The 57671-nt window shown below is 36.5% G+C and carries 59 protein-coding genes, 1 pseudogene and 1 riboswitch (2 of these 61 only partly in view); of the genes and pseudogenes, 16 read left to right on the top strand and 44 right to left on the bottom strand.

The genetic code is table 11. The features are described from left to right. The 3 genes in view from ACK3CR_RS13965 to ACK3CR_RS13955 are tightly spaced (at most 21 nt apart) and all read left to right on the top strand, a layout consistent with a single transcriptional unit that may run on beyond the window. A protein-coding gene (locus ACK3CR_RS13965; RefSeq protein ID WP_488975584.1) for a spore germination protein crosses the window boundary here: on the top strand, positions 1-918 show its 3' portion. The gene continues 561 nt to the left of window position 1, outside the view; the window shows 918 of its 1479 coding nt (coding positions 562-1479); its start codon lies off the left edge, out of view; it ends in the stop codon at positions 916-918. A 2-nt stretch (positions 919-920) separates the two neighbouring features. Beyond that, positions 921-2090, top strand: a complete 1170-nt coding sequence (locus ACK3CR_RS13960) for a Ger(x)C family spore germination protein (RefSeq protein WP_488975583.1) — start codon at positions 921-923, stop codon at positions 2088-2090. A 21-nt stretch (positions 2091-2111) separates the two neighbouring features. After that, positions 2112-3233: a GerAB/ArcD/ProY family transporter gene (locus ACK3CR_RS13955; protein WP_488975582.1), complete on the top strand. Its 1122-nt coding sequence runs from the start codon at positions 2112-2114 to the stop codon at positions 3231-3233. 343 nt (positions 3234-3576) lie between these two features. Here ACK3CR_RS13955 and ACK3CR_RS13950 read toward each other — a convergent pair whose 3' ends face one another. Genes ACK3CR_RS13950 through ACK3CR_RS13935 form a run of 4 tightly spaced genes read right to left on the bottom strand, consistent with a single transcriptional unit; the run spans position 3577 to position 5345 of the window. After that, positions 3577-3825, bottom strand: a complete 249-nt coding sequence (locus tag ACK3CR_RS13950) for a YueH family protein (protein WP_243513044.1) — start codon at positions 3823-3825, stop codon at positions 3577-3579. 60 nt (positions 3826-3885) lie between these two features. Further along, positions 3886-4455, bottom strand: a complete 570-nt coding sequence (locus ACK3CR_RS13945; protein WP_243513046.1) for an SCO family protein — start codon at positions 4453-4455, stop codon at positions 3886-3888. Then, the gene (locus tag ACK3CR_RS13940) at positions 4456-4851 is read right to left on the bottom strand and encodes a FixH family protein (protein WP_243513049.1); all 396 of its coding nucleotides are present in this window, start codon (positions 4849-4851) and stop codon (positions 4456-4458) included. Positions 4852-4898: 47 nt separating this feature from the next. Then, positions 4899-5345 carry a GNAT family N-acetyltransferase gene (locus ACK3CR_RS13935; RefSeq protein ID WP_488975581.1) on the bottom strand — a complete coding sequence of 149 codons (447 nt, stop codon included), beginning with the start codon at positions 5343-5345 and terminating at the stop codon, positions 4899-4901. 155 nt (positions 5346-5500) lie between these two features. Between ACK3CR_RS13935 and ACK3CR_RS13930 the strand changes: the two genes are divergently transcribed. Continuing rightward, positions 5501-6064, top strand: coding sequence for a GNAT family N-acetyltransferase (locus tag ACK3CR_RS13930; RefSeq protein WP_243513060.1), 564 nt, complete (start codon positions 5501-5503; stop codon positions 6062-6064). Between the two features lie 14 nt (positions 6065-6078). Here the strand turns inward: ACK3CR_RS13930 and ACK3CR_RS13925 are convergent, their stop codons facing one another. Genes ACK3CR_RS13925 through ACK3CR_RS13915 form a run of 3 tightly spaced genes read right to left on the bottom strand, consistent with a single transcriptional unit; the run spans position 6079 to position 8313 of the window. Next, the gene (locus ACK3CR_RS13925) at positions 6079-6822 is read right to left on the bottom strand and encodes an amino acid ABC transporter ATP-binding protein (RefSeq protein WP_061805950.1); all 744 of its coding nucleotides are present in this window, start codon (positions 6820-6822) and stop codon (positions 6079-6081) included. 17 nt (positions 6823-6839) lie between these two features. After that, positions 6840-7502, bottom strand: a complete 663-nt coding sequence (locus ACK3CR_RS13920; protein WP_019393365.1) for an amino acid ABC transporter permease — start codon at positions 7500-7502, stop codon at positions 6840-6842. 34 nt (positions 7503-7536) lie between these two features. Further along, the gene (locus tag ACK3CR_RS13915; protein ID WP_019393364.1) at positions 7537-8313 is read right to left on the bottom strand and encodes a transporter substrate-binding domain-containing protein; all 777 of its coding nucleotides are present in this window, start codon (positions 8311-8313) and stop codon (positions 7537-7539) included. A 168-nt stretch (positions 8314-8481) separates the two neighbouring features. Between ACK3CR_RS13915 and ACK3CR_RS13910 the strand changes: the two genes are divergently transcribed. Continuing rightward, positions 8482-8976, top strand: coding sequence for a GNAT family N-acetyltransferase (locus ACK3CR_RS13910; RefSeq protein WP_243513069.1), 495 nt, complete (start codon positions 8482-8484; stop codon positions 8974-8976). A 10-nt stretch (positions 8977-8986) separates the two neighbouring features. On the opposite strand, the gene ACK3CR_RS13905 is transcribed toward ACK3CR_RS13910, so the two are convergent. The 13 genes and pseudogenes from ACK3CR_RS13905 to ACK3CR_RS13845 all read right to left on the bottom strand — a co-directional run bounded on the left by ACK3CR_RS13905 (position 8987) and on the right by ACK3CR_RS13845 (position 24226). Beyond that, entirely contained in the window at positions 8987-10381 is a 1395-nt protein-coding gene (locus tag ACK3CR_RS13905) for an alanine/glycine:cation symporter family protein (RefSeq protein ID WP_488975580.1), read from the bottom strand. A gap of 117 nt (positions 10382-10498) precedes the next feature. Then, positions 10499-12025 (bottom strand): glycine betaine uptake BCCT transporter, encoded by a 1527-nt coding sequence (locus ACK3CR_RS13900; protein WP_488975579.1) that lies wholly within the window; start codon positions 12023-12025, stop codon positions 10499-10501. Positions 12026-12261: 236 nt separating this feature from the next. Then, positions 12262-13119, bottom strand: a complete 858-nt coding sequence (locus ACK3CR_RS13895; RefSeq protein WP_243513075.1) for a class II fructose-bisphosphate aldolase — start codon at positions 13117-13119, stop codon at positions 12262-12264. A 90-nt stretch (positions 13120-13209) separates the two neighbouring features. Then, a pseudogene (gene pyk, locus ACK3CR_RS13890) lies at positions 13210-14622 on the bottom strand (pyruvate kinase); the annotation flags it as partial. Between the two features lie 63 nt (positions 14623-14685). Then, the gene (gene pfkA, locus ACK3CR_RS13885) at positions 14686-15645 is read right to left on the bottom strand and encodes a 6-phosphofructokinase (protein ID WP_061803906.1); all 960 of its coding nucleotides are present in this window, start codon (positions 15643-15645) and stop codon (positions 14686-14688) included. Between the two features lie 425 nt (positions 15646-16070). Continuing rightward, complete coding sequence (locus ACK3CR_RS13880; protein WP_243513077.1) at positions 16071-17111, bottom strand: ribonucleotide-diphosphate reductase subunit beta; 1041 nt, start codon at positions 17109-17111, stop codon at positions 16071-16073. 35 nt (positions 17112-17146) lie between these two features. After that, entirely contained in the window at positions 17147-19417 is a 2271-nt protein-coding gene (locus tag ACK3CR_RS13875; protein WP_243513080.1) for a ribonucleoside-diphosphate reductase subunit alpha, read from the bottom strand. A gap of 137 nt (positions 19418-19554) precedes the next feature. After that, a riboswitch (cobalamin riboswitch) is annotated at positions 19555-19759 on the bottom strand. A gap of 283 nt (positions 19760-20042) precedes the next feature. Next, positions 20043-20414 carry a hypothetical protein gene (locus ACK3CR_RS13870; protein ID WP_488975578.1) on the bottom strand — a complete coding sequence of 124 codons (372 nt, stop codon included), beginning with the start codon at positions 20412-20414 and terminating at the stop codon, positions 20043-20045. Between the two features lie 138 nt (positions 20415-20552). After that, a complete protein-coding gene (locus ACK3CR_RS13865; protein WP_243513084.1) occupies positions 20553-21869 on the bottom strand; it encodes a vWA domain-containing protein in 1317 nt (438 codons plus the stop codon). Positions 21870-22033: 164 nt separating this feature from the next. After that, positions 22034-23062, bottom strand: coding sequence for a spore photoproduct lyase (gene splB / locus ACK3CR_RS13860; RefSeq protein WP_488975577.1), 1029 nt, complete (start codon positions 23060-23062; stop codon positions 22034-22036). A gap of 73 nt (positions 23063-23135) precedes the next feature. Further along, on the bottom strand, positions 23136-23387 hold the full coding sequence (locus tag ACK3CR_RS13855) for a transcriptional regulator SplA domain-containing protein (RefSeq protein WP_019393351.1): 252 nt from the start codon (positions 23385-23387) through the stop codon (positions 23136-23138). A gap of 149 nt (positions 23388-23536) precedes the next feature. Next, positions 23537-23722 (bottom strand): hypothetical protein, encoded by a 186-nt coding sequence (locus tag ACK3CR_RS13850; protein ID WP_243513102.1) that lies wholly within the window; start codon positions 23720-23722, stop codon positions 23537-23539. 75 nt (positions 23723-23797) lie between these two features. Continuing rightward, positions 23798-24226, bottom strand: coding sequence for a hypothetical protein (locus tag ACK3CR_RS13845; protein ID WP_243513104.1), 429 nt, complete (start codon positions 24224-24226; stop codon positions 23798-23800). Between the two features lie 335 nt (positions 24227-24561). Between ACK3CR_RS13845 and ACK3CR_RS13840 the strand changes: the two genes are divergently transcribed. Next, positions 24562-25197: a GTP pyrophosphokinase gene (locus tag ACK3CR_RS13840; protein WP_019393348.1), complete on the top strand. Its 636-nt coding sequence runs from the start codon at positions 24562-24564 to the stop codon at positions 25195-25197. Positions 25198-25463: 266 nt separating this feature from the next. Here the strand turns inward: ACK3CR_RS13840 and ACK3CR_RS13835 are convergent, their stop codons facing one another. Continuing rightward, a complete protein-coding gene (locus ACK3CR_RS13835) occupies positions 25464-25859 on the bottom strand; it encodes a secondary thiamine-phosphate synthase enzyme YjbQ (RefSeq protein ID WP_328123580.1) in 396 nt (131 codons plus the stop codon). Positions 25860-26003: 144 nt separating this feature from the next. On the opposite strand from ACK3CR_RS13835, the gene ACK3CR_RS13830 reads away from it, so the two are divergent. Next, on the top strand, positions 26004-26684 hold the full coding sequence (locus tag ACK3CR_RS13830; RefSeq protein ID WP_328123579.1) for a VC0807 family protein: 681 nt from the start codon (positions 26004-26006) through the stop codon (positions 26682-26684). A 104-nt stretch (positions 26685-26788) separates the two neighbouring features. Next, positions 26789-27136 carry a hypothetical protein gene (locus tag ACK3CR_RS13825; RefSeq protein ID WP_243513111.1) on the top strand — a complete coding sequence of 116 codons (348 nt, stop codon included), beginning with the start codon at positions 26789-26791 and terminating at the stop codon, positions 27134-27136. Positions 27137-27183: 47 nt separating this feature from the next. Here ACK3CR_RS13825 and glnA read toward each other — a convergent pair whose 3' ends face one another. Next, on the bottom strand, positions 27184-28548 hold the full coding sequence (gene glnA / locus ACK3CR_RS13820) for a type I glutamate--ammonia ligase (protein ID WP_243513118.1): 1365 nt from the start codon (positions 28546-28548) through the stop codon (positions 27184-27186). 351 nt (positions 28549-28899) lie between these two features. Continuing rightward, positions 28900-30486, bottom strand: a complete 1587-nt coding sequence (locus ACK3CR_RS13815) for a peptide chain release factor 3 (RefSeq protein ID WP_243513120.1) — start codon at positions 30484-30486, stop codon at positions 28900-28902. 253 nt (positions 30487-30739) lie between these two features. Here ACK3CR_RS13815 and ACK3CR_RS13810 point away from each other — a divergent pair, with 253 nt between their 5' ends. From ACK3CR_RS13810 to ACK3CR_RS13800, 3 genes are all read left to right on the top strand, one after another. Continuing rightward, entirely contained in the window at positions 30740-32443 is a 1704-nt protein-coding gene (locus tag ACK3CR_RS13810; RefSeq protein ID WP_419182621.1) for a DUF6044 family protein, read from the top strand. Between the two features lie 19 nt (positions 32444-32462). Further along, positions 32463-33479 (top strand): glycosyltransferase family 2 protein, encoded by a 1017-nt coding sequence (locus tag ACK3CR_RS13805; RefSeq protein ID WP_243513125.1) that lies wholly within the window; start codon positions 32463-32465, stop codon positions 33477-33479. An 82-nt stretch (positions 33480-33561) separates the two neighbouring features. Next, a complete protein-coding gene (locus ACK3CR_RS13800) occupies positions 33562-34416 on the top strand; it encodes a CPBP family intramembrane glutamic endopeptidase (RefSeq protein ID WP_488975576.1) in 855 nt (284 codons plus the stop codon). A 16-nt stretch (positions 34417-34432) separates the two neighbouring features. Here the strand turns inward: ACK3CR_RS13800 and ACK3CR_RS13795 are convergent, their stop codons facing one another. The 3 genes from ACK3CR_RS13795 to ACK3CR_RS13785 form a co-directional block, all read right to left on the bottom strand. Beyond that, positions 34433-35611 (bottom strand): S1C family serine protease, encoded by a 1179-nt coding sequence (locus ACK3CR_RS13795; protein ID WP_328123575.1) that lies wholly within the window; start codon positions 35609-35611, stop codon positions 34433-34435. A 199-nt stretch (positions 35612-35810) separates the two neighbouring features. Then, positions 35811-37103 (bottom strand): NCS2 family permease, encoded by a 1293-nt coding sequence (locus ACK3CR_RS13790; RefSeq protein ID WP_243513132.1) that lies wholly within the window; start codon positions 37101-37103, stop codon positions 35811-35813. 692 nt (positions 37104-37795) lie between these two features. Beyond that, on the bottom strand, positions 37796-37999 hold the full coding sequence (locus ACK3CR_RS13785) for a hypothetical protein (RefSeq protein ID WP_019393334.1): 204 nt from the start codon (positions 37997-37999) through the stop codon (positions 37796-37798). A gap of 461 nt (positions 38000-38460) precedes the next feature. Between ACK3CR_RS13785 and ACK3CR_RS13780 the strand changes: the two genes are divergently transcribed. Together ACK3CR_RS13780 and ACK3CR_RS13775 are read left to right on the top strand one after the other, a co-directional pair. Beyond that, positions 38461-38844 carry a hypothetical protein gene (locus ACK3CR_RS13780; RefSeq protein ID WP_243513140.1) on the top strand — a complete coding sequence of 128 codons (384 nt, stop codon included), beginning with the start codon at positions 38461-38463 and terminating at the stop codon, positions 38842-38844. Between the two features lie 164 nt (positions 38845-39008). Then, positions 39009-39563: a DJ-1/PfpI family protein gene (locus ACK3CR_RS13775; RefSeq protein ID WP_243513149.1), complete on the top strand. Its 555-nt coding sequence runs from the start codon at positions 39009-39011 to the stop codon at positions 39561-39563. A 42-nt stretch (positions 39564-39605) separates the two neighbouring features. On the opposite strand, the gene ACK3CR_RS13770 is transcribed toward ACK3CR_RS13775, so the two are convergent. Together ACK3CR_RS13770 and ACK3CR_RS13765 are read right to left on the bottom strand one after the other, a co-directional pair. Then, positions 39606-40163 (bottom strand): class I SAM-dependent methyltransferase, encoded by a 558-nt coding sequence (locus tag ACK3CR_RS13770; RefSeq protein WP_243513152.1) that lies wholly within the window; start codon positions 40161-40163, stop codon positions 39606-39608. Between the two features lie 457 nt (positions 40164-40620). After that, on the bottom strand, positions 40621-42057 hold the full coding sequence (locus ACK3CR_RS13765; protein ID WP_276517190.1) for a potassium/proton antiporter: 1437 nt from the start codon (positions 42055-42057) through the stop codon (positions 40621-40623). 426 nt (positions 42058-42483) lie between these two features. On the opposite strand from ACK3CR_RS13765, the gene ACK3CR_RS13760 reads away from it, so the two are divergent. Then, positions 42484-43563 carry an ATP-binding protein gene (locus ACK3CR_RS13760; RefSeq protein WP_243513154.1) on the top strand — a complete coding sequence of 360 codons (1080 nt, stop codon included), beginning with the start codon at positions 42484-42486 and terminating at the stop codon, positions 43561-43563. A 26-nt stretch (positions 43564-43589) separates the two neighbouring features. Here ACK3CR_RS13760 and ACK3CR_RS13755 read toward each other — a convergent pair whose 3' ends face one another. From ACK3CR_RS13755 to gabT, 4 genes are all read right to left on the bottom strand, one after another. Next, positions 43590-44201: a DedA family protein gene (locus ACK3CR_RS13755; protein ID WP_328123571.1), complete on the bottom strand. Its 612-nt coding sequence runs from the start codon at positions 44199-44201 to the stop codon at positions 43590-43592. Between the two features lie 828 nt (positions 44202-45029). Continuing rightward, a complete protein-coding gene (locus ACK3CR_RS13750) occupies positions 45030-46454 on the bottom strand; it encodes an NAD-dependent succinate-semialdehyde dehydrogenase (protein WP_243513166.1) in 1425 nt (474 codons plus the stop codon). Positions 46455-46557: 103 nt separating this feature from the next. Next, on the bottom strand, positions 46558-47925 hold the full coding sequence (locus ACK3CR_RS13745; protein WP_488975575.1) for a sigma-54 interaction domain-containing protein: 1368 nt from the start codon (positions 47923-47925) through the stop codon (positions 46558-46560). Between the two features lie 72 nt (positions 47926-47997). Beyond that, complete coding sequence (gene gabT / locus ACK3CR_RS13740; protein WP_243513184.1) at positions 47998-49329, bottom strand: 4-aminobutyrate--2-oxoglutarate transaminase; 1332 nt, start codon at positions 49327-49329, stop codon at positions 47998-48000. A gap of 299 nt (positions 49330-49628) precedes the next feature. On the opposite strand from gabT, the gene ACK3CR_RS13735 reads away from it, so the two are divergent. Continuing rightward, positions 49629-50147 carry a GrpB family protein gene (locus ACK3CR_RS13735; RefSeq protein ID WP_243513186.1) on the top strand — a complete coding sequence of 173 codons (519 nt, stop codon included), beginning with the start codon at positions 49629-49631 and terminating at the stop codon, positions 50145-50147. A gap of 14 nt (positions 50148-50161) precedes the next feature. On the opposite strand, the gene ACK3CR_RS13730 is transcribed toward ACK3CR_RS13735, so the two are convergent. The 8 genes from ACK3CR_RS13730 to ACK3CR_RS13695 all read right to left on the bottom strand — a co-directional run bounded on the left by ACK3CR_RS13730 (position 50162) and on the right by ACK3CR_RS13695 (position 53972). Next, positions 50162-50452 carry a hypothetical protein gene (locus tag ACK3CR_RS13730; RefSeq protein WP_243513188.1) on the bottom strand — a complete coding sequence of 97 codons (291 nt, stop codon included), beginning with the start codon at positions 50450-50452 and terminating at the stop codon, positions 50162-50164. After that, complete coding sequence (locus ACK3CR_RS13725) at positions 50443-51525, bottom strand: anti-sigma factor (protein ID WP_243513190.1); 1083 nt, start codon at positions 51523-51525, stop codon at positions 50443-50445. The genes ACK3CR_RS13730 and ACK3CR_RS13725 overlap by 10 nt, the downstream gene beginning before the upstream one ends. After that, on the bottom strand, positions 51518-52021 hold the full coding sequence (locus ACK3CR_RS13720; RefSeq protein ID WP_019393303.1) for a sigma-70 family RNA polymerase sigma factor: 504 nt from the start codon (positions 52019-52021) through the stop codon (positions 51518-51520). The genes ACK3CR_RS13725 and ACK3CR_RS13720 overlap by 8 nt, the downstream gene beginning before the upstream one ends. A gap of 226 nt (positions 52022-52247) precedes the next feature. After that, entirely contained in the window at positions 52248-52382 is a 135-nt protein-coding gene (locus tag ACK3CR_RS13715; RefSeq protein ID WP_019393302.1) for a YvrJ family protein, read from the bottom strand. A gap of 102 nt (positions 52383-52484) precedes the next feature. Continuing rightward, entirely contained in the window at positions 52485-52700 is a 216-nt protein-coding gene (locus tag ACK3CR_RS13710) for a DUF2922 domain-containing protein (protein ID WP_243513192.1), read from the bottom strand. A gap of 15 nt (positions 52701-52715) precedes the next feature. Continuing rightward, positions 52716-52931 carry a DUF1659 domain-containing protein gene (locus ACK3CR_RS13705; protein WP_488975574.1) on the bottom strand — a complete coding sequence of 72 codons (216 nt, stop codon included), beginning with the start codon at positions 52929-52931 and terminating at the stop codon, positions 52716-52718. Positions 52932-53015: 84 nt separating this feature from the next. Then, on the bottom strand, positions 53016-53438 hold the full coding sequence (locus tag ACK3CR_RS13700) for a hypothetical protein (protein ID WP_488975573.1): 423 nt from the start codon (positions 53436-53438) through the stop codon (positions 53016-53018). Between the two features lie 84 nt (positions 53439-53522). Continuing rightward, entirely contained in the window at positions 53523-53972 is a 450-nt protein-coding gene (locus tag ACK3CR_RS13695; RefSeq protein ID WP_243513196.1) for a hypothetical protein, read from the bottom strand. 246 nt (positions 53973-54218) lie between these two features. On the opposite strand from ACK3CR_RS13695, the gene ACK3CR_RS13690 reads away from it, so the two are divergent. Further along, positions 54219-54635: a hypothetical protein gene (locus ACK3CR_RS13690; protein ID WP_243513198.1), complete on the top strand. Its 417-nt coding sequence runs from the start codon at positions 54219-54221 to the stop codon at positions 54633-54635. Between the two features lie 27 nt (positions 54636-54662). On the opposite strand, the gene ACK3CR_RS13685 is transcribed toward ACK3CR_RS13690, so the two are convergent. The 4 genes from ACK3CR_RS13685 to ACK3CR_RS13670 form a co-directional block, all read right to left on the bottom strand. Next, positions 54663-55817 carry an FAD-dependent oxidoreductase gene (locus tag ACK3CR_RS13685; protein ID WP_488975572.1) on the bottom strand — a complete coding sequence of 385 codons (1155 nt, stop codon included), beginning with the start codon at positions 55815-55817 and terminating at the stop codon, positions 54663-54665. A 70-nt stretch (positions 55818-55887) separates the two neighbouring features. Then, entirely contained in the window at positions 55888-57135 is a 1248-nt protein-coding gene (locus ACK3CR_RS13680; RefSeq protein WP_243513208.1) for an FtsW/RodA/SpoVE family cell cycle protein, read from the bottom strand. A gap of 3 nt (positions 57136-57138) precedes the next feature. Beyond that, entirely contained in the window at positions 57139-57546 is a 408-nt protein-coding gene (locus ACK3CR_RS13675; RefSeq protein ID WP_061803795.1) for a PadR family transcriptional regulator, read from the bottom strand. A gap of 2 nt (positions 57547-57548) precedes the next feature. After that, a protein-coding gene (locus tag ACK3CR_RS13670; RefSeq protein ID WP_243513212.1) for a sigma-70 family RNA polymerase sigma factor crosses the window boundary here: on the bottom strand, positions 57549-57671 show its end. It continues 417 nt past the right edge of the window; 123 of the gene's 540 nt are visible here — the last part of the coding sequence; its start codon lies off the right edge, out of view — the gene reads right to left on this strand; it ends in the stop codon at positions 57549-57551.

Here is a 57671-nt window from a genome sequence, read left to right as displayed (position 1 = left end):
GTTGATAAAAAAGTATTAAAAGAACTGAATAAAAGATTAAAGAAAATCGACTTACAAAAAGTGTTAGAGGCAAATTATATAGAGGAATTTATTAGTGATGATTTTTTTACTCCTTTTCCCCTTATCCTGTCGACCGATCGACCAGATGTAGCAACTGGGGCAATAACAGAAGGAAAAGTGACTATATTAGTTGAAGGATCGCCCTATTCGTTGATAGTACCTGCTGTATTCATTCAATTCTTAAACTCCCCTGAGGACTATTACTTTAAGAGTGGAGGGTTTCTGCGCCTATTTAGAGCTCTTACTTTAATTTTAGCGGTTTACCTTCCTGCCTTGTATATAGCTTTTGTTAATTTTCATCCAGGTCTGTTACCAGGTGATCTGTTGATAAGCCTAGTTTCTCAAAGGGAAGGAAAGCCATTGCCTTTAGTTATTGAATTATTAGTATTTATGTTTCTTTTTCAAATTATATTAGAAGGAGCTACACGTCTTCCAAAAGGATTAGTCTTTGTTATCTCAATTGTTGGAACTATTATCATCGGTCAATCAGCTGTGGAAGCTGGACTTGTCCAACCAGCTACTTTACTAGCGGTTAGTATCTCTTATATTTTTTCTTTCGTAAACCCTATTGTTACGTTAGCTCCTGCCATTCGAACAGTTCGATATGCATTTATTTTATGTGCTGCATCCTTAGGTCTTTATGGAGTAATTATGGGCACATTAACATTACTTTTTCATTTGAACCACCTTCGATCATTTGGAGTTCCCTATTTATCGCCTATCTCTCCATTTAATATTCATGATCAGAGAGATACGTTTTTTAGAGTTCTATTCCCAAAAGATACAAATTATTCTCATGATGCTCACCATGAAGAGATGCGTTCTAAAGACAATCATAAAAAAGGGAAAGGAAAATAAAAATGAAAAAGCTATGGATCACCTCCTTTATTTTCCTTATAATGACCTTTGCTCTTGGTAATGTTAGTAATAAAGAATTAAATGAAGTAGCTTTCGTATACGGACTTGGAATTGATAAAGCAAAAGATGGATATCGAGTTTCTATGCAGATCATTAACCCACACCCCTTAAACACTCCGACAGATAACCCTTCGGTCATTGTATATGAAGCTGAGTCAAAAAGCATAGGGAAAGCCATAGAATTATTATCAAAAAGGGCTCCCCGAGAGATTATCCTTTCACAAATTCAGGTTGTTCTAATTGATGAGCAGCTTGTAAAGGAACAAGGAATTAATGAGGTAGTAAACTATCTTTTACGCAAGCCTGGCATTAGCTCGATGGTGGACATTCTCGTTGTGAATCATATGAAGGCATATAATGCACTACGTGTTTTTTCTGCTCTTGAAGATATACCTACAAGCGAAATACTAAAGACTGTAATCAATACAGAAGAGAACTGGGGATCTCATCAAAGAGTTTTTCCAACACAGTTAAAAGCAGAAACCTTATCAACAGGCAAAGAAGCCGTTATCCCCACATTAGCTTTATCCGGTAAAATCAAAACGGCTGAAACAAAGAAAAATATTGAACAGTTAGCACCTAAATCATATTTGAAACTTTCCGGTCTAACGGTTTTAAGAGAAAATAAAAAAGTTGGATGGATTAACAATGAATTAGGTCGAGCTTATTATCTAATGAAAGGAAAGCTAAAAAGTAGTTATTTTGCTTCCCCTTGTTCAAAGAATGAAGAATTTGGATTAACGATTGTAAAAACGAAAACAGATATTAAAGGATCTGTTTTAGATGGAACACCTTCTTTTAATGTCCAAACCAAAATAATTGGAGATTTGAATGAGCTCAATTGTAATATGGATCTTTCTAATCCCTCAAATACAAAGAAGCTCGAGAAAAACATGGAAAAAGAAGTAAAAACAAAGATATTAGAATTAATTAAAAAGTCTCAGAAATTACAATCTGATTTTATTGGCTTTGGTGATGTACTGCGAATTAGCAATAAATCAGAGTGGAAGAGAATGGAGAAAAGATGGGAACAGGAGTATCTTGAATCAAAATTCGATATAAAAGTACGGGTCATTATCCGAAATTATGGAGATGTAAATTTAACTTCATAATCTATAAATGAGGATGAGAAAATGCAAATACAACGAATTGAAATGTTTCAACTATTTACAATGATTGTGCTTGCTCAATTAGGAAGTGCTATCGTTTTAGGGATTGGTTTAGACGCTAAAAAGGATGCGTGGATTGCTTTACTATTAGGAACAATTTGTGGAATAGTCCTCTTCTTTCTCTATACTTATTCCTATCAGCTAAGTGGAGAAGGAAGCAGCTTATTACATATGCTACAAAAAGCGTTTAATCGCCCTATCGGTCATATACTCGCTTTTCTTTACTATGTATATTTCCTCTATATTGCTGCACGTGTCACAGGTGACTTCTCTTTTTTTATTAATGAAGTATTGCTTATCAACGTAAACTTACATGCTTGGATGATTAAAGGCACCATTTTATTATTGGTAGCGTATATTTGTTATTTAGGAATTGAAACAGTAGGTCGTACTTCTGAAAATTTATTCTTTATCATGCTATCGTTTATCATTTTGATTATTATTCTTATGTTCTTTCAAGAACAGTTTGAATTTAGACGTCTAAGACCTATATTAGAGAATGGATGGATGCCTACCTTTCAAACTGTTTTTCCAACTATTATAACGTTTCCATTTGGAGAATTTGTTGTATTTTTATGCTTTTTTCAATTTCTAACCTCGTTTTCTGGATTCATAAAAAAAGGCTGGCTATCTATAGTAATATCAGGGATTATACTAATGTTTGCAGCCATTTTAAACGTAGGGGTATTAACGGCTGAATTAGCTAAAGCTTTTACTTTTCCCTTTATCAAAACGATTGAACATATTAATTTTTTAAATTTCATTCGTCATTTACAGTTATTAGCCGTTTTAGTTTTTATGATTGGCGGTTTAATAAAGGTTTTTCTCTTTTCATATGCAGGGATAAGAGGAATAGCAGAGTTATTCAAATTACATTCTTATAAAAAAATGATTATTCCATTGTTATTAATTGTCTATCTTATCTGCATATTCTTTATGAAAACTTACACCTTCCATATATATATTGGTTTAAAAATTGTACCGCCGTACGTACACTTTGTCTTCCAAATTTTTATACCCCTTTTATTTTTTATAGCTTTATTAATAAAGAAACGTATGAACAAGCCAAAAACTAAAAAAAATTAACTTGCTAATAATAATTATAGCACTAAGGGAACAGGGCTTTGGACAAAGCCTCCCTCCTTAAGAACCTCATTGAGACGTTAGTAATGAGATTTTTTACGCTTGTACTCCTCTATTTTTATCAACTAACTGTGGTAAATTTTTAAACTTGTACATTTTCATCTACCTTTAAAATTTTAATATAAAAAAAGCCGCTGCATAAACAGCGACTTACTTTATCTCTTTCTTTTTATCCAGTTTGACCTCTGTTGTAGCAATAGGTGAGTTTGGCATCAATAAGATTAAGGAATCTATTAAAAAAAGCCAACTTATATCATATAAGCCTACAACATGATTTACCCACCTGCTACATTTCACGAACCCAATAATTTATTTTAGCCGTCATTTCACGACCAACTTCTTCATTTGTGCGCTCTTTCAACGAGGTGAACACGCGCATTTTCATCTCTTCAATCTCTTCTTCATAGGAAACAACTGTTGACCATTCCAAATCAGGAATTGCAATAAGCGTTGTTTCTTCTTTTTTGTTTTCATGAAGGTACACTTGTCCAACTTTTCTTCCTTCATATTCAATGTTTGCCATTCTAATTTTCATGCTAATCCCTACTTTCTTTCACTTTCACCATACAACTATACCGTCAAAAAGGATGATTGACTAGTTCTTTTCCTCCGCTTTTGCCGCTTCTTTTAAAATATCATCATAGGGAGGGTTCTTCACTCCTTCAAACGTTTCTACTATTTTCCCATTTTTGTCTACAAGATAAAAAGAAGTAGAATGAAGAACTTGATCACTTTCTTCTGGTTTTTTAACAATAGCTGAAAATTTTTCTTTGGCAAATGTCTCAATTTCCTTTTGCTTATATCCTGTTAAGACGTTCCAGTTTGAGAAATCCCCCCCGTGATATGCAACATATTCTTTTAACTTTTCAGGTGTATCAACTTCTGGATCAACGCTAAAAGAAACAAATTGGACGTCGATTCCTTGTTTCGCAGCTCGCTCTTGGAGTTTTTTCATATTGGCCGTCATTGGAGAACAAACAGTGCGACAGTTTGTAAACATAAAGTCTCCAATCCACACTTTTCCTTCTAGCTCTTCAGATGAAAATGTTTGATTTTCCTGATTTTGAAATGAAAAAGAGATGCCTTCTTCCTTTGAACAACCGAAGAGGAAGAAAAGCATCAAAGCTGTTAAAGCTGTTTTACATAACACTTTCACATCTTTCACCTATTTCTCTCCTATGACTTTAACCTCTTTTTCAGGCATAACATGCTGAGAATGAGCAAGAACATGTACTTGCACAACATATGTCCCCTCTTTTTCAAAACGGTGCTTGATTGTATATACCCCGTTCTCCTCTTTCTCCGCCTTTATCATCTCTCCTTCTTTGTCACTGTTCACTTCCTTGAACTCGAAATCAACAGTATCTGCTTTTTTTACTTTTTCATCTCCATATGTAACAGTTGCTTCATACAACACATCTTCATTCTGTTGAACAGTTGACGGAACATCTAACTCTACTTTAAGTTCCTCTATCTCATCATTTGCTGTATTCTCCCCACTTGTTTCACTACTGCAACCAGCCATAAATGCGAGTGCTAAAACGAACAAAATCTTTTTCATCCTATCCCTCCTCATTTTATTAGTTCTGGTTTTTTTAAAAATCTCCTTTAAAAGTGTAAAAGGTGCTTTGTTAATGTGATTCTATCCTTTTTTACATCATACTCATGTTTCTCATAAAACTTCTGTGCCCTACCATTTATTGATGTGTGTAAATCAATTTTATTTCCTCCTTTCTTCACAACTTCCTCTTCTAACAACTGCAGCATAGTTGATCCATACCCTTTACCACTTTTCGCTACAGATACACAAAGCTCAGCTAAATAGAATGCTCTGCCTTCATATGTTCGCTTAAAGTTGCCTGCTGCTAGGCCAACAAGCTCTCCTTCTTCTTCAAATAAGAATCCTAACATTTTGGGAGTATGTAATAAATCAGTAAGCCTTTCCTTTGCCGCTTCATATGACCAATTCTTATTCCATGGAGGTTGTTTAAATACTTCTCTGTAAAGCGCAATACATTTTTCTAAATTACTAGTTGATATGTTTGTCTTCTTCATACGCTCGCTCCTCACTTCAATATATTGTAAAAATCCATTTTTATGAAATTACATTTCTTTTATTATAACGAAAAAAAGTTTCTCTTTCTTACTTCAAAAAAATGGTGTAAAATAATATTCATTTCAAGAAAATTCTAACAAAGAGAGATGAGAACATGTTTCCTTATAAGATTAATGATCATATTACGCTAAGACTTGTAACAGAAAAAGATGGTGAAGCTCTTTTTTCACTTGTAACAAAGGAACGGCAACATTTAAGAAAGTGGCTTCCATGGGTTGATTCTACAACTCTTAGTACATATAGTGAACTAATCCCAATATGGATCAAACAATATGAGGAAAAAGCAGGATTGCAAGCTGTTATTTTATATGACAACGTCATCATCGGCATGATTGGACTTCACTCCATTCAATGGCAAAACTCCCAAACAAGCATTGGGTACTGGCTTTCTGAGCATTATGAGGGAAAAGGTATTATGACAAAGTGTGTAGAAGCTCTTCTCCATTATACTTTTCACGAAAATGGGTTAGAAAGAGTAGAAATTCGCTGTGGTCAAGGTAATGTAAAAAGCAATCAAATTCCGATTAAGCTAGGCTTTACTCATGAAGGAACTGCTCGTCATGCTGAGTTTTTATATGATCATTATCATGATTTAGAAGTATATAGCTTATTGCATGAAGAATGGAAAAGCCTTCACAGAGAAAAAACGCCTCTTTAAAAAGAGGCGTTTTCTTATCTAAGCACTGTATTGAAAAATTCTTTTGTTCTTTCTTCTTTTGGTTCATGAAATATTTCATGTGGATGGCCAACTTCGACAATCTTTCCATCATGCATATATATAACCCAATCACAAACTTCACGTGCAAAGCCCATTTCATGCGTGACAACGACCATTGTCATTCCTTCTGCAGCTAGTTCTTTCATTGTTGCTAGAACCTCACCAACAAGCTCTGGATCAAGCGCTGAAGTAGGCTCATCAAACAGCATAATGTCAGGCTTCATGGCAAGTGCCCTTGCGATAGCAACCCGCTGTTTTTGCCCACCTGACAGTTTGTTTGGATACACATTTTCCTTATCAGCTAATCCCACTTTCTGTAAAAGCTCTCTTGCTTCTTGCACTGCCTGCACTTTATTTACCTTTCGAACGTGGATAGGCGCTTCTGTAATGTTTTGCAAAACGGTTTTGTGCGGAAACAGATTAAAATGCTGAAAAACCATCCCAACTCTCTGTCTAATTTCATTAATATTATGAGTTGAGCGTTCAATTTTTTCATCCTCAATCCAAATATGACCGCTATCTTTTTCTTCTAAAAAGTTTAAACAACGGAGCAGAGTACTTTTTCCAGAGCCACTTGCACCTATTAAACAAACGACGTCACTTTCTTTTACAACCATATTAATATCTTTTAATACGTGCAGATCTCCAAAAGACTTGTTCAAGTTTTCAAGCTTAATCATCGTGCGTTTCTCATCCATGTTACGCTCCCCTCCCTTTAATCACTTGTTCGTAGTTTTCTTTCAAGTAAGTTAACAGCAACAGTTAGAAGAAGAACAAGAATCAAGTAGTAAATTGCCACAATTAAAAGGTATGTCATTTCATCAAAATTGTTTGATCCATATGTTGTCGCAATATTAAAGAGCTCGTTCATTGAAATAAAAGCAGCTAGTGATGAATCTTTTAAACCGATAATAAATTGATTTCCAAGTGGCGGCAATGCTCGTCTAAATGCCTGAGGAAGGATAATACGCCTCATTGTAAGTCCTGCTGTCATGCCGAGAGAGCGCCCTGCTTCTGCCTGTCCTTTTTCAATAGACTGAATGGACCCACGAAAGATTTCTGCGATATAAGCCCCGTTGTGAACAGCAAGAGCGATAGAAGCAGCCCAAAAGTCTGGAATAAGAAAAATATTGCTCATCCCGAAATATAAAATAAAGATTTGGACGATAAGGGGAGTTCCACGAATTAAGTAAACATAAATATCAGAGAGCCATCCGAGCGGCTTAACACCTGAAATTTTCAAAAGAGCAAAGACGAGACCAATCACAACTCCAAGTAGAATTGAAACTACTGTTAGCTGTAGTGTTACAACCATAGCATCAAAAAAGATTGACCTTGTATCAATTAGCGTTGTCCAAAAATGCGAAAATGTTGGCACTCTCTTTCCTCCTCTTTATAGAATATTTAACGTTTTATTCTGGTTTTACCGTAATATCTTCCTTAAAATATTTCTCACTAATCTTTTTCAATGTTCCATCTTCACGCAGTTTTTCAAGCGCACCATTAATATCTTCTAAAAGCTGTTCATTTTCTTTCGAAACGGCAATAGCTTGCTCACTTCTTCCTAAAAGCTCTTTTGCTTGAATTTTAAATCCTTCTCCAATTGCTTCTTTTCCAGTTACAAAATCGGTAATCACAGCATCATGACGCCCTTCTGCAAGAGCTTTTAAAGCTGTAATGTCGCTATCATATGTTTTAACTTTATTTGTGTACTTTTTTGCTTCATCGGCATATGTAGAACCTTTTGAAACAGCAACTTCTTTATCTTTTAAATCTGCCGATGTCTCAATGTCACTATCAGCACGGGTGAAAATTTGTGGTCCTGAATAGTAATATGGAGTTGAAAATGCAACATGTTTGCTTCGTGCTTCGTTGACCGTATGACTTGCAACAGCTGCATCAAACCGACCTGTTTTCACGCCTTCAATAATACTTTTAAACTTCATCTTCTCTGGCTGAGCTTCAAGACCTAACTCTTTTGCAACAGCTTCTCCAACTTCAACATCAAACCCTGTTACTTCTCCGTCTTTCATATAGCTAAACGGTTTAAATTCCCCTGAAGCTACAAATGTGAAGGTCCCTTCTTTCACAAGTTTTGCTCCACTTTTGGTTTCAGTTTTACTCGCACCACAGGCAGCGAGGATGGTAATAGCAAGGATGGTAACAAATGATAATAAAAGCTTTTTCATTTTTATCTCTCCCTTACATTTTATAGAACTGCTCACAAAGAACAGTTACTTGTATAAGGATAACAAATAATTTGAAATTTTACAAAATTGAGAAAATAATACCACATATTCTCTTATATAAATCATGAATGATGTCTATTATGATAAAAAGAAAGGAGGATGAAATGAATGAAGCTACCTAAAGAAACAACACGCCTTTATTTTCAGCCCATTACAACAAAGCATAGATCCTTTTTAGAGGTTCTATTTAAAAGATCTATGCTGCCGTTTGTTAATCAAAATCACCCGATTGAACAATGTATGAACCATATTCGCAGTCAATATATAACGTTTAAAATCGGCCTTTGGGCTGTCCATCAAAAAACAGATCACAAAGCAGTTGGGGTAGCAGGACTTCTGTTAAATAAAATAAATCATAACACTGTAATTGAACTTGGTTATGCTATTCATCCGGACTATCAAGGAGAAGGGTATGCAACAGAAGCAGCAAGATCATGCTGTTTGTTCGGTTTTCATGTCCATCGCTTCCCAAAAATCTACGCTCGTACTCATCCTGACAATAAACGCTCTATCTCTGTTTTACAAAATCTAGACTTTAAGTGCAGACAAGAAATAAGAGGTGCTGAACCTTCTCTTCTTTTTGAAAGTACATCTATCATGTAGCAATCATATATCAAAGAGATGAGGTCACGTTTTTGTCTTTTTTAATATCAGATAAATAATATTGTTCACTTGTAAAAAATTCTTCTTTTAGCTCCTTCACTTTTTTACTTAGTAGTACAATAGCGAGTAAATTTGGCAACAAAATAGAGGCAAGCGCAATATCGAGAAAGCTCCATATTACTTTGGCTCCGCCAACAGAGCCGACAATAATAGCTCCTAAGTATACAACCTTCATCACATGGCCCATTTTCACGCCAAATAAAAATTCTGCTTGCTTTACACCATAAAACACTAAAACAAGTGCCGTTGATAGGACAAAGAAACAGAGAGAAATCGTGACAATGTAACTTCCGATTGTGCCAAATGTTTCAGTAAATGCAACTGTTGCTAAAGCATCCGTATCTTTGGAAGCGCCCATTTTTGTCCATACTCCTGTAGATAAAATGACAAATGCTGTAGCTGTGCAAACTACAATTGTATCAACAAAAATACCGACAATAGCCCAAAACCCTTGTCTTACCGGATGATCCGTTTTCGCAGCTGCATGTGCAATAGGAGCTGTTCCAAAGCCAGCTTCATTTGAATAGAGACCTCTAGCAAAGCCCCATCTAATGATGTCACTTAGGGCCGCTCCTGCAAATCCACCTACAGCTGCCACCGGTTGGAAAGCGGAAGAAAAAATAAGTGCCAATACATTTGGAAACTGTTCTATATGAATAATAACAACCAAAAGAGCAGCTCCAACATAAAGTAAGGCCATAAAAGGAACAAACAGCTCTGTTGTTTTTCCAACTCTCTTAATTCCTCCAATTACAATCACACCAATAAGTACACTTGTGATGATTCCTGTAATGAGTGGGAAGACGGAAAATGTTTGAGCAACAGATCCAGCTAGTGAATTCCCCTGTACCATTAGACTTGGAATAACTTCAATCATTAGAGCAAAAGCAAAAAAGATACCAAGCCATTTCATTTTTAGACCTTTTGTTATGTAATACATCGGGCCCCCTACATACTCACCTTCACTGTTCTTTTCTCGATAATGCACAGCAAGTACGCTCTCTGAAAACTTAAGTGCCATCCCAAAAATGGCAATCACCCACATCCAAAAAACAGCACCAGGTCCCCCAAACATAATAGCCGCTGGAACCCCAACAATATTAGCAGCTCCAATTGTTGAAGAGAGAGCAGACGTTAAAGCTTGTAAGGGCGTTACCGTCCCCTCTCCCTTTGGTTTTTTCAACACGCTCCCAAATGTCTGTTTCATAATGTAGAGAGGATATCTGAATTGAAAGAACTTCAAGATTACTGTCATATAAAGGCCGACAGCAGTTAATGTAATAATAAGAGGAAGCCCCCATATCCAATCAGATACTTTTTGAACGACGTTCAGAAATTCATCCATTTTTGTCCTCCTTTTCTCTTCATTCTCACAATGACTTTTCCCCTAGTTTTTTTTATTTAAACTACCTAAAAAAACCTCTTACAGAAGTAGACACTTCTGTAAGAGGTTTTCTTTGCGTTATGATACTTTCTTCGTTTTATTACCTTGTTTCACTTGCTTATAATCTTTACCTAATGCTTTGATAAGCGAAGCTGTCATTAAAATCATAATGATTGAGAATGGGAACGCAGCAAGAATCAGCATATTTTGTAAATTAGTTAATGCTGTTTCTCCTCCAGAGTAAAGAAGTACAAGCGCTACCGCTGCTTGTAAGAATCCCCATGTTAATTTTACATTACCACTTGGGTTTAATGAGCCATTTGTTGACTGCATACCTAGTACAAACGTTGCAGAATCCGCAGATGTAATAAAGAATGTTCCGATTAAGCATAGCCCAACGATAATTGCAATTGTTCCCAATGGGAATTGTTGTAGTGTTCCAAAAAGAACATTTTCAGTTGGAAGGTTTTGTAAAGCCGCTAACCCCTTTTGTTGCACATCAATCGCACTTGTACCAAACACAGCAAACCAAAGCATGCTGACAATAGCAGGTACAAATAGAACTCCAAATACAAATTCACGAATGGAACGACCTTTTGATACACGTGCGATAAATAATCCAACAAACGGACTCCATGCAATCCACCAAGCCCAGTAATAAATTGTCCATGAATCAATCCATCCGCGATTTTCTTCATTTAAAGGTGACAATCTAAAGCTCATACGTGGCAGATTCTGAATATAAGAACCTAATGTGTCTACAAACATGTTTAAAATGTAAACCGTTGGTCCTGCGAAAAGTACTACTAAAAGTAAAAGAGTAGCTAATCCTAAGTTAGCATTACTTAAAATCTTAATTCCTTTACTTAAACCACTCCATGCTGAAATCATAAATAAAATGGTAACAATTACAATAATAATAACTTGGGTTCCAAAGCTCTTAGAAATGCCTGTTAAGAACGATAACCCTCCATTAATTTGGATAGCACCTAACCCTAAAGTTGTGGCTACTCCTACCACTGTAGCAAAAATAGCAATAATATCAATGATTTTACCGATTGGTCCTTCTGCCTTTTTACCTAAAATCGGAGATAATGTGGCACTAATGAGGCCTGGTTTACCATGACGGAATTTGAAATAAGCAAGAGCTAGTGCTACAATACCATAAATCCCCCAAGCATGAAGGCCCCAGTGGAAAAATGTATAGCGTAATGCATCACGTGCTGCTTCATTTGTTCCTGTTTCTACTCCTTCTGGTGTGCTTGTCATAAAGTGACTAATGGGTTCTGCTGCCCCCCAGAAAACAAGTCCTGTTCCCATCCCAGCACTAAATAACATGGCGAACCATGTTGGAGTACTGTAATCTGGTTTACTATCTGGACTCCCTAATTTAATTCTACCGTATTTACTCAAACCTAATGCAATGCAAATAATTAAAAACAGGGATACAATCAACAGATAATACCATCCAAAATCAGAAGTAAGGAAAGAACGAACATTCCCTATAATGCTTCCAAAGTTATCAGGCGCTACTGCTCCCCATATCACTACAGCCAGTGTAACAAATACTGACCACCAAAAAACGCCAGTGACTTTATTATTCATATATTAATTCTACACCTTCCTATTTGATTTTCGCCTTTTCTTATTTTCCACCTTTCACTCTAATCTAAACCTTTTTTCCCACTGTATTTTCTCACCTCTCTAGTCAATATTGATCAAAAAATAAAAGAAGCATCTGACGGATCAAATGCTTCTTTGTTTTTCATTTTCAAGGCGATAAAATTACTGTTGTATTATATGCTAAAGCATCAGTTTTATAAACCTATATGCTCTTGAAATTACGCTTTGTTTGAAGAACCAAACTCACGCATTTTACCAATAACAGTCGTTTTAATTGCTTCACGAGCTGGTCCTAGGTATTTACGTGGATCATATACTTCAGCGTCTGCTGCTAATACTTCACGAACAGCTTTTGCAGAAGAAATTTGGTTTTCTGTGTTTACATTGATTTTAGCTGTACCGAAAGAAATCGCTTTTTGGATATCTTTTGTTGGAATCCCCGTACCACCGTGTAATACAAGCGGCATGTTTGTAAGACCACTGATTTCTTCCATTTCTTTGAACCCTAAGTTTGGTTCCCCTTTGTAAGGACCGTGAACAGAACCAAGTGCTGGAGCTAGGCAGTCGATACCTGTACGCTCTACAAGCTCTTTACATTCTTGTGCATCTGCGTAAATTACGCCTTCTGCAATCACGTCATCTTCTTGTCCACCAACAGTTCCAAGCTCAGCTTCAACAGATACACCGTGGAAATGAGCAAGCTCAACAACTTTAGATGTTACTGCAACGTTCTCTTCGAAAGGACCGTGAGAAGCGTCGATCATAACAGATGTGAAACCAGCATGAATAGCTTTTGCACAAGACTCAAAGCTTGAACCATGGTCAAGGTGAATCGCAACAGGTACTGTTACATTGTACTCTTCCATAAGTGCTTCCACAAGTTTCACGATTGTTTTGAATCCGCCCATGTAACGGCCTGCACCTTCAGAAACACCAAGGATAACTGGAGATTTTTCTTCTTGTGCTGCTTGTAAAATCGCTTGTGTGAACTCTAAGTTGTTCAAGTTGAATTGACCTACTGCATAACCGTTATCTTTAGCAGTATTTAGCATTTCTTTCATTGATACTAATGGCATGATAATTCCTCCAAATTAGAATATGTAATATAGAATCGCATAAAGAGCTCTCGCTCTTTACGCGGTATTCTGCCTAAATTAGTTAGCTACGTGAACTTTTAAAAGGTTTGTTGAACCAGACTTACCAAACGGCATTCCAGCTGCAAGAATAACAAGATCACCGTGCTCAATAATACCTTTATCAACAGCAAGGTTTGTTGCATCACTTGTAATATCATCAATTGTTTCAAACGTGTTGCCTTCGATTGGAACAACACCTGACATAAGCATTAGCTTACGAGAAGTTGATTGATTTTTTGTGATTGCTACAACTGTTGCTTTTGGACGGAAGCGAGAAATCATGCGTGCTGTATATCCGCTTTCCGTTGGAGCTAAGATTGCTTTTACATCAAGCGTCATTGCTGTATCTGCTACTGCTTGACCAATTGCATCTGTTACGCTTGAAACACCAACTGAATCAGCAAACAGTTTTTCTTTTGAATAATCAAGAGCAGATTCTGCACGAAGTGCGATGCTGTTCATTGTGCGAACAGCTTCAACTGGATAGTCCCCAGCAGCCGTCTCACCAGAAAGCATGATTGCATCTGTGCCATCAAAGATTGCGTTTGCTACGTCACTTGCTTCAGCACGAGTTGGACGTGGGTTACGTTGCATAGAATCTAACATTTGTGTTGCTGTAATAACAGGCATTCCTAAATGATTACATTTTTCGATAAGCTCTTTTTGTACAAGAGGTACTTCTTCAACAGGAATTTCAACACCCATGTCTCCACGAGCAACCATTAAACCATCAGAAACTTCTAGGATCTCATCAATGTTATTGATTCCTTCTTGGTTCTCAATTTTAGAGATGATTTTAATATCTGTTGCATTGTTGTCTTCTAGAAGCTTACGGATTTCAAGAACGTCTGCTGCTTTACGAACGAAAGAAGCAGCAATGAAATCTACGCCTTGCTCAACCCCGAATAAGATATCTGCACGGTCTTTTTCTGTAATACCAGGAAGGCTTACGCTTACGCCAGGAACGTTTACACCTTTTTTGTTTTTAAGAACGCCAGTGTTTTGGATTGTTGTATGAATTTCACCATTTGCAGCATCAACAGTATCTACTGTTAGACCGATTAAGCCATCGTCAAGTAAAATTGTATCCCCTTGTTTTACATCGTTCACAAGGTTTGAGTATGTAATAGAGAACTTTTCTTTCGTTCCTTTTACTTCTTTCATTGACACGATGATTTTTTCGCCTGCTACAAGCTCAAGTGCTCCGCCGTCCATTTCGTTTGTACGGATTTCAGGGCCTTTTGTATCAAGAAGAATAGCAACTGTTTTACCCGTTTCTTTTGACACTTCACGAATTGTTTTAATACGGCCACCGTGCTCTTCAAAGTCACCGTGTGAGAAATTTAAACGAGCTACGTTTAAGCCCTCTTCTACTAATTTCGTGAATGTTTCGCGATTTTCACTAGCTGGTCCAATAGTACATACAATTTTAGTTTTTCTCATTCTCTCTTCTCCTTACGTCTAAAGATTATGGAACAATTACAACTTACTACACGTTCTTTTTCTTTAGATTGATAATTCTTTAGATAGTTTATACATGTTCATGTCGATATGATGTTCTTTTCCTAACACTTCTAGAATATCGTAATCAACAAGCTCATTTTTTTGAATTCCAACAGCACGTCCGCCGCGTCCTTGCAATAATAAATCAACAGCATATCCACCAAAACGGCTTCCTAATACGCGGTCAAATGCAGATGGAGATCCTCCGCGTTGAATGTGGCCAAGAACTGTTACACGCGTTTCAACACCTGACTTTTCTTTTAACTTCTCAGCAAGTTCATTTCCACTCATAACACCCTCAGCAACAACGATAATGCTGTGTTTCTTACCACGCTCATTTCCTTGATGAAGACGAGCAATGATATCATCGAAAGATTCGTCTGCTTCCGGAATCAGAATTGTTTCTGCTCCACCAGCAAGACCTGACCAAAGTGCAATGTCTCCAGCATCTCGCCCCATTACTTCAACGATGAATGTGCGCTCATGCGAAGAAGCCGTATCGCGAATACGGTCAATTGCATCAATGACAGTATGTAAAGCTGTGTTAAATCCTAACGTATAGTCTGTTCCTGGAATATCATTATCGATAGTTCCTGGAATTCCAATACAAGGGAATCCTTTTTTTGTAAGCTTAATTGCGCCTTGGTAAGATCCATCTCCTCCAATAACAACTAATGCTTCAATACCATGTTTCTTCAGTTGTTCAATGCCCTTATCTTGTCCCTCTTCTGTTTTGAATTCTTCACAGCGAGCTGACTGAAGCATTGTTCCACCACGTTGAATAATATCTCCAACAGAACCAACTTCTAGCTTTTGAATGTTTCCTTCAATAAGCCCTTTATATCCTTGACTAATTCCATACACTTCAAGTCCTTCAAAGATTGCTTTGCGGACTACCGCACGAATTGCTGGATTCATACCTGGAGAATCGCCGCCACTCGTTAATACGCCGATTTTTTTCATTTTTCTCATCACCTCATACATCTATCATATTTCAAGATTGTCTTTTTTACAAACAATCTTACATAGGAAATGGGGAATCGTTTCTAAGCATTACATTATGAAAAATTTTACTCTTCTTTATGTATACCTTATAATGGAAAAGACTCCATTGTCGAAACTCATTGATTTACGCCTATTACCTTAACATACTTGTTATATTTGTGAAAATAGCATGAAAGCGATTATCATCTCTTTTTTTCACTTTTTTTCACTTTTTTTCTTCGTTTTTCGCCCTTCTTTGCGTTATTTCATATTTTTTCACCTTAACGCTGTTGCTCCTTAAAAAGTTTCCAACTCTATTTTTTAGTATAACCTATCCTTGTCAATCCATTACCTTTTTTAACAAAGAGAAAAAGCGCAGAAAAGATTCTGCGCTTTTTCGTTTTTTATAGTTCATCAAAACCATTTGCATCTGTTGTTTTAGCATATTGACGACTTTTTTGTTCGAAGAAGTCTGTTTTGCCAAGATCCACTGTTTCATATGCTTTAATCCAACGAAGAGGATTTTGTCGGTATCCTTCATAAGGACGCTCAGTACCAAGCTGATTTGCCCGAACGTTCGCATAAAACTTAATGTAATCTTCTACCTCTTGTAGAACAAGACCTTCAATTTCGTCTCCGATTACAGTCTTAGCCCAGCTTACTTCAAGCTCAACGGCGCGCTTAAGTGTTTCATTAATAAATTGGTGAAGTTCTTTCGTGTTGTATTCTGGATACTCCACTAAAATTTCTTTAAAAATCTTCACAAATAAATCTACGTGAATTTGCTCATCTCGGTTAATGTAATTAATCATAGTGCTTGTAGCTACCATTTTGCGGTTGCGAGCAAGATGATAGAAAAAGGCAAAACCAGAATAGAAGAACAAACCTTCTAAAATCACGTCGTACACAAGCGACTTTAAGAGCGTTTCGACGCTTGGGTTTTCAGCAAAATCTTTATAACCGTTCGTGACGAATTCATTGCGCTCTACAAGCGTTGGTTCTTCACGCCAGTAGTTGAAAACTTCGTCTTGTTTAGATTTGTTTACAATGCTTGAAAGTACATAGCTATAAGAGTGATTATGAATGACTTCCTGCTGTGCCAGCATAATCATAAGCGCATTTAAGCTTGAGTCTGTCAAATAGTCTGCTACTTTCCCGGCATAGTCTGTTTGAATGCTGTCTAAAAGAGCAAGAAGTCCAATAATTTTCAAGAAAGAATCTTGTTCTTTCTCTGTTAGCTGCGGAAACTGCTTAATATCATGTGACATATTAATCTCAAACGGTGTCCAAAAGTTCGCTAGCATTTTTTTATATTTAGGGTACGCCCAACTAAATCGAACGTCATCCCAGTTTAAAACATTAGAGCTTTCTCCGTTAATAATGCTTGTTGATCTGTTTGGTGCCTGACGATCCATAATGTCACGCTTTTTTAGTGTATATGACATCACAATTCACCTTTCTTCTATTATATATGTTACGCTTAGCTATGGCAGCTTTCACATTCGTCAATTGCATCTCCAGATGTTGAACGAACATAATATGTTGTTTTTAATCCTTCTGACCATGCATTAAGATGCAGATCTAAAAGGTCTTTTGCACGAATATCGTTTTGTACATAAAGATTAAAAGATACAGCTTGGTCAATGTGACGCTGACGTTTCGCGTTTTGTTTAATGCTCCAATTTTGATCAATGTGATATGCTGATTTATAATACCAGTTTGTTTGCGGCGTAAGATCTGGTGCCGTTACTGGAATTTTATAGTCCTTCTTCTCTTCCGAATATTCTTTACGGAAAATAGGATCGATACTTGCGCTAGAGCCCGCAATAATACTTGTTGAAGAATTCGGTGCAACAGCCATAACGTAGCCGTTTCGCATTCCGTGTTCTTGCACTTTAGCACGAAGTTCTTCCCAACGATCGCTCGTATACCCACGATCCTCAAAATAGCGACCATTCTCCCATTCTGAACCTTCAAATACAGGATATGAACCTTTTTCTTTTGCAAGCTCCATACTCGCTGAAATGGCATAATAGGCAATGTCTTCATATAAGCGATCATTGTACTCAACAGCATCGTCACTTTCCCAGCTAATTCCCTCAAGAGCTAGTAGGTGATGAAGTCCAAACGTTCCTAGTCCGACAGCACGATACTTTTCATTCGTATATTTAGCTTGTGGTACAGGAATTGTATTTAAGTCAATTACATTATCAAGCATGCGCATTTGAATTTTCACAAGACGAGGTATAACGTCTGCTTTTACAGCTGTTGCAAGTGAAACAGAAGACAAGTTACACACAACAAAATCGCCCATCTCTTTTCGAATTACAATTGTGCCTCCATCTGTTGTTTCTTCAACAAGCGTTGTTGCACTCATGTTTTGAGCAATCTCACTACAAAGGTTACTTCCGTAAATCATTCCCTTATGTTTGTTCGGGTTTGCTCGGTTTACTGTATCACGATAGAACATGTAAGGCGTCCCTGTTTCAAGCTGTGAAATCATAATTCGTTTCATAATTTCAATTGCCGGAATTGTTTCACGAGAAAGCTTCTCTTCTCTTACACACTCTTCATATTTTTCTCTAAATGAACCGCTGCCTTTTTCTTCATCATAAAAATCTTCAAGAGAATAGTTCATAACGCTTCGCACTTCATGTGGGTCAAATAAATGCCATTCTTCTCTGTTTTGCACTTTCTCCATAAATAAATCTGGTAAGCATACGCCTGTAAATAAGTCATGTGTACGAAGACGCTCATCTCCGTTATTCAACTTAGCATCAAGGAAACTGAAAATATCTTTGTGCCATACATCTAAGTAAACAGCAATTGCTCCTTTACGCTGTCCAAGCTGATCAACACTAACAGCTGTATTATTTAGCTGTTTCATCCATGGCATAACTCCTGAAGAAACGCCTTTAAATCCTTTAATATCGCTTCCTCTTGGACGCACTTTCCCTAGATATACACCAATACCTCCGCCGTGTTTTGACAGTGTAGCAACGTCTGTATTGCTGTCGTAGATGCTTCTTAAATCATCTTCAACTGTATCAATAAAGCAGCTTGATAGCTGGCCATATGTTTTACCTGCATTTGCAAGTGTTGGTGTAGCTACTGTCATATAAAGATTTGAAAGAGCCCAATATGCTTCTTCAATAAGAGCAAGACGTTTTTCTTTTGGCTCATTTTGCATAAGCGTCATTGCAATAATTAAGAAGCGCTCTTGCGGTAATTCCATTGTTTTGCGATCGTGTGTTTGAGCTAAGTAACGATCAGATAATGTCAGTAGCCCGATGTATGTAAAAAGTTCATCACGTTCTTGTGAAATAAAACTTTGAATCTTTTCGATCTCTTCTTTCGTGTAAGAAGATAAAAGAGCAGGGCTGAAAATTCCTGTGTTTGTTAACGTCTCAATTAAATGATAAAGAGAACCATATTTCTCATCTGCTTGATAGCCACGATTTTCTGCTGCATTTCCGTAAAGCTTGTCCAATAAAACGCTAGCTGCAACATATGTCCAATCAGGTTCAAGCGTGTTAATACGCTCAAGTGCACCTAAAATAAGCAAGTTTGAAAGACGATCTCTCGTGACTTCCTGTAATGTGAACACCCCTTGAACAATTTTCTGTTCATAATCGTCAAAATCTAGATGTGGATATTTTTCTTTTAGTTTTTCTAGATATCCAACTAACGCCTCTTCAGCTCCATCTTGTTCGACAACCGTTTCTAACGTGTTCGAATTTGTTTGTAACATAATATTTCCTCCAGTCTTTACCATTCACTCTACAAAAAAAGCTCATTGTCTCTTCGAGAGCAATGAGCATAAAGCGAAGGAACGTGCGCACAAAAAAGCACAACCCTCGCTTTATCCTCCTAACTCCCGAACAGAATAAAACGTCTCAATAAAAGGCAGGTCTCCTGACTTTTGCGTCTCTCTACTCTAAGCCCTTCCCGTATAATAAGCTTATGTAAGCCTTTTCGTTCATACAGTGGATGCGCTTATTTCATCAGCAATCACAGTTGCGGGTACAGTTTTGGTTTGATTACCAAATTCCCTTTTAAGTCAATACATGACACCTTTATTTTAGGTTTATACAAAATATAGTATTTTCATATTCATTTAAGCACTACATATTGTGTTTATTATTCTATCAGACTCTTTTAGATTTTACAACAGAAAAACTCTATGTTCGTTACAATACTTGATTATACACAGTTCTTGCCCGAAAGAAAGACCTTGACTTTTCCCGTATTTATTAAACTTCTTTTCTCTCAAGGTATTGTTCCTTATAAAAAAATCAATTTCACTTTTTTGCTATTAAAAAAACTAGTTCACAAAAAATATGAACTAGTTTTATAATACACATCTTTTGTTTTTCTTAAGCAGATTTTTGATGAAGCTTATGATACGTAATTCGGACAAGTTTGTCCATAGTAAAGACGATAAGGAGGCTTGATAGAAAAGCGGCTAGAAAGCGATGATCATTGTTTATACTTTGTATAAAATGAAAGACAAAACGGTGTAGCAAACAAAATATAATGGTTATAAAAAAAAGTTTTATTCCTAACAAAATCTCTTTTTGACGTTCTTTATTAATTCCTTTCCATACCCCACAGATGCCGACAAAACTTACAAGAATTGCACCAACCCCAAGCACATATTGACGCTCGTGCCATACTTGTACAAACCCTAAAAATAAAAGTCCTAAAAATACAAAGGAAAGCGCCGTATCTCTTTTGGTATTTTTCACTCTTCTTCTCCTTTCATATATACTAAACAATTATCCCAAGTTTATCATACATTTTCTCTTCTGTTCCCCCTTTTTTTACATTTTTCTGGATATTTTTTAGTATAAAAGAGAAGAGCACGCTCTTCTCTTTTATGAATGTCACTGCCACTTATCTTTCCACTCTTGAATCATTTTATTATTTTCTTTTATTTCCGCTTTCATAAGAGCTAGTTTTTGATCTCTAATCTCCCATACGGCTTCTTTACGGCTTTTATATTGATCTAAAATACGTTTTTCTAACCTTTTAATTTCCTCTGATGAGAGTAATTTTTGTTCCTCTATATATTTTACCCCTAAAAGAAGTCGATCACGCTCCCTGAGGCTTGCTTTATCATAAGATTCTTTAATAGAATCAAAACGTCTCTGCTCGCTAAGCTCTTCCTCATCTGAAATTGCCGCCTCTTGCACAAAAGTTTTTTCAGGCGTTTCTTGCTCCCACTCTTCCTTAATGTATGTTTGTAGTTCTTCCTCGGTTGCTACGGTCTTGTAGGTACCTTTTGCTGCGACTTGTTGAAGTGCCGCTTCCTCTTCTTGCTCTACATCAAGACCAATAATATGGATATCCTCCCTGCTATTAGAAAGAATACTTTTGCTTTCTTCTCCTTCGTTCTCACAAATATCTATTCCATCGCTAATAATATAAATAGAGTTTTCATATTGTTCATCACTGTAGGAAGAAAGAACTTCTTCTGCTTTTTGCAATCCTGCTGTAAATGAAGTGTCATCTCCTTCCCTATATTCTGCTAGAGAAGAAGCAAATTCACCTGCTTCATATGACTTATGATCATACGCTACTTGTATATTCCGGCATGCGGGGACTTTTTGTGTTTCCTCATCCTCTTCTATTGGGTTCTCATATGTTAAAAGTGTAAGAGATTCGTCGTTAGGAAGAGCTGCTGCAAAATCAATAATTGCCTTTTTCGCTAATGAAAGTTTTGTTTGATTTCCTAACGTTTCTTCCATACTTTTACTCCCATCTATCAAAAGCACGGCATTCTTCTTTTTCTTTTGATCAGCAGTTACCTCTGGAAATACAGGTTCAAATGTTTCAAGCTCTTTTTCTATTTCCCCGTACTCTCCACTTCCTAATAAGTAAACAAGATAGTTATAAAACGATTGCTCGCTACTTTTTTGCGACTGGGCGAATGAATCAATTTTCTTATGTAGAAAAGGTTCTAGATCACTTTCGATGATTTCGTCATATTTTAACGTTTGGGCAAGTTCTCTCCCCTTTAAATACTTTTTTACAAGAATTCCTTGCTTTTGATTGTTCATATCTTCTACCGTTTCTGCTGCTTGTGGTATGTTTTCTATATTAGCGCTTGAATAAGCATCAGTTTCTTCCTTTTTGCCACATGCAGTATGTATAAATAAAATGAAAATAAAAAAACTGATTAAGAGCGTTTTCCGCTTCATATTTATTATGCACCTTTCTTTCTAAAATGCTTTCTTCTATATCGGTTTTGCTTGTTTCACGCTTCATAACTTCCCGTATTTACCAGCCCCTATCTTCTTCATTATCTTAAAATTCCCCTAGCCAATCAATAAAAAAATAAAGCTAGAGATATTCTCTAGCTTTATTAGGTGAAGTATTCAATTTTGGCGTTCGGAAAGTATTTATCAATATAAGATTCCAAATGCTCACGAAGCTCATGTTCTTCATCCTTAGAATAAATATATTTTCCAATTCCATATCGTCCCCACTTATAGCGACGACTTTCTTCATCCATTTCAAGCTTTGATTTTGGATAGTTTTTTTGAATAACTCGCTTTGCTGGCTTTGTAAAGCGATGCTGAATCATTTCAAAAGTGATGTCTTGTCGGGCTCTTTCAGGCAACTGTGCATCAAGCTTTTCAAAAAGCGTCTTATACCCTTCCTCCCAGCCTTCATGAATATAAATAGGTGCAACAATAAATCCAAGCGGATATCCTGCTTCTGCAACTTTCCTCGCAGCCTCAATTCGATAATCAAGCGGTGATGTTCCAGGCTCGAAATTTTTAATAACATAATCAGCATTCACACTAAAACGAAATCTTGTACGCCCGTTATGCTCTGCATCTAAAAGATGGTCAACATGATGAAACTTTGTAACAAAACGCAGTCTTCCAAAATCCGTTTTCCCAAAATATTCAATAGCACGTTTAAGCGTATGTGTTAAGTGATCAATTCCAACAATATCAGAAGTACACGAAGCTTCAAAACGGGTCATTTCAGGTGCTCTTTCTTCTATATACTTTCTTGCTTGATCAAAAATTTCATCTATATTTACATATGTTCGAATGTATGGTTTGCTGCCCATTGTTGTTTGTAAATAACAATAGTGACAGTGTCCCATACATCCTGTTGCAAAAGGTATTGCATATTCTGCTGATGGCTTTGATGTATCAAACTTTAACGTTTTTCTTACGCCAACAACAAGCGTTGATTTAGCGTTACGGTATTGCTGTAGATGATTTTTCCCTGGAATGTTTCTTACTTGATTATGTGAAGTTGTTTCTCTTATTTCAAGGCCCATCTTTTCAAACTTTTCTTTCAATTCTACACCCAGAGGGTATTCAAGCGCTCTTGGTTCAATATATACAAGCTGTGGTACAAAAGGTTTTATCATCCCTGTAAATCCTTTCTCCGTTAGACACGGGCTTTAAAAGCGTTCCTTTATATAGTAGAGAATCATTTTTTCTTTAATCATACTGCTCATAATCAAAGATTTCGTTGTATGCCTGCTGTGCATCTTGTTCCGTAGGGAAAAGAGCATCATCTTCACCAATGAGGTGATATGATTCATGAATAAAAAGAGCAACGTCGTTTTTATTTTCAGGGTGTTGTACAATCTCTGCTTTTTGAATGTTTGCTACTGTCGCAGCATGCGGATTGCGATATATAACATACACGTCGTCTCCTTCGCGTATTTCTTTTGGATCAAGCGTATTCATTTTATCCCTTCTCTCGTTTAGATTTTAGGAACTATCCCATTTTTTTAGCGTCTCCACCATATATTGTTTTATGAACCGTCTAATGAATTAGCCAATGTTACCAAAAAAAAAACGCAGCATCTTCTAGATGCTGCGTTTGTTACTATATATTATACATTTTGGCTTGATTTTTGCGCGTTTTTCAACCGATTTGCAAAGACATCTTTTGCTTGAGTAGAGCGATTGTCTGCTTCTCTTTCTTCCCATAGAACTAAAAGGCGACGATAATAAACATACCCACCTAAACTAAGCAGAAACAACAAAATGGTTAAAACCATTACAAAATCAAAATCCACAATCGATCATTCTCCTTTTCACAGTGTCTTTACCACATTAACGAAAAAGGTAAGAGCAAAGTTTCATTTTTCACATTACAGTTGTTTAACAAACGTGTGACGACTTTCATCATAATTTAAAAGTGCACTCTCCTGATGTTGAAACCGCTCGTTTTCAACGTTCGTAGACACAATAATTTTCTTACAACCTTTTTGCTTTGCCCATGTTTGCAAATAAACAAACAAATCATCTATATATAAATCAATCTCCTCATTCCCATAAAGAAGCTCACTAATGTACAAATGTTTTCCGTCGCAAAAGTTGGTATGAATGCTTCCCCCAACAATAACCACTATCTTTTGCTTCACAGAAAGCGAAAAGAAATGATGACCTTCTGCATTCATAACCGTTGCTTGCTGAATAAATTGATCACGATCTAATTCCGCATCAAGACGTTTTAGAAAGTGAAAAACTTGAAACCATTCCTCCGTGCTGCTTAGTTGCTTAATTTCGTAATTGTCCATTGTTATACTCCCATCATCAGTAGAGCCGTCATGCTTGAAGTTGTTCGCATGATGTTTACACATAAGTTGCAAAACAGCTTTACTGACTATTTTCCATTTTTGACATTATTTTTATTTTTAAGACGTTAAAAAGTTTAAAAAATAACCCTACTATAATATTCAAGTTATACTCATCTTTTTTGGGGGTGATTCTACTTAAAAATAAATTTTTAGTGGAGACCTCTCCCTTGTTCCTTAAAAGTTGACGAATTTTTATAGCAGTGCTTTAATAATGATGAATCTACATTAAAAAAGTGAGTTACTGGAAATTTCCATATGACAAGGAGCTTTTAACAATGTTACCTAGTAAGGAAACGCTACAATTTTTAATGCCATATAAGTTTGCTGTTGATGAACTTAAAACTAAACTAAAAATCATCCAGCAGGAGGCTTATTTTTCACTTGAGCACAATCCAATTGAACATATGAAGTTTCGGGTTAAGAGCCCGGAAAGCATGACAAAAAAGTTAAAAAGAAAAGGTGCGGCTGCAACGTTAACAAGTGCAAAAAATGTTTTAAATGATATCGTTGGTGCACGCATTGTATGTTGTTTTGAAGAAGATATTTACTTTTTACGCGACTTATTTTATTCACGTCCTGATCTAACTGTAGTTGAAGAAAAAGACTATATTAAAGAACCAAAATCAAACGGCTATAGAAGTCTACACTTAATTGTCGAAGTACCTGTTGTAATGCATGAAAAAACAGAAATGGTTAGAGCAGAGATTCAAATTCGTACTATTGCAATGGATTTTTGGGCAAGTGTTGAACATAAAATTTTCTATAAATACGATCGGGAAATCCCTACTCATTTAAAAGAAGAATTATCAGAAGCTGCCTCTGCCGCTAACGAACTAGATTTGAAAATGGCTAAAGTTCGAAAAGAAATTCAAAATATCGAAAACGCGTATGATTCAATGATTATGCACTAGTTCATTCTTCTTTAAATATGACGATTCTTCAAAAAATAAGGACTATCAGTTGCTCTCTATCTCCTAATAAGCTACGATAAAAGAAAGAACGTATTTAACGAGGTGGACAAGGTGAATCTTAAAAAAATCGCGCAGTTTTTTTTAATCGCGATTGCAGCAACAGTTTTTGGCTCTTTCATTGTACTTATACTTGTACGAGCCCTTGTTGGTCTGTTTTAAAATATAATAAAAAAAGCTGACAACTGGATTGTCAGCTTTTTCTTCTTTTATAATACTTTCACATAAAATGTACGTGTTCTTGGACCATCGTATTCACAAAAATAAATGCCTTGCCAAATTCCAAGAAGAAGATCCCCTTCTGTAACGATAATGTGTTGCGAAGGACCAACTGTGCTTACTTTTAAATGAGCTGCTGTGTTACCTTCCATATGACGATCTTCCCTATGTTCCCAAGGATAAACTTCATCAAAACGCCGAATCATATCTTTTTTCACGTCTGGATCTGCGTTTTCATTAATTGTAATCCCTGCTGTTGTATGTGGAGAATACACAAGAACCGCTCCTTCTTTCACATTTGCCTCCTTTACAACAATACGTACTTTGTCTGTTACATCAATCATTTCATCTCTTTTTTTCGTTTCTACCGTAAACTTTTTCAACATGAAATAATTTCTCCTTTTTTCCTTTTATTTTCTACAATTTCTGCTACACTTTTTACTAGAACCGATTGTTCTTACAAGTACTATAACCGATTTTACAAACGAGAAACAGCTTGATTCTAATCGAATTTTAGGAGGCACATAGATTTGGGAAAAGCAAGTCGTACAATTATTTTTGATATTCTGTTTTACATTGCTGTTCCATGGCTAATTTGGAAATATGGCCGTGAGAGCCTTGGTGACTATTATGCAATGCTTCTATCAACAGGACCTGGTATCCTTTATACGCTTTATCGCTTCGGGCGAGACAAGCAGTTTAATGTAACAGGGCTGTTTATTTTAACAACGATGATTTTAAGCACTGCTGTTGATCTTTTATCAGGCTCTGCTGAAGCAATGCTCGTTAATAGCGTATATGTTTCTGCTGTTATTGGCGTCTTTTTCCTTGTGACAACATTTACAAAAAGACCATTCGCTATGTATTTTTTTGTTGATGGCTATCAGCTAATGGGCTATGATCGTCAACAAACACTCGCAGCTTGTCTGCACCCTTCTATCCTAAAAGGATTCCAAATTTGCACAGGAATCATGGCGCTTCGGCAGTTCGCTACAAGCGGTGTGAAGTGGTATTTAATCGGAAAATACGGTGTTGATGGATACGACAAAATGCTTGTTGTAATGCGTGTAACAGGTTGGATTTTTTCAGGAGTTGTAACGGTTGCTCTCATTATTGTTGCAAGCAAGCTTGGCAATATGCTTCCACATGAAGAAGATGAAAAGGATGAAGATCAAAACCCACCACCATCTCCTGACCATAAGCTAATCTAAAAAGCATCCTGCATAATGGCAGGATGCTTTTTTTCGGTTTTAAAAGGAAAATAGCTTATGGTATGGAATGACTTACAAGAGATAAAAAGATGAGGTGAGAAAGTATGAAAAAAGCATTTATTTTTATCATTCTTTTTCTATTGATTGGAATTGGATTTCTGTTTTCTGTACGAGAATCTGATGTTTTTGCCCAATTTCCTATTCCAAGAACAGCTGAAAAAGATGCGAAGATATCTCACGATTCCTCTGTTGAAAAGTATGCTAGATATAGCTGGCCGAAAATAAAGAAAGATGAACCAATTCCTTCCTCTTATAAAACGTTAATTACAATGTGGGGATGGAAAGAGAAAGCACAACAAGATCGCAAAGAAATGACGGTGTTTAAAAAGGATGAAAAAGAGATTCGCTTTTTTACACACGATGGCTTCTTTATCCTAGTCACAACAAAATAGAGCTTTTCATAAAAAAACAGGATGCGCTCGCACCCTGTTTTTTTGAATTAGAATTTTGCTTGATAGTTTTCAAGTTCCCAGCCGTGAACAGCTAAACGGTAGCTATCCCACTCGCCTTTTTTCAATGCAATATACTCTTCATATACGTGTGAACCTAACGTACGTTTTGCAAAGTCACTATTTTGAAGTGCTTCTACTGCTTCTTTTAAATCACCTGGTAAGCTATCAATTCCAAGCTCAGCACGGCGCTCTTCTGTCATATGGAAAATATCTTCATTGACAGAATCAACAGGTTTTAAGCTACGTTCAATTCCATCAAGACCTGCTGCAGCAACTGCTGCAAACGCTAAGTAAGGATTTGCGGATGGATCTGGACAGCGAAGCTCAACACGTGTACCCATGCCTCTTGTTGATGGAATACGCACAAGTGCAGAACGGTTTGAAGCACTCCAAGCGATATAGCAAGGTGCTTCATATCCTGGAACAAGACGCTTATAAGAGTTTACAAGCGGGTTTGTAAGAGCAACAAAGTTTTTAATGTTGTCCATAAGGCCTCCAATGAAGCTATAAGCTGTCTCAGAAAGAGCATCTTCTCCTTGTGGATCAAAGAACGCATTTTCACCATCTTTGAAGAATGACATATTTACGTGCATACCAGAACCATTAATACCTGCTACTGGTTTTGGCATAAATGTCGCATGTAAGCCAAATTTAGCAGCTACTGTTTTAACTACCCATTTATATGTTGTTGAACGGTCAGCTGCTGTTAGTGCATCTGCATATTTGAAGTTAATTTCATGCTGTCCTTCCGCTACTTCATGGTGTGATGCTTCAATTGTGAAGCCCATTGCTTTTAACGCACGGTAGATTTCTAAACGAACACGTTCCCCAATGTCTTTTGGAGATGGCTCAAAATAGCCACCATTGTCGTGAACCTGCACTGTTGGATTTCCTTCTTCGTCTGTTTTGAAAAGGAAGAATTCAAGCTCTGGACCTACTGAAATTGTATATCCATGATCAGCAGCTTTTGCAATCGTGTTTTTTAAAACATTGCGTGTATCTCCTTCAAAAAGAGTGCCGTCCGGGTTTGTTACACTACAAAGGAAACGAGCTTCCGAATATCCTTCTTCAACAGACCATGGTAAAACAGCGAACGTTTGTAAATCTGGTTGAAGATAAAGATCAGATTTATTGATTGGTGAAAAACCTACAACAGATGAACCATCAAACATGCTTTTACCTTCTACAACGTCGTCTAACTTTTCAACTGGAACTGTAACATGCTTTAAAGTTCCTTCAAGATCGATGAATTGAAGATGAAGAAGTTCAACGTGTTTTTGGGAGATGATGTCTTTGATTTGTGATAAAACGTCCGTTTGCGGAGTTGCTTCTGTAATTGCTAATTGACTCATGTTATATAACCTCTCAATTTAATGTTATTTTTTCTTACACCGTTTATATTTATATTATATTCTGACTTTTTTATTTTTTCAAGGCTTTTTTCACAAATTTCCGACCCTTTACCTCAAAACCCTTCTTCAATGTTAAGGATTCAACAACAAATCCTCACATTTCCACGCTAAACAATTACAAAAAAACACGTTTCAAGGCGAAACGTGTTTTTTAAAGCGCTATCATTAAGGTTTCTGTCTTCTGCATCTTGAAATTGATGATTTAAAAAAGCTGCAGACTTTTCCGTGATTGAAACCTTCTTTCATCATTTTTTTCTATTATATCATAAATTTGAAAAGAAAAAAGAGAGCTTATTCGCTCTCTTTTTTCTTTTCAAATGATGTTGTTAACGTAACGTCAGGATATTTATCTTGGAAAAGACGGAACACAAAGTCATTTTCAAAAAGTAAAACAGAATGGCCATCACGATCAAGAACATGAAGAACACGGGAATCAAGCATACGGTCTTGAATTTGCTCTTTTGGAATCCAGCGTGCAATATGATGATTCATATATTGGAATTCAAGATCTACCCCATATTCCCCTTTCATTCTATGTTCGAAAACCTGGAACTGGAGTTCTCCAACAGCTCCTAAAATATAGTCTTGGAAGAAAGGTGTTTTATAAAGCTGCACAGCTCCTTCTTGAACAAGCTGTGTTAAACCTTTTTCGAAATGTTTATGTTTCATCGCATTTTTTACCCGAACTTTGCGGAACATTTCAGGTGGGAATTTTGGAAGTTCATCAAATTCAAATGTTTCGTTTCCACCAATAATTGTATCTCCGATTTGATAGTTACCTGAATCGTAAATTCCAATAATGTCACCTGGAAAAGCTTTATCAACCGTTTCTCGACTTGATGCTAAAAATTGATGTGATTGAGCAAGCTTCATGCTACGCCCTGTTCTTGGGAGCGTTACTGTCATTCCACGCTCAAAAATCCCACTGCATACACGCACAAAGGCAATACGATCACGGTGTGCTGGATTCATATTTGCTTGAATCTTAAAAATAAACCCTGAAAAGCTGTCATCTAGCGGACTTACTTCGCCTTTTGAAGCATGACGAGGTTGTGGTGGTAGCGTTAGTGGTAAAAATGAATTAAAGAAAGATTGAACACCAAAATTAGCAATCGCACTACCGAAAAACACAGGTGTTAGCTCACCGCGTTTTACTTTTTCAAGATCAAATTCATTTCCAGCTTCTTCAAGTAAGCTAATCTCGTCAATAAGCCCTGGAAGATATTCGCTTCTTACATGTTCTTCTAACTCTTTTGTGACTGTTTTTCCATCAAAAGGAATGAACACAGATTCTTCGTTTCCACGATATACTTCAACCTGTTTTGTAAAACGATCATAAGTTCCTTGAAAAGCTTTCCCCATTCCAATTGGCCATGTTGCTGGATATGATTCAATTTCAAGTACTTCTTCGATTTCTTCTAACAGCTCAAGCGGATCTTTTCCTTCACGATCAAGCTTATTAATAAACGTTAGAATCGGGATTCCACGCATACGACATACTTTAAAAAGTTTGAGCGTTTGAGCTTCAATTCCTTTTGTACCGTCAATGACCATCACCGCACTATCTACGGCCGTTAATGTTCGATACGTATCTTCACTAAAGTCTTCATGTCCTGGAGTATCTAATATGTTAATAAAATGATCACGATATGAGAACTGCATAACGCTTGATGTTACCGAAATTCCACGCTGCTTCTCAATTTCCATCCAGTCGGACGTCGCAAATTTACCTGATTTTTTACCTTTTACTGTTCCTGCTGAGCGAATCATTCCTCCAAGCAAAAGCAGCTTCTCTGTGAGCGTTGTTTTCCCAGCATCAGGGTGAGAAATAATAGCAAACGTGCGGCGGGACTCCACTTGCTCCTGTTGTATTGACATCTTTACTAACCTCATTTCTATCTCAAAAAGTTCTCTTTTTATATCATCTTTGAAAAATAACTGCTTTATTATCTTAACACTTTGAACCGTAGTTTTCCTCTTTTTTTCTCAAAAAACCTCTTCTGTCAGTTTCAATTTTCCTAACTTCAGGCTTTGGAATATGTTGTAAAAGCATGTGATGGCGCATTGTTCGATTTAAGCTAGGAAATACTTTTACTACGCTCCTCTACACCTTAAAAGAGCAATACTGTTAATGGATGTGTTTTTTATGTTTTCATCTTCACATTACCAAAAAGAACGAGTCTACTTTTTTATTGGACTAGCCCTTCTTCTCCTATATGTTTCTCCACTCTATATATTAGGAGAAGATGCGCACATTCGCGTTCATGATAATTTAGATTCCAATATTGCGTGGTACAAAGTACTTGCTGAAAGCGGTCAGCTTAAAGGACCTCTTCATGCTGTTATTCCTCAAGTTATGAATGGAATTGATCGAGGTTCTTTCGGCACAGAATGGAGCTTGATTGTTTGGCTTCACTATCTTTTTCCCTCTATGACGGCATATGCACTGAGCCAAACCATTACAAGAGTGGTAGCCTTCATTGGAATGTATCTTTTATTAAGAAAGCATTTTATTACAGAGGAAAAAGCCTCCTTTATTACAATTGGGGTTTCATTAGCTTTTGCACTTACCCCTTTTTGGCCTTCTGGTATGTTAAGTACGCTTGGGCATCCACTTGCACTTTGGGCTTTTTTGAACATTCGAAACAGAGATTCGTCATGGAAAGAGTGGCTTACACTCGCTCTTATTCCTTTCTATTCAAGCATTGTACTTGGCTTTTTCTTTCTGCTTGTAGCTGTATCCCTCCTGTGGCTTTATGATGGAATTTTTAAAAAGCGATGGAATGTGATGTTTCTTTTAAGCATCGTCTTTATGACACTCATTTATTTACTTATTGAATATAGGCTTATCTATTCACTTCTTATTCCACATGAATTATCACACAGAAGTGAATTCATCTCTTCAAGACATGATTTCGCTCAATCATTTCGACTATCATTTAAAAATTTCATTTTCGGTCACACACATGTGCACACAATGCATACCGCTATTATATTGCCAATTTTGTTTCTTGCTTCGTTTCTTGCAATTGTCCGTAATAGGCTTAGACAGAACGCAACTTTTCTTTTTCTTTTCTTCTTAAGTTACGTTTTATCTCTTTGGTATGCGCTTTGGTTCAATAAAATGTGGATTCCATTAAAATTACACATTGACTTGCTTAATACATTTAATTTTGCACGTTTCCATTTTCTACGTCCTCTTGTGATTTACGTAAGTTTTGCTCTTGCTTGCTATATTTTGTATCGAATGAATTCATTTTTTAAAGCACTTTCATTGTTCGCGGTAGCAGCTCAAATTATCGTGCTTGCGCCTTTTAATGAAGAATTTTTGTACGGTACTTATTATCATCCTCCATCGTTCCGGGAGTTTTATGCCGAAAAGCAGTTTCAAGATATAAAGGAGCATATTAATTTACCTCAAAGCACTTACCGAGTCGCAAGCATTGGTATTCATCCAGCTATTGCACAATATAACGGTTTTTATACGATTGATTCATACAGCAATGTTTATCCACTTTCTTATAAGTATCAATTTCGCAAAATCATTGCTTCTGAGCTTGATAAGGATGACAAAATTAGAACGTATTTTGATGAATGGGGCAGCAGATGTTATATCTTTGTAGCTGAACTTGGGAAGAAGTATGAGTTTCGAAAAGATTCTAAAAAGAAAATTAAAAACTTAGAGCTTAATACAGGTGCCTTTAAAGAAATGGGAGGAAAATATTTATTCTCTGCTCTTCCTATCTTAAATGCAAGCGACAACAATCTTGAGCTTGTAAAAGTATTTGATCATAAAGAATCGGCTTGGAAAATTTATTTGTACGAAGCAAAATAATGAAGGAGGAGAAAAAGTAATGAGTGAAAACCCACTCTTAACTGTCGTTGTACCTTGTTACAATGAAGAAGAAGTACTAGAAGATACGATGAAAAAACTTCATAACTTATTAGAAGAGCTTGTTCATGAGAAACTCGTTCATCCAAAGAGTAACCTCCTCTTTGTTGATGACGGAAGCCGTGACAAAACGTGGAGCATAATTGCTAAAGAAAGCGTACATCATCCTTGGATAAAAGGATTGAAACTTGCTCGCAATGTCGGCCATCAGAAAGCACTTATAGCAGGATTAGAAAAAGCAGCCGAAGTAGCAGACTGCGCCATTTCTATTGATGCTGATCTTCAAGATGATATTAAAGCAATTAAAGAGTTTTTAGTAAAGTTTCACGAAGGCTATGATATTGTTTATGGAGTAAGAAGAAGACGAACAACAGATACATTTTTCAAACGATCCACAGCTCTCGGTTTTTATCGATGTATGAACAAACTCGGTATTGAACTTATTTATAATCATGCTGATTTTCGTCTTATGAGCAAAAGAGCGTTAGCAGAACTTCGTCGTTATAGAGAAAAAAATTTGTTTCTTCGTGGTATCATCCCTCTTATTGGTCTCAACACTGCTGAAGTTTTTTATGACCGAAAAGAAAGACTTGCAGGTGAAAGCAAATATCCTCTAAAAAAAATGCTTTCATTTGCCTTTGACGGGATCACATCATTTAGCGTAAAGCCTATTCGATTTATCACGTATATTGGATTCTTTTTGTTCCTTTTAAGCGGGTTTGCCTTTTTGTATGCTTTCGTCCAAAAGCTGCTTGGTTCTGCTGATTCTGGTTGGACGTCTATTATTGTCTCACTATGGTTTTTAGGAGGATTGAATTTAATTGGAATTGGAGTTGTGGGAGAATACATCGGGAAAATATTCACAGAAGTAAAAGCTAGACCTCATTACGGGGTGGATATTGATTTGTATACAAGTTCTCTAACGGGGGAAAAAAGTGAAGGAATAGAACCTACCGTCTTATTTAAAGAAGAAAAATAACTCTTATAACAAGGCAATAAGCATGTTTCTCTTTTAGAACCATAAGTATGGTATAAAGTCCGAATTGGAAGGAGAGAACGGTATGCTTTTGCCTTCTTTTATTTATAATGTGCAAGGAAAAAACGATCATAAACATTACGTTTACTCTTTTTTTATTATTCTTTTTTCATATGTTATAGCAGGTACATTTCTTTATACTGTTGTGACATCCTTCATCTTATCGCCTTCTTCAGCCGTATCGTTCGGGTTAAGTCACCTTTTTAATATCTGTTGGATTGCTGGACTATGGATTTCAGTAGCGAAAATTCATAAACGACCTTTCTTAACTCTTATAACAAATGAGCGTGCATTTTGTTGGCACTTTTTCTACAGAAGCTTTTTCGCTGTATTTTTTTTATTATTTTTATCACAGCTTATCAGCTTTTCTTTATTTCCTCATTTTTATATTTTACAGCACATAGAGTGGACAAGGTTTCTGTTCTTTGCTTTACTTTCTATTTCCCTCGTTCCCCTGCAAGTTTTATCAGAAGAGCTGTTTTTCAGAGGATTTCTTCTACAATGGTGGGGAAAAGTCTGTTTCTCTCCACTTTTGCTTGCAATATGTTCTGGGCTATTTTTTGGTTCTCTTCACTTTATGAATCCTGAAATGAACGTTTCTTTCTTCCTTGTTGGGTTTCAGTACGTTTTTATTGGCTTTATTCTAAGCTATATAACAGTAAAAGCTAACCGCTCTGAACTAGCTATAGGCGCTCATACTGCGAATAACCTTTTCATCGCTTTATTTCTTGGGGATGCTCATAGTGTGCACGGACTTCTTCCTTCGCTATTTATTGTAGAAGATGAAAATGCTTTTTGGTCTTTATGTTTAACAATGTTTGTTTTCTTATCTTTCTATCTCTTCTGCTCTCGCTACTTTAATAAAAAAAGAGCGGCATAAACGCCGCTCTTTTTTATTAAAATGATACTGTTGTTGTTTGCTCTTTTCCGTTACGATAGTACGTAATACTCATCTTCTTACCATTTGACTCGTAAATACTGCGTCGAAGTTCCGCATCGCTTGAAATTTTATCTCCATTTACTTTCGTAATTACATCGTACTGCTTCAATCCAGCTTTTTCAGCTAGAGATGAACCTTCTACCTCAATGATAACAACGCCTTCTTGAACACTATCCGGCAGTTTTAATGTTTCTGTTCTTCCAACAGGATTGACTTGAGAAAGATTAGCAATTCGCACACCTAATGTTGGGCGGTCCACTTTCCCATCCTGCTCTAAATCTTCAATAATTGGTTTTGCTACATTCATTGGAATAGCAAATCCAATTCCTTCTACTTCGTCTTGAGCAATTTTACTTGAGTTAATCCCAATCACTTGACCGTCGATATTTATAAGAGCTCCACCGCTGTTTCCTGGGTTGATCGATGCATCTGTTTGAATAACTTCAGATTGCCAATCTTCTTGACCATCTCCATTTGTATCAACTGGAATCGTACGGTTTGTACTACTAATAATTCCTTCTGTTACACTTCCTTCTAAGAAACCAAGCGGATTTCCGATTGCAATAGCTGGTTCTCCTAACGTTAGCTTACTTGAATCACCAAGCTCTGCTACAGAATTCACTTTGCTTCCATCAATACGAAGAACAGCTAAGTCTGTTAACTCATCAGAGCCAACCACTTTTGCTTGCAAGCGCGTTCCTTCCGAAACTTGCACTTCAACTTGAGAAGCCCCATCAACAACGTGATGATTTGTTACAATATAAGCATAATCACCGGACTTTTTATAAATAACGCCAGATCCTGCTCCTGTTTCTGTTGTACCTTCAAAAAGTTGATTTCCTTGGTATGTATAAATACCCACAACAGATTCCAATGCTTTATCAACCGCTTTTGTTGTATCACTTTTTACAGCAACGGCATTTTTAATAGGCAGCGAACTTGTTGTGGTTGTTTGCGAGGAAGCTGTGCTTGCTTTATCCTCAAGCAATCCAAATTCATCGCTTGTCATAAAAAATACAGTAGCTGCACTTGATACAACGGCCACAATGATCATAATTAGAAATGTAAAAACTGGATTACGTTTCTTTTGCGGACGATACTGTTCTTGTGACTCAGAATCATCGTAATATCCCATAACAACGTCTCCTTTCATGTCTACGACTCATTCATAGTTTTTTATTTTTGGGTGTATATGGTTATGATAGCTGTGAACTTATTGTAGCAAAGCTCTATTGCAAAATCACGGTTTATGGTGTTCTTCACATAAATTCACACAAAGTCCCACAATTAGTTGACATAACAAAATGGCACGAACTAGTGTCCGCACCATTTTTTTATATGCCGTGTAAAAAGAAATTCATGAGAAAAAGTCCTGCAATAATATATAGCGGAACAGACACTTCTTTGTAGCGGCCAAGAACAAGCTTCATAAACGGATAAGCAACAAAGCCAAATGCCATTCCATCTACAATGCTATACGTAAACGGAATAATCACAATCACTAAAAACGCAGGAAATGCTTCTGAGAAATCCTTAAAGTTAATTCCCTTTACATTCTCAAGCATAAGTCCACCAATAATAATTAAAATTGGTGCAATAGCAGTGTTCGGAATGAGCGAAATGACCGGTAGAAAAAATAGAGCTACTAAAAACAGCAGTCCACTAACTAAAGATGTTAAACCAGTTCGGCCTCCTGCTGTTATACCTGAAGCAGCTTCTACTGTTGACACCGTTGGACTTGTTCCAAAAAGCCCCGAAAGCATGGAAGAAATCGCTGTTGCTCGAATAGAACGCTTATACTTCTCAGGTTTTGCAATCATCTCTGTTTGACCATGAATAAGACCAATATTTTCAAAAACAAGAACCATTGCTAATGAAAAAACGGCAATCCAGAAGGCTACTGAAAAGATACCTTGAAATGAAAACTGAGCAAAAACGTCCAAATAGTTCGAAAGCGATACGTCCGCTTGTTTCGGAGCAGCATTTTCCACTCCAAAAAAGTGACCGATTAAAGAACCTGCAATAATCGTTAACAAAAAGTTAGCTGGAACATTTCGAATGAACAATACGAGCGCAATAAGAAGTGTTACAACAGTTGCTAAGACTTCTGGACTGTGAAAGTCCCCAAGCGCTAATATAGCATTATTGCCACCAACCACAATTCCACCTTTTTCTAATCCAATAAGAGTTAGAAAAAGCCCTATTCCAACTGTGATAGCTTCTTTCAAGCCTTTTGGAATAGATCGTGAAAGAGTATGAGAAAGAGGCGTGAACGCGACGATTGTAAACAAGATGCCAGCAACAAAAACAGCTCCTAGCGCTTCTTGCCACGGCAACCCCATTCCTTGAACAATAGTATAGGAAAACAAAGCATTTACACCCATACCAGGAACAATAAGCAAAGGAGCATTGCCTAAAAAAGCGACAAGAAGACATCCGACGAAACAAGTAACAACTGTCGCCACTATCCCTGCTTGAAGCGGAATCCCTGCTTCTGACAAAATTAAAGCGTTCACAGCAATAATATACACGATTGTAAAAAACGAAATCATGCCTGCTAATACTTCTGTTTTTACGGTTGTACCATGTTCTGCGAGATGAAAGCGTCTTTCAAAAAATGGATGCACTTTCTTCGCACCTTCTTTTCCTAAAAACCCTCGACCCTACCCGTTAACAGTTTTAAACTGCAACAGTTTACATTTTAGCAACTTTCCTGTGTAATGACAACTGTTTTTAAACACAGCTTGTAGCTGTCATATAGTCCATGTTAGAGAAATGAAAAAACAGGCGAATATTTCTACTAACTTCCCATGTTTCACACTAGTTCGTTGCCTCTTTTTCTTCAGGTTTTTTTTATTATAGATTTACCACTAGCCAAGAAAGCTATACAGCTCATAAAAATAATCGAAAGCATGATCAATTGAAATGAAAAAAGAACTTTGTACACGATACAAAGTAAAAAAGAAAGAAAAAGCCCAATTAGGAACGCCTGTTGTTTTCCTAATATAAGCAAGCAAATTTGTAGGAGGAGGCAGGTACTGAAAGAAAGAGGAATAGTCAAGAAGAAAGAGTGTTTCCACCATGAAAGAAGCGAATGCTTATCATGTAAATAAATACCGTAGTATAAAGATGCTAGCATATGAAAAGTAAGCCAAAACGCAGCTACCCTGGCTAAGAACCGCTGCACTCTTTCTCCCTCCTTCCTCCTATATTAGTAGCTAGTATATGTAGAAAAGGCTATTTTTCATTATGAAACAGTAAAAAAGCTGACGTAGACGTATAAACCTTTTATACTCCTACATCAGCTTTTTAAACGTTCTTAAAAGAAAATCGAAAATCCGATAAATAGCATGCCAACAATAAGACTTCCATAACTCAATTTTGTTCTAAATTTTTGATGCACTTCTTTTTCCGTAACAGAAGCTACATATTTTATAGAAGCTAGCGGGGCAAACCAAAGCAGTGATGAAACTAAAATAAAGAGAATCCCAATTATAAGGATCATCTCCTCAATAAACGGCATGTTTCGTCCCTCCTTGTTCAATAAGAAACTCTTCTGTACTTCTTTAGTATAACACGTCTCTACCTTATTTTTATGGTTCTTACCTTTTCCAAAAGTATTTAGGTATTTGTTTAGCTTTTTTTATAAAAACAGGCTTTTGATTTAGTATACTCGTCCATTCGTTTTGTTCTATTTCTCATATGATACTACTATACAAAGGAGGTGAAGACGCTTATGTTCGAACGAAACTGCAACAAGAAAGCTGAAAGGGATGAAGAAACAATGACCTTCTTTTTTTGTAGCAAAAGAAACAATCATCAAAATAACAGCTGTTGCAGGGAAGATCGAAATATGGATGAAAACAACAATCCACGTTTGAATCCACCTCTTATTTTCAAAAGTTACTCACCTTTTTGAGCAGGAAGAAAAAATTGCTTTTCAAACAAAATTTATTAATCAAATTATTAGGGAGCTGAATAGGCATGTACGAATTCGAATATGATTATGACAAGAAAAAAGATTGGAAAGATAACGATCACAAAAAAGACCGCAAAGATAATGACTTCAAAAAAGTAAAATGTTACTGTGAAGAAATCGAAGACCGTCACGACCATGATAAAGAGGATGACAAAGACGATTGCAAACGCCGTCGCAAGCATGATGACAAAGATGACTACAAATATGACTACAAACATGATGACAAAGACGACTACAAAAACCATCACAAACATGATGACTGTGATTGTAAAGATAAAGAGGATGACAAAAAAGACCGTCATCATTATTATGACCGCAAAAAAATCGTTCTTAAAGGATACATGCACTTTAAAGATGATGATTGTGGATGTAAAAGAAAACGCTACTAAAAGCAGCTTCTTTTTATACTAAGGTACACCCTCCCCTTTACCTTCTATAAAATTGTGCGGATATGAGAGGATAAGCAATTTGCTTATCCTCTTTCTGTGCAATTTTTATCCATTTCTGCTATTCTTAACTTGTACAGTATTATTTAAAAAGGAGAGGATTTGTAGTGTCTAAAAAAATCTTAATTTTAACAGGGGACGCCGTTGAGGCTCTAGAAGTTTTTTATCCGTACTACCGCTGTCTTGAAGAAGGATTTGACGCAACTATTGCGGCTCCAGCTGTAAAGAAAATCAATACTGTTGTACATGACTTTGAAGATTGGGATACATACACAGAGAAACAAGCCTATAAACTAGACTCCCATGCAGCTTTTTCAGATATCAAACCAGAAGAATACGATGGACTTATCATTCCAGGAGGACGTGCTCCTGAACATATTCGTATGAACGAATACGTTCCGTCAATCGTGGAACATTTTTTTCAAGAAGGAAAACCCATCGCAGCCATTTGTCATGCAAGTCTCATTTTTACAGTCATTAATCGCGAGCTCTTAAAAAATAGAGAAATGTCTGCTTACATTGCATGCAAACCTGAAGTTGAAAGTGTTGGTGCAACTTATATTAACAAACCTTTACACGTTGACAACAACCTTGTCTCAGGTCATGCATGGCCTGATCTTCCTGCCGTTATGAAAGAGTTTATCGGACAGCTTCATAAATAAAGGGAAAGGACCGAAATATATTTCGGTCCTCTTTCATTTACTTTATCTCTTTTTAGCTAATATAAACCATTTTTTCTTTCCACCAATAATATCTGTATACAAATCTGTATGAACTTCTGTAAAATGTGAAGAAAGAAACCCAGCAATATCCTGATCTGATAGAAGCGATGTCTCATCGTCTTCTTCTCCTAACTGCGCTAAGCACGCTAACGCAAGGTACCCTCCATCTCTCAGCATTGAGGCCATTTCTTCCACAAATTTTTTGTTCTCTGAAAATGTCGTAACATGAAAATCGTTAGCCACAAAAATACCTTGAAATACATGTTCCTTCTCCTTCAAAGTTGAAAGATACTGAAGGTTTTTCACATTTCTTATTTTTGCCTTTTTTGTAGCTTCTATTACATTCTGACTAGATTCATCATATCCTAAAACGCCTAGACCTTTTTCAGCAAAAAACAAGCTATTATGCCCAGCACCACAGTGATAAACAAGCAGATCCTTAACAGCTAAACGTCGGAAAAACCAATATGCTTTTACTGCGGACGGACAAGGCTGGTCTTTCCACAAATATTCTTCATTATTCTCCAACGGTACACTCATGTCAACGCTCCTTTATCTTCTTTATAATTATTGCTTTTCTTTTTCAATTCCCTCCACCAAGACTCTGTGAATTTTTGTACAAGCACAGCTACCCCTAAATTATTCTAAAATTGAGACCCGCTTCTCTTAGCTCCTCATTGTCATTCATCTCTATTTCCTTTGTACAAATAAAGAACCTTTGCTTTTTTAGATAGAGATAAATAGGTGATTCAACTTTCATATCCCCTAGTTTTAACAGTTCTGAGTGTCTGATCATTGCGCTTCAATTCGATTCTTCGCCACATTATGTTACATATCCTACTTAGTCTTTGTTATTTTCCCATACTAGCTTTTCTTTCGCGATAAAAGTGTGAGAAGTTATTACATTTTTATTCCTTCTCTTCCTATTTACGAATGAAACACTGTTAAAGTTTCAAAAAGAAAAAGAGCTTCAGTATACTGAAGCTCTTTTTCTTTCTTATTGAAACATTTTTTTAACTTCCTGCCGTTTTGCTTTTGGAATAAGCACATAAAGGGTGTCATGATTTTCAAGAATTGTTTCACCTCTTGGTGTCACAACTTGCTCTCCTCTTACAATAGCCGTAATCAATACTTCAGAAGGTAAGTAAATATCTTTTAGTTCCTTTCCTATCACTTTTGAACCTTCTTTTAATACAACTTCAATAATCTCTGAACTTGTTTTCCCCATTGATACAAGCTCTAAAATATGGGGAGATTGCTCTTGATCAGGACCAGCAAGATTCAGCTTGTTAGCAAGAGGTGAAAGGGTTGCTCCTTGAATAAGGGCAGAGGTGAAGACAACAAAAAAGACGGCATTAAATAAAAGCTCGCTTCCTTCTACTCCTGCAATTAATGGATATGTAGCTAAAACAATTGGAACTGCCCCTTTTAATCCTGCCCATGAGATAAATAGTTTTTCTTTGCCTGTATATTTCGTACCGATCATACTTAAAAACACACCGATTGGTCTGGCAATAATCATGAGAATAAAAGACAAAACAAGGCCTTGCCACGTAATAGCTAAGAGATGCTCAGGAAAAACAAGCAAACCAAGCAAAATAAACATTAAGATTTGCATCATCCAAGCAAAACCATCTGTAAAACGGACAATTGACAGACGGTATGTCAAATCATTATTTCCAACCGTAAGTGCCATAACATAAACAGCTAAAAACCCACTTCCGTGTAGAAGAGTTGTACCACTAAAAGTTACAATAGCCAAAGAAAGGGCAAGAACAGGATAGAGACCTGACGAATCAAGATTGATGTTATTAATAATTTTAATTGATAAAAAACCAAATAAAAGACCTAAAAGAAGCCCAAGTCCCATCTCAAGAACGAAATCTAATGGAAGAGACCATAATGATGTTGATGGTTCATTAATTAATTCAATTAAGGACACTGTTAGAAAAACGGCCATTGGGTCATTTGTTCCTGATTCTGCTTCAAGGGTTGAAGTAAGCTTAGTTTTAATATTTCTATTGCCAAGTGCTGCAAAAACGGCTGCTGCGTCTGTCGAACCAACAATGGCTCCAAAAAGCATTCCTTCTGCCCACGTTAAGTCTAAAATGTATTTTGCACATGACCCAACAAGAACCGCTGTAATTAAGACGCCAAATGTTGCAAGAGATGTAGACGGACCAAGAATAGGCTTAATATGTTTCCATTTCGCCTGAATTCCTCCTTTAAAGAGAATAATAATTAAGGCGAAGATACCAACAAGTTGGGTAATTGAAGCATTATCATAATAAATATAGCTCGTTAGCCCCATTCCTATTAAAATATATAAAACAAGCGAAGGAACTCCTAAGCGATTGGAGAATTTTGTTGTAATAACGCCAAGCATTAGTAAAGCTGCACACAGAAAAATAAAAATTGTAATATTTATATCCAAAAATGTCACTCCTAGTGTATTGTTTTTCTCTTCTTTCAAAAAGAGAAAGGAAGTTGCTCAATTATCTCGAATAATAAAGAATAAGGTAAAATAAAACATACTCGTTACTCTCAATCTTTTATGATATTATCCATCCGCTTACGTTGCTCCCTATAAAAACACATTTGCTATTTCCGTTTTTATGTAAAAAACATTTTATTTGTCTAATAAGGACACAGCCTTTATGTTTCCATTCTTTTGTTTTGTCCTTTTTAGCACATACGATGTTATAAATTGCTTTTTCCTGTCATATATTGAAAAAAGAGAAGAAGTTCTGTGTTTATAATCTGTCCATCTTTTCTTATTGTTTAGGCAGTAAAATCTTCTTGTCTGCTCACCGGGAAATTTACGAGGCGAATAGCTACATAAAGAAGAGGAGTGATTTATATGTCATTTACCACTGATGATCAAGAGCGTACAAAAGCCGAATCTGAAAATACCCCACATGATTTAGTATTAGACCAAAATATTGATGTAAAATGTCGTTTTTCCTTAGAAGGCACTTACTTACAAGTATCCCCCAATTGTGAATATTTACTAGGCTATACAGAACAAGAACTCCTTCACCAAAACTACCAAGACTTCATCCATCCAGTGGACCTAAAAAAGTTGCATATGCAGCTAGAAAAAATGAACGATTCAATCGAAACTTTTAGCTTTCGCATTCAGCATAAAGACGGACACTATATTTGGATGGAAACGACTGTTGCCTTCATCCCCCACCCAGAGACAAAACAGTATGTTGAAGCTGTTGCCGTTGCAAGAGATATCAGCCATCGAAAAAAAACAGAACAGCATATGATGGAATCAGAAAAGCTTTCTGTAACAGGTCAGCTTGCAGCAGGAATTGCCCACGAAATTCGAAACCCCCTTACTTCTCTAAAAGGTTTCTTACAACTATTAAAAATGGATAATGATCACCGCGATGACTTTTTTAAGATTATGGAATCAGAATTAACAAAAATCGAAACGATTTCAAATGAGCTTATGGTTTTAGCCAAACCGAAACAAACAGATTTTAAATTTCATCGCCTTCAGTCTTTACTAGAACACGTTATTATGCTGTTAGACAGCGAAGCTTTTCGTCATTCCATTCAAATTGAACAAGAATTAACAGAAGAAAGCTTATACGTATACTGCGATGATACAAAATGTAAACAAGTGTTTCTCAACATCTTAAAAAATGCTATCGAGGCCATCGAACAAGATGGGAAGATTAACGTTAAAGTATTTAAAGAAGACGCACATACAGCCGTAATTGAAGTAAGAGATAACGGCTGCGGTATTCCAAAGCACCTTCTCAAAAAACTTGGCTCCCCATTCTTTACAACAAAGAAGACGGGAAATGGACTTGGACTCATGGTTTGCTATAAGATTATTGAGCAACAGAACGGAAGTATCTCAATTGAAAGTGAACCAAATGAAGGCTCAACATTTACGATTCGCCTTCCCCTTTATATGGCTTAATACAAAAGCTAGAATGTGGATAATAATTATCCTTTCATTCTAGCTTTTTGTTTATTTCTGATTGTCCATTTTCGAATAACCATTAATAATACAAAAATCAGAATAAAACAAAGAAGACCATAACTTGTTACTGTTTTCTCCATAACTGAAATATACTTGTGAAAATAAGTTCCAGCTACGAAAAAAAGCGACGTCCACACAAGGTTTCCAAGAGTTGTAAGAAAAAAGAAAAGGAAAAAAGGACTTTTGCCCGTTCCTGCAACATACGGAATTAGATGCCTTATAAAAGGAATGAAAACACTTATAGGAAAAGCACTTTTTTTATAACGTTCAATGAAGCTTTGTCCTCGCTCTAGAGACAGTTTTTCACGCAATGTTTTCCATTTGAGCAAGTGAGGTGCACCAATCCATCGGCCAATACTATAATTTACAAGTGTTCCAATCGTCATCCCTACCCATGTTAAAAACCAGAGTAAGAGGTCATTTTGCGATAGAAAAGCTGCAAAATAGCCCGCCGTCATGACAATCAGTTCATTTGATATCGGGATAATCAATCCAATCATCCCAAGAGACAGGAGAAGAATAAAAACAATGACCCCATATTCTTTCATGAAAACTACAATATCGACAAACTCCATTAGGCCACCTGCTTTTCCAGAAAAATTATCAATTGTTTTTTGCCTTTTTATTTTATTATTTTCCCTTTCTATCTTTCTATCAAACCCCTTTTCAAAACAAGCTTTCTGCAAACATTTTCAGAAACTTGAACAAAATCAATTTTCATTAAAAATATGACGCATCTATCGATACATCTCACTATACAAAAAAGCATAGGTTTAGAACTTCTCCACCATTTCTAAATACTGTAGTCTAATACAAGCAACTAAATTCTAAATGACTAGTTTCACTCTACACTAAAAAACTTTTTTATAAGAACAATATTCAATAACCAAACAATCTTGATACCTATTTTCAAAAATTCAGTCGATAAAAAGTGCATTCTTCACTTCTTTATATTCTTTAAAAACAAAAAATACCCCTTTATATGGAGGGTAATTATATAGACAATACTGAAGAAGGAAAATAGAAGTATAAAAAATACAGATAAGTTAGATCAAAACTATGTTCCCTTCCTAGTAATCTAACAAAGTATGATTAATAAAAAACCCTTGAATTTCGTAGTGAAATCCAAGGGTTTTCAGATAAGTATTGGGCCATTTCCCTTCTGGATAAACCCATTACAAAAAATCAGGGAATTTTTGCACTCTATCTTTTCTAGCTTATTATGTTGAGCCATACATATGGTTAATACCAGTTCTTTACCTGATAGATAGAAACGATACCAACTTGGATATGGTGTTACTATTCAATAATTAAGTAATTTATAACTTATTGGGTTCGTTTAAACAAATATTTTAAGAATGACTTCTCCCTTATACCAATGCCACTTGAAGCTCTTTTTCACTTTATAGGCCAAGTGAAATATATTTAATTTCTAAAAATTCATCAAGTCCATGATGTCCACCTTCACGTCCTAAACCACTTTCTTTAAATCCACCGAACGGAGCTTGAGCTGTTGAAGGAAGGCCATCATTCAGCCCAACAATGCCGTATTCCAGATTTTCGGCAATTGATATTGCCTCTGAAATATGCTCAGAAAACACGTACGCAGCAAGCCCGTACGGAGAGTTGTTAGCGCGCTGTATGACCTCTTCATTTGTTTTAAACGTTGAAATAGGAGCAAGAGGTCCAAACGTTTCTTCTCTCATACAAAGCATACTATCATCAACATTACTAATGACGGTTGGTTGTATGAAGTTTTCTCCATGTTCAGCACTTTGATCTCCACCTAAAAGAAGGGCTGCACCTTTATCCTTTGCATCTTGAATTTGGTGAGCGACTTTTTTGACTGCTTTTTCATCAATTAATGGACCAATTTCTACTCCCTCTTCTAATCCATTTCCAACGCGCAGCTTTTCTACTCCTGCAACAAATGCCTCTGTAAACTCTTTTTCAACTGCTTCATGTACGTAAATGCGGTTTGTACATACGCATGTTTGACCTGCGTTACGAAATTTTGAAGTAATTGCTCCTTCAACAGCTTTTCCAATATTAGCATGCTCTGTCACAATAAAAGGTGCATGTCCACCAAGCTCAAGCGATACTTTTTTGACTGTATCTGCTGCGCCACGCATAAGCAGTTTGCCAACTTCTGTAGATCCTGTGAATGAAATTTTACGAACGCGGCTATCTTTCATCCACGTTTCTCCTATCTCAGCGGCATTTCCTGTTACAACATTAATAACTCCTTTTGGGATTCCTGCTTTTTCAGCAAGTTTCGCAAGCTTAAAAGCAGTTAAAGGTGTTTGTTCTGCTGGTTTGATTACAACTGTACACCCAGCAGCAAGCGCTGGCGCTACCTTACGAGTAATCATAGCCGCTGGAAAATTCCAAGGTGTAATCACCGCCACAACTCCAACAGGCTGTTTTTGCACAAAAAGACGCTTATTTGGTGCTGAAGCAGGGATTGTTTCCCCATAAATTCGTTTTCCTTCTTCTGCATACCATGCTAAAAAACTATTGGCATATTTCACTTCTCCGATTGCTTCATTAAGCGGTTTTCCTTGTTCAATCGTCATAAGTTTTCCTATTTCTTCTTCTTCAGCTGCGATCTCTTCATACCATTTCATTAAAAGTGACGAGCGTTCTGCAGCTGTTTTGTTCTTCCAAGCTGAAAATGCTTCATAAGCTCCAGCAACCGCTCTCTCTGCTTCTTTTTCCCCTCCATTTGGAACAGTCGCAATTACTTCATTTGTAGCTGGATTGTTTACCTCAATATTCTCTTGAAGTGTAATCCATTCTCCGTTAATATATAAGCGCTCTTGAGTCATTAATTTTTCCACACCCTTCTTTATTTTCTCATTCTATCTTTTACTCTAGCATATTTTCCTTTGTCCGACTTATTGCAATGCTCAGAATTTTTTCTATAGAAAACTACTCTTTCCCTCTTGTGTATTTCTGAATCTTTCTTATTGCTGAAGACTGGCTAATCCCAAGTTCTTCAGCTACTTTATAAGAGGAGCCAAATTCTTCGTATGCCTCTTGGATAAGACGGCATTCAAGCTCTTCTAATTTTTGGTGAAGAGATAAATGCATGGACGTATATGTTTCTTGTTGAAGAAATGGAACATCCTTTATGGTAACAATACGTTCACTTGTCACAACAAGCCGCTCAACCATATTTTCAATTTCTCTTATATTTCCCGGCCATTCTCCTTTTAAGAAAGCTTCAAAGACTTTCGGGGAAAATTCCACACTTCGATTATATCGCTCATTAAAAACGTTTAAAAAATGATGAACAAGTGGAATGATATCTTCTCTTCTCTCTCTCAAAGGCGGTATGTACAGTGGTATAACATTCAGCCGGTAATATAAGTCTCTTCTAAACGTACCCCTTTTTACCATTTCTTCTAAAGGCTGATTTGTTGCTGCAACAATTCTTATATCAAGCTTTATTTCTTTTGTTCCTCCAATTGGCCGCACTTTCTTTTCTTGTAATACGTGCAACAACTTGCTTTGTGCTGAAAGAGAAAGTTCTCCAACTTCATCAAGAAAAAGCGTGCCAAAGTTCGCTTTCTCAATCAATCCTTTCTTTCCTTGTTTAAGCCCCCCTGTAAAAGAACCGCCTTCATAGCCAAAAAGCTCTGCTTCAATAAGCGTCTCTGGCAACGCTGCACAATTCACTTCATAATAAGATTTTGTCTTACGAGAACTCCTATCATGCATAAGGCGAGCAATTCTGCTTTTTCCGACTCCTGTTTCACCAAGAATAAGGACTGTTGTATTAACTACTGATACTCGTTCTATAAACTGAAACACTTTTTTCATTTTATCGCTATGAACAATAATTCCTGTTATTTCGCTCTGCGTTTGAACAAGCTCACGCTTGTAAAATTCAATTTGCTGCTCCATTTTATCAACTTGATGAGAAAGCTCCATTAAATCTGTTAAGTCTCTTGAATAGCTAATGACGCTTTTAAGTTTTCCGTTTTTATAAAAAATAGGTCGTGCTCTTACATGAAGATAACGACTTTTATCTGTTTTTTGAACAATTTCTAAGGCCTGTTTACTTTCAATAACTTGAAGACTTGCTGAAGGATAAAAAATCCCCTGCTCTTCTAGTTCCCTTACATGCTTTCCAACAAAGTCTGATTTAGAGAGACCATAGTACTGTTCACAAGCTGAGTTCACCATAATGACCGTACCATTTGCATCCGTTACAAAAATTTCATCAAAAGATGATTCAAAAATATCGTAAAGCTCTTCTGCTACCTGTCCATGATGATGGGTATGAAATGTCATCTTTTTTCCCCTTTTGCTCAATTCTTTTATCTTCATCATAGCATAAAGGGAAAAAAAGATTATAGACTTGTTTTAATATGAGAGCTCTTTGCTAGATGTACATTCTTTCAATAGCTCTTCCATTAGATCTAACCCTTGTTCAAGCTGTTCATCTGTAATCACAAGCGGCATAAGAACACGCAATACATTCCCATATACTCCAGCACTCAAAAGAAGCAAACCTCTTTCATTCGCTTTTTGAGTAATTTCTTTAGCAAGAAGAGCGTCGGGCTCTTTTGTTTTTGGATCTTTTACAAGCTCCATTGCACACATAGCACCAAGAGAACGAACGTCTCCGATACATTCAAATGTTTCCTGCCATGTTTTAAAACGGTTTGTTACAGTTTCACCAAGCTTAACAGCTCTATCATTTAACTGTTCTTCTTCAATGATATCAAGAACAGCAAGAGCAGCTTTACAACCAAGCGGGCTTCCGCAATAGGTTCCTCCTAGTTCTCCAGGGGCAGCTGTATCCATTACTTCACTTCGTCCTATTACTCCGCTAAGCGGGACACCTGCTGCCAAAGATTTTGAAACTGTGATTAAGTCTGGCTCAACGTCAAAATGCTCAATGGCAAACATTTTTCCTGTGCGTGCAAACCCTGTTTGAATTTCATCTGCTACGAACAGTATTCCATGCTCCTTACAAAATTCAGCAATCTCTTTAACAAACTTTTTAGATGGGACAATAAAACCACCTTCTCCTTGAACAGGCTCCATTACAACTGCAGCTACTGTCTCTGGAGCTACTTCATACAGGACAAACTTTTTAAATTCATCAATAATAAAATCTGTATACGGCTCTTCTGTCATTCCTTCAGGACGACGATATTCATATGGATAAGGTGCTTTATACACTTCAGGTGCAAAAGGACCAAATCCGTATTTATAAGGCTTTACTTTCCCTGTCATCGTCATCGTCATCAACGTTCTGCCATGAAAGCCGCGTGTAAAGGAGATTACTCCTTGGCGCTTCGTATATTTACGAGCAATTTTCACTGCATTTTCCACAGCTTCTGCTCCACTATTTAAAAACATTACCTTTTTTTCAAAACTTCCTGGTGCAAGTCTTGCTAACTTTTCCGCTAATTCAATATATGACTCATACATCATCACATTAAATCCTGTATGAATAAAATCATCAATTTGTTTGTGCAAGGCTTCTGTCACTTTTGGATGACTATGGCCAACGTTAATTGTTCCAATCGCTCCTGCAAAATCAATAAATGTATTGCCATCTACGTCTGTAACAAGAGCTCCCTTTGCTTTTTGAGCAAATGCCTTATTTCCATAACTAACGCCTTTTGGGACAATAGCTTCTCTTCGTTTTAATAGCTGTTCTGATTTCTTATATTCTTTGCTCATTGCAATCTCTCCTCTAAATAAAGTCTTCCCTCTCTTATAATGCAAGTTTTGTGCCATCTTTTAAAAAGACGATAAGAAAAGACTTTTATCCTCTGCTCTGTGCATAGGTTAAGTCAAGAAAGACTCAATAAGTCTTTCTTGACTTAACTCCTATATATCGTTTAAGTTTGCATAGTATGATTGAAATTTACAAACCGATTACTTTTTCATTACCGTTTGCTTATAATCATCAAATTTGATAACAAACGAGTATTTTTTTTGTATACTTTTAATGAATGGTGATTTGGGAGGGATAAAGATTGAAAAAAGAAGAAACCATTTCACTTTCCACTTATGACCCAGCGTGGCCGAAGCTCTTCCATTATGAAAAACATCGAATCAAAAAAGCGTTCGGTATGGACTTATGTGATATAGAACATGTAGGAAGTACTGCTGTAGAAGGGATGATTGCAAGACCTGTCATCGATATTCAAGCAGGCATGTATTCTTTACGACTAACAGAGCCACTCTATCATAAATTAGAAAGTCTTGATTACACATTAGCTGAAGAAATAGAAAATGAAAGATTGCTTTTTACAAAACGAACAAACCTTTCGATTAACTTACATATTGTTCTTTATGATGGAGAGCGGTGGAGAAACGGACTACTTTGGCGCGACTACTTACGCAGCACACCTAAGATTGCCCAAAACTTCGGCAGCTTTAAACATGGCCTTGTAAGAAACGGGGTTCACGATCTTCAAGAATATATTAGTCAAAAACTTTCTTTTATTAACAACGTTATAAACTACTCAAACCAAAAAAAAGGCTGGGGATGAAGTTCCCGAGCCTTTTAAGGTAGATTGTGAATTACTCCTATATAATGTACAACAAGCGCAGATGAAATTAAAATAACCACGTTCAGTAAAAAACCTAAAAGTGACAGCGTGTTTTTTCGGCGCTTTAAAAATAAACTAATGAAACCAAGTCCTCCTCCAATAAATAAAAATGGAAGGAGAAGCTCTAAATACATCTTTTGCGTTAAAATGGTCACATTAGCTAAAATCAATCCTAAAAAACCGATTCCAAACGATATTAACCCAATAAGGGGTTCTTCATGATTTCGCTTTGTTCTTATTCCCATTGCCAAAGTTCCACCTCACCTAGTTCTAATCCTTTTACATGCTTATTATCCTTTAGCTTCAAAATTTCTTTTGTTGGGCCTGTCATAACAATACCATATGTTTTGATGCCGTTTTTATTGACATAAGCTAAGCGTTCTTTTAAATGCAAGTCCCGCGATTTTGCTATTTTTTCAGACCACTCTTCATTCTCAGTAAGCTCTTTTAAGATTTGATGAAATTCCTCTGTTGTCATTTTCTTCGGATTTTCAATTCCATTTTCTACAGGATAACCAATTGGTGTTACAACAACGCCATTTTTATCTTTTTGTTCTTTTTCATATCCTGTATCAATAGCATACCATAATGTTTTATGATCTATATTCCCTAGCAGACTTTCCACATCACTTGGATCATATAATTTGTCGAACGACACGTAGGCCTCTGCAACCGTTCCTTCTGGTAGCTGACTTAAACGCTGCCACTCCTTTTCAGATGAAGGAAACGGGCTCACGCTCGGATGATGAATTTTTAAGTCTTTCACTTTCTGAGAAGAAGAAAAAGAATCGCTTAAATAATTATGATCCACGTTTTCAAGGTTGCTAAACCATAAATTGAGTCCTTTGTCCCCAATCCGTGTCTGTTCTGTTCCAACTTGTTTCCACATATCCAGATTGGCACTTAATGTAAAAAGGCCAACTTGCTCATGAAACTTGTTGCGATCAACTTGTACGTTGGGCTCTGTGACCATTACCGTATCTGAGGCAACGTCCAAAAAGCGATTTGCCATATTTTGTTCTTCTCCGTATCCGTAAAAGATATACGTTAAAAGCGTCCCAGCAGGTAAGATAGAAAGAAGCAATACGCTTCCAAGCAAAGCGGCTTTAATCACAGCTTTTCTTCTTCCTAAGTTGATTAATTTCAACTTTTTCTCTTCCGATAATCCTTGCTCTTCCATATTCGGTTCAAATTCTTCATCAAGAAAATCTTGATAAACCTCAAACTTTTCTAAGTCTTGCTCGAGCTCCTCTTCCTCAGCCTGAGAAAGCTTTCCTTCTTTATAGAGCTCTAGCTTCTTGCGAAATTCATTATCCAATGTCATCATCCTTTTCCTTTAACTTGCGCAGTTTCCGTCGTGCTCGAAACAAAATACTTTTATAGTTCGCAAGCGATACACCCATCTCATCTGCCGCTTCCTGATATGTAAGTTCTCTTACATCCGATAGCAAGACAGCTTGTCTATATTTAGGAGATAGTTCGTCCATAGCGTTAAAAACATTTTGAACCGAATCTTTTGTAAGCACCTGTTTTTCCACTTGATCGTTCGATTGAACAGTCCGAAAAAATTCATCATCAACAACAGATACACGTTTATGTTTCCTTAAGAAATCAATCCACACGTTATGCGCAACTCTAAATAGCCAGGCTTTTATATTGGTTGTCTCATCTTTATCAACATGTAAGTAAGCACGATAAAATACTTCCTGCACTAAATCCTCACTTATATAATGGTCTTTACTTAACGAAAGGAGGTATCGATACACATCTGTTACATATTGCCTATATAAGTCTTCTAACGTTTGTTCATCCATTGTATTTTCCCTTTCTATAACCTCCACCCGTTTATTCCGTTTACAAAACGAATCGAGGCAGCAAAAAGTTGCACCTTAATTTCTGGTTTTACATTGTTTTATTAAAAAAGTCAAATTCTCTTTTCATACGTTTAATGGATGTAAAGGTTTCAAGAACGTCAAAAAATAGGTAAAACTCCCCCTTTGATGCGTCTTTTGGAGGGGTTTTACCTTTTCATTTTAAACTTTAAAAAAGGCGCTCTGGTAGCTTGTCAACAGATTCAATTAGCGCATTAAGTCTTCCTTCAATTCTATGAAGCAAATAGATGCTCACAGCAATTGGAAAGCCAACTTCTGAGGCAATTGAAATAAATTGGTCCATTTTATATCCCCCTATTCTAACGTAAATGTACTAGAATTTCACCTCTTTTATAAAAAAAGACCAAGCGTGCTAATATGTTTTTAGCAGCGCTTGGCGTTTTCTTTAAACGATAAGCTCTGTTACTTCTCGACTCACAATTTGAGCTCCTTTTACCTCTTTAAAATCTCCACCTTGTGAACTAAATATGTTCTGTAAAATAAGTTCCTCCATCACTGCTTTAATCTCGGCTTCTGTCACATTTTCTCTAGGATGCTGCAAAGAGATACTTACTGATTTTCCACTTTCATCTAAAAACTGCATACTTAGCGTTTTCTCCATTATTGTTCCCCCTTATTATTCAACAATAAAATGAACGTCATTTTGTTCTACTCTTTCAAGTGGAAGTGATTGTAAAGAAGCAAGAGCATTCGCTGCTTTGTACAACTGATCTTCGGTGCTGCTAGCTTTTGTGTTGTACGTTTTAAAAGCATAAACCGGATTTCCTTTCTCATTTGCCCCTTCCAAAAATACGAGTCGAAGCTTGCGTGTTTGTAAGATTGTATTTGCCATCTTTATCCCTCCTTTCACTCTTTTTATACAAAGTAACACCAAAAAAAGGGTAGTCATTTTTTCATGACTACCCTTTTTTATCGTTTATATGGCTTTTCTTCTTGTAAACCGTTCATACTCATAAAACAAGTGATGAAGAGGCTTGTCGTTTAAGTTTTCAAAACCAGCCGTAGCATAGATTGCATATGCATTATACTCAATCCCCATCACCTGTTCCCCTTGCAAAAGGGGATGCTCTGCTATCACCCATTCAGCACCAGTCAGAGATTCGATCACAACTTCACCAAAGTACACAAACATCATTTCCTCAAACTCTTCTTTTGACGTTTGAAAGATGGACCATTTTTCTGTTTTCTCTATCTCTCTATATAAAAGTTCGATATCAATCAAACTTTCTGCCGTATAATCTAGAGGAAAACCTTCAATACTATCGCAAATTGCCGTAAGTTTGGCAAGATGATCTTTACGCTTTTCATAAAAAAAGACGTTTGCTGCAAAGTTAGTCAATCTAACGCCTCCTTAACTTTACCATTGAGTAAAGTGTATCATAAAGAGGCATTGTCCTTTATACAAAAAAGGTGGTGAACCATCCTATCCTTGCCAATTTGCTACTTCTGCTTCATTTTGAATGATTTCTTGTTCTTCTTTGTATGTGTAAAAGATAACGTTTCTTTCTTCTTCAGAAAATCCAGCTGAATGAAGAAAATAAAGATCCTTTCCTATTTCACGAACAAGACATTCAACCATGACATAAAAATGTGGAAGATGATTGTCTTCCAAATATTTAAAGTAATTTAAAACTTCTTGCTCTCTCTCCAAGTTTTGGTTTTCCTCGTATTTCTTAACATCTTCTATGTATGAAAAAGTTTCTAAAACCCATTTCTTTATGTGATCTAAAAACTGTTCCTGATTAAAAGAAGGAACTGATTCTTGTCCTATTGTAGCAAGCGAATGAAAAACTTCTTCATGCGCCCGGGCAAGCTGTTCGCTGCACTCCACTAACCACGGCATATCATAAGCAATCTGCAGTAAGCGTATCAATTTTTTTCTCTCCTTTACATTTTTATCGTGCATGCTTAACAGGTTATATTCTTATATTATTCAACAAGTCAATATAAAAATCCTATATAAATATTGCTAAAGTTACTTTAATTAAAACAAACCTTCTCTTTTTTACTCTATAACCCTTTATTACCTTTCGTAAAACTTTATGTAGTGGGAAATCTAAAAAAGAAGAAAAATTTATATAAAACTGCTCTTTCAAGAAAGAAAGGAGCGAAAAAATAAATGAGCAAGAAAATTGCTGTTTATCTTGTTATTTTCTCTATATTTCTAACTGGATTTTCAGATTCTTTCACCTCCTCAAATAAGAATGTGGAAGTTTTCGATCTTACTCAAAGTAAAGTCGTTAAGATTACACCAACAAATAAGGTATTGCAAAAAGAAGCAGAGAAAAGCATCCGTTCCATAACTTTATTAAGCAAAAAAGTAAGCCCTCTTCCTCGAAAAGGAGCATTAGTGCGGATTCCCCTTGATCCTGCTGTTTCCATTAAAAATGAATGGATGGACGACCTTGTTGACGAAGTTATTATTATTTTTGGCGAGCGTGAAAAACCGCTCCTTATGGTATTTACTGATGAAAATCGGACCCTTTTCTTTGAATTCAACTATAATCCTGAAGAAATTCGAACTTTGTTAAAATAAGCCCGTGTCATATCACGGGCTTTTTCTTTAAGAAAGAAGCGTAGGCTCATACACTTGGTTCACTAAATACTGACCAACAGCGAAAGAGGCTTTTCTCCCATAGTATGGTATTTGCACAACATGAGCAGAACACTCCCCATTAATGAAGAAGAAGCCTTCTCGGAACTGGCCATCTGTTGTAACAACAGCTTGATCCTGCTCTGTAAAATGCGGTATAAGATCTTCTCTAGCAATGGAAGGAATAACGGTTTGCACCTGTTCTAAGAAATACTCTTCGGAGCCTACATCCTTCATCACTTTTTTATATGTTCCAATCATGCCTTTGTAAGAAGAAGCTTTTCTGATACTTGATATATTCGAAATAAACTCTTTTATATTTCCTTTACTGTGACCCTCATTTATGGAAGAACCGACTTCCATCCCGCCGTTAAACGTCGGAGCTACATAGATATTTAAAAAAGGGGCAAGGGCAGATGATACAGGTGACACAATATGCTGGAGTTTTGCTTCTTCAACAGAATAGTACTGTCTTTGTATCGGGAACTTCTCTATATCCGTATAGTAGTCGCTTAATTTTGCGACTTTGTCACTTTGAGATTCTTCACAATTGATATATTTTTTGGCATAGTACGCTCCATTGTTCGTTTCTACTACAACCGATTTCTTCCCTTCCACAATGCTTTTTACTTTCTCATCATATCGTATTTCCACTCCACTTTCTTTTACATCTTGTAAAAGTGCTGAGGCAACTTTTTTATAATCAACAATGCCTGCGGATGGAACATAAAGGGCACCTATCCCAAGCGCAAAAGGCTCTCGTTCAAAAAGTTCCTCTTGTGAAAGAACTGTACTATCTTCATCATTTATTTGTAAAAAGTGAAGAAGTTCAACTTCTTTTTCATCTTTTGCCACAATAAGCTTGCCACATTTTTTATAAGGAATACTGTGCTCATCACAAAACCGGTATAGCTCTTTATGCCCTTGTTTCACAAGATTTTGTTCTACCGTATTTTTGCCAGCATAGATTTCTGTATCAATCATGTCATTTTCCGAATAATCTTCCTCAGCACTTGGAGCAAGAATCAAGACACGCGCTCCTTCTTCTCTTTCATGAAACGCTTTCGCTACTGAAAGTCCTGTTAAATTGCCACCGACAATAATCATATCGTACATACATCTCATCCCTTTCCATCCCATGTTTCCATATTTCTTCCCTCTATCTTAGCATGACTCAATTTGAATCCCTAGGAAACTACTCTTTCAAACTGTTTATATTCTTCCACCGATAAACACTAAGAACAAAACCAATGAAGGACGCATTAATCATAAATGAGATAACACCATAGCTAACAAATGGCACAGAGACGTTTAGAAACGGTACTTTTCCCATTCCCATAAGCAGGCCCCATACACATGTTACCCCATAAAGGATAATAACGCCGAGTGTTAAAGCTCGTCCAAAAGGTTCCCTTGTTCCAATGAATGTTCGGTACATTCGAAAAAGCAGAAAGCTCATAAGAAATAATAAAAATAGACTGAAAAGCCACCCATACATGTACGTAAGGGGTACAAAGATTAAATCAACATAATATTTTGTATTGAGTTCTACTGTTGAAGGTAAAACTCCATTTCCAAACCAGCCTGCTCTGCTTAATAAATAAAAGGATTCTGAAAAAAGCTGGTATGGTTTTTCTCTCCATAAGTCTATAATCTTTGGTAACGTTGTACCTCTTAACAAGGATGCAGCATAAGCTGACAAAATCAACACAACAAACCATATAGAAAGGTGGCTTCCCTTTCTTTTCCACTTCCCTGTTCCTGTTAAACATAAGGCAAGAAGGATGTAAAGAAGAGAAGGCCCATAGTACCCCATCCTAATAAACATAAAAAATGGAAACACAAGTAAAAAACTTGATGCTAGAAAAGACATCCTGTCCCGTACCGTAAATGAAGCCCATGAAAGAAGAAAAAGAGGAAATGTGATATAAGCACTTGAAAAAACAGGACCAATGCTAACAAAAGTTCGACTCCCCTTTACAGTCCCAAAGAAATACATATAAAGAAGAAATAAACACCCTACTATATAAAAGAACAATCCTTTATTTTTTAATTTTTCATAGTTAAAAAACATAAGCAATCCAACAATACATACGCTAATCGAAACACCTATACTGTGCATTTTGAGCATATCTGATGAAGAGACTTTCGTAAAAAGAATAGGAGTTAGGAAACTTAATGCTATTAAGGAAATCATCGTTAAAAGAGCAAACCAATCTACAATAGGTCGATGCAGTTTATTCATCTTTTTCCCAATTTGAGCTGGACTCCCCATTTGTTCAATTGTTTTCTTTTCTGCTTCTTCCTTCGTCATTCCTTCTTCTTCCCATAAGGAAGAAAGCTCTCTCATATGTTGATAGAGCTCTAGTCGAACGACTTTTTTCGCTTCCTTAGAACGAATATGAGCTGTAACCCGATTTAAAAAAGCTTCTTTCATATCCATTGATTACTCTCCCAAACTCCAACTTTGGGCAAAAGTCTTCACTTCTTTTCTCATATCACTTGCTTTTCCTAACACTTTCGCTCCTGTTTCTGTTAACTTGTAATATTTTCGCTCAGCTTTCCATTCGCCTACAATCCAACGTTTGTTCTCAAGTTCGTGAAGAAATGTATACATCATCCCTTCTTTCCCTTCGAACGCAAAAAGAGCTTGCGACTTTAAGGCAGTTAAAATTTCCATTCCGGTTTTTTCTGTTCTCACAAGTTGCAACACAGCGAAAAGTATCTTATTTTTTTCACTATCCCCTCCATTTATGGAAGAAGAAATAGCACGACGGTGCCGATCTGTAAACTGTAAATCTTTAAAAACCGTATTCTTCATCGCTTTTTTTAAGGATGCTAATTTTTCATCCATTGTTATGCCTCCTTTAATTCATCTTTTAAAAGCTCTTTTGCTCTTCTAAGGCGTGTTTTCACCGTATTTTGTTTAATACCAACAAGCTCTTCAATTTGTTTTAGCGACATCTCTTCAAAATAGAA

Source organism: Priestia sp. TRM10, from assembly GCF_057808375.1.
Note: the sequence above shows the minus strand (reverse complement) of the source record. Positions and strands in the feature narration are given on the sequence as shown.

What these genes read in the sequence shown, in the direction of transcription:
- ACK3CR_RS13960 (WP_488975583.1), top strand. Translation starts at nt 921, where the DNA reads ATGAAAAAGCTATGGATCACCTCCTTTATTTTCCTTATAATGACCTTT.
- ACK3CR_RS13955 (WP_488975582.1), top strand. Translation starts at nt 2,112, where the DNA reads ATGCAAATACAACGAATTGAAATGTTTCAACTATTTACAATGATTGTG.
- ACK3CR_RS13950 (WP_243513044.1), bottom strand. Translation starts at nt 3,825, where the DNA reads ATGAAAATTAGAATGGCAAACATTGAATATGAAGGAAGAAAAGTTGGA.
- ACK3CR_RS13940 (WP_243513049.1), bottom strand. Translation starts at nt 4,851, where the DNA reads ATGAAAAAGATTTTGTTCGTTTTAGCACTCGCATTTATGGCTGGTTGC.
- ACK3CR_RS13935 (WP_488975581.1), bottom strand. Translation starts at nt 5,345, where the DNA reads ATGAAGAAGACAAACATATCAACTAGTAATTTAGAAAAATGTATTGCG.
- ACK3CR_RS13930 (WP_243513060.1), top strand. Translation starts at nt 5,501, where the DNA reads ATGTTTCCTTATAAGATTAATGATCATATTACGCTAAGACTTGTAACA.
- ACK3CR_RS13925 (WP_061805950.1), bottom strand. Translation starts at nt 6,822, where the DNA reads ATGGATGAGAAACGCACGATGATTAAGCTTGAAAACTTGAACAAGTCT.
- ACK3CR_RS13915 (WP_019393364.1), bottom strand. Translation starts at nt 8,313, where the DNA reads ATGAAAAAGCTTTTATTATCATTTGTTACCATCCTTGCTATTACCATC.
- ACK3CR_RS13910 (WP_243513069.1), top strand. Translation starts at nt 8,482, where the DNA reads ATGAAGCTACCTAAAGAAACAACACGCCTTTATTTTCAGCCCATTACA.
- ACK3CR_RS13905 (WP_488975580.1), bottom strand. Translation starts at nt 10,381, where the DNA reads ATGGATGAATTTCTGAACGTCGTTCAAAAAGTATCTGATTGGATATGG.
- ACK3CR_RS13900 (WP_488975579.1), bottom strand. Translation starts at nt 12,025, where the DNA reads ATGAATAATAAAGTCACTGGCGTTTTTTGGTGGTCAGTATTTGTTACA.
- ACK3CR_RS13895 (WP_243513075.1), bottom strand. Translation starts at nt 13,119, where the DNA reads ATGCCATTAGTATCAATGAAAGAAATGCTAAATACTGCTAAAGATAAC.
- pfkA (WP_061803906.1), bottom strand. Translation starts at nt 15,645, where the DNA reads ATGAAAAAAATCGGCGTATTAACGAGTGGCGGCGATTCTCCAGGTATG.
- ACK3CR_RS13880 (WP_243513077.1), bottom strand. Translation starts at nt 17,111, where the DNA reads ATGTCATATACACTAAAAAAGCGTGACATTATGGATCGTCAGGCACCA.
- ACK3CR_RS13875 (WP_243513080.1), bottom strand. Translation starts at nt 19,417, where the DNA reads ATGTTACAAACAAATTCGAACACGTTAGAAACGGTTGTCGAACAAGAT.
- ACK3CR_RS13865 (WP_243513084.1), bottom strand. Translation starts at nt 21,869, where the DNA reads ATGAAGCGGAAAACGCTCTTAATCAGTTTTTTTATTTTCATTTTATTT.
- splB (WP_488975577.1), bottom strand. Translation starts at nt 23,062, where the DNA reads ATGATAAAACCTTTTGTACCACAGCTTGTATATATTGAACCAAGAGCG.
- ACK3CR_RS13855 (WP_019393351.1), bottom strand. Translation starts at nt 23,387, where the DNA reads ATGAATACGCTTGATCCAAAAGAAATACGCGAAGGAGACGACGTGTAT.
- ACK3CR_RS13845 (WP_243513104.1), bottom strand. Translation starts at nt 24,226, where the DNA reads ATGGACAATTACGAAATTAAGCAACTAAGCAGCACGGAGGAATGGTTT.
- ACK3CR_RS13840 (WP_019393348.1), top strand. Translation starts at nt 24,562, where the DNA reads ATGTTACCTAGTAAGGAAACGCTACAATTTTTAATGCCATATAAGTTT.
- ACK3CR_RS13835 (WP_328123580.1), bottom strand. Translation starts at nt 25,859, where the DNA reads ATGTTGAAAAAGTTTACGGTAGAAACGAAAAAAAGAGATGAAATGATT.
- ACK3CR_RS13825 (WP_243513111.1), top strand. Translation starts at nt 26,789, where the DNA reads ATGAAAAAAGCATTTATTTTTATCATTCTTTTTCTATTGATTGGAATT.
- glnA (WP_243513118.1), bottom strand. Translation starts at nt 28,548, where the DNA reads ATGAGTCAATTAGCAATTACAGAAGCAACTCCGCAAACGGACGTTTTA.
- ACK3CR_RS13815 (WP_243513120.1), bottom strand. Translation starts at nt 30,486, where the DNA reads ATGTCAATACAACAGGAGCAAGTGGAGTCCCGCCGCACGTTTGCTATT.
- ACK3CR_RS13810 (WP_419182621.1), top strand. Translation starts at nt 30,740, where the DNA reads ATGGATGTGTTTTTTATGTTTTCATCTTCACATTACCAAAAAGAACGA.
- ACK3CR_RS13805 (WP_243513125.1), top strand. Translation starts at nt 32,463, where the DNA reads ATGAGTGAAAACCCACTCTTAACTGTCGTTGTACCTTGTTACAATGAA.
- ACK3CR_RS13800 (WP_488975576.1), top strand. Translation starts at nt 33,562, where the DNA reads ATGCTTTTGCCTTCTTTTATTTATAATGTGCAAGGAAAAAACGATCAT.
- ACK3CR_RS13795 (WP_328123575.1), bottom strand. Translation starts at nt 35,611, where the DNA reads ATGGGATATTACGATGATTCTGAGTCACAAGAACAGTATCGTCCGCAA.
- ACK3CR_RS13785 (WP_019393334.1), bottom strand. Translation starts at nt 37,999, where the DNA reads ATGCCGTTTATTGAGGAGATGATCCTTATAATTGGGATTCTCTTTATT.
- ACK3CR_RS13780 (WP_243513140.1), top strand. Translation starts at nt 38,461, where the DNA reads ATGTACGAATTCGAATATGATTATGACAAGAAAAAAGATTGGAAAGAT.
- ACK3CR_RS13770 (WP_243513152.1), bottom strand. Translation starts at nt 40,163, where the DNA reads ATGAGTGTACCGTTGGAGAATAATGAAGAATATTTGTGGAAAGACCAG.
- ACK3CR_RS13760 (WP_243513154.1), top strand. Translation starts at nt 42,484, where the DNA reads ATGTCATTTACCACTGATGATCAAGAGCGTACAAAAGCCGAATCTGAA.
- ACK3CR_RS13755 (WP_328123571.1), bottom strand. Translation starts at nt 44,201, where the DNA reads ATGGAGTTTGTCGATATTGTAGTTTTCATGAAAGAATATGGGGTCATT.
- ACK3CR_RS13750 (WP_243513166.1), bottom strand. Translation starts at nt 46,454, where the DNA reads ATGACTCAAGAGCGCTTATATATTAACGGAGAATGGATTACACTTCAA.
- ACK3CR_RS13745 (WP_488975575.1), bottom strand. Translation starts at nt 47,925, where the DNA reads ATGACATTTCATACCCATCATCATGGACAGGTAGCAGAAGAGCTTTAC.
- gabT (WP_243513184.1), bottom strand. Translation starts at nt 49,329, where the DNA reads ATGAGCAAAGAATATAAGAAATCAGAACAGCTATTAAAACGAAGAGAA.
- ACK3CR_RS13730 (WP_243513188.1), bottom strand. Translation starts at nt 50,452, where the DNA reads ATGGGAATAAGAACAAAGCGAAATCATGAAGAACCCCTTATTGGGTTA.
- ACK3CR_RS13720 (WP_019393303.1), bottom strand. Translation starts at nt 52,021, where the DNA reads ATGGATGAACAAACGTTAGAAGACTTATATAGGCAATATGTAACAGAT.
- ACK3CR_RS13715 (WP_019393302.1), bottom strand. Translation starts at nt 52,382, where the DNA reads ATGGACCAATTTATTTCAATTGCCTCAGAAGTTGGCTTTCCAATTGCT.
- ACK3CR_RS13710 (WP_243513192.1), bottom strand. Translation starts at nt 52,700, where the DNA reads ATGGAGAAAACGCTAAGTATGCAGTTTTTAGATGAAAGTGGAAAATCA.
- ACK3CR_RS13705 (WP_488975574.1), bottom strand. Translation starts at nt 52,931, where the DNA reads ATGGCAAATACAATCTTACAAACACGCAAGCTTCGACTCGTATTTTTG.
- ACK3CR_RS13690 (WP_243513198.1), top strand. Translation starts at nt 54,219, where the DNA reads ATGAGCAAGAAAATTGCTGTTTATCTTGTTATTTTCTCTATATTTCTA.
- ACK3CR_RS13685 (WP_488975572.1), bottom strand. Translation starts at nt 55,817, where the DNA reads ATGAGATGTATGTACGATATGATTATTGTCGGTGGCAATTTAACAGGA.
- ACK3CR_RS13680 (WP_243513208.1), bottom strand. Translation starts at nt 57,135, where the DNA reads ATGGATATGAAAGAAGCTTTTTTAAATCGGGTTACAGCTCATATTCGT.
- ACK3CR_RS13675 (WP_061803795.1), bottom strand. Translation starts at nt 57,546, where the DNA reads ATGGATGAAAAATTAGCATCCTTAAAAAAAGCGATGAAGAATACGGTT.